Origin of the sequence: Mesorhizobium sp. M0802 (assembly GCF_040320115.1) — a bacterium.
GTDB lineage: Bacteria > Pseudomonadota > Alphaproteobacteria > Rhizobiales > Rhizobiaceae > Mesorhizobium.
Map to the genome: position 1 here is coordinate 167,263 of NZ_JAMYOY010000005.1, position 55,383 is coordinate 222,645.

The 55,383-nt window shown below is 62.6% G+C and carries 61 protein-coding genes and 1 tRNA gene (1 of these 62 only partly in view); 46 read left to right on the forward strand and 16 right to left on the reverse strand.

The window, feature by feature from the left end; translation table 11 throughout:
• Positions 1-87 precede the first annotated feature (87 nt).
• Positions 88-939: a helix-turn-helix transcriptional regulator gene (locus tag NKI10_RS10565; RefSeq protein WP_023684637.1), complete on the forward strand. Its 852-nt coding sequence runs from the start codon at positions 88-90 to the stop codon at positions 937-939.
• 222 nt (positions 940-1,161) lie between these two features.
• Entirely contained in the window at positions 1,162-3,951 is a 2,790-nt protein-coding gene (gene gyrA, locus NKI10_RS10570; protein WP_352859822.1) for a DNA gyrase subunit A, read from the forward strand.
• 57 nt (positions 3,952-4,008) lie between these two features.
• Here the strand turns inward: gyrA and NKI10_RS10575 are convergent, their stop codons facing one another.
• Positions 4,009-4,155, reverse strand: coding sequence for a hypothetical protein (locus NKI10_RS10575; RefSeq protein WP_023700785.1), 147 nt, complete (start codon positions 4,153-4,155; stop codon positions 4,009-4,011).
• A gap of 194 nt (positions 4,156-4,349) precedes the next feature.
• Here NKI10_RS10575 and coaD point away from each other — a divergent pair, with 194 nt between their 5' ends.
• The 7 genes from coaD (at position 4,350) to tgt (ending at position 9,002) form a co-directional block, all read left to right on the forward strand.
• The gene (gene coaD / locus NKI10_RS10580) at positions 4,350-4,850 is read left to right on the forward strand and encodes a pantetheine-phosphate adenylyltransferase (RefSeq protein ID WP_352859824.1); all 501 of its coding nucleotides are present in this window, start codon (positions 4,350-4,352) and stop codon (positions 4,848-4,850) included.
• A 168-nt stretch (positions 4,851-5,018) separates the two neighbouring features.
• Entirely contained in the window at positions 5,019-5,513 is a 495-nt protein-coding gene (locus NKI10_RS10585; RefSeq protein WP_352545852.1) for a peptidylprolyl isomerase, read from the forward strand.
• Between the two features lie 44 nt (positions 5,514-5,557).
• Positions 5,558-6,070, forward strand: coding sequence for a peptidylprolyl isomerase (locus tag NKI10_RS10590; RefSeq protein ID WP_023696509.1), 513 nt, complete (start codon positions 5,558-5,560; stop codon positions 6,068-6,070).
• Positions 6,071-6,082: 12 nt separating this feature from the next.
• Complete coding sequence (locus NKI10_RS10595) at positions 6,083-6,532, forward strand: DMT family transporter (protein WP_023693398.1); 450 nt, start codon at positions 6,083-6,085, stop codon at positions 6,530-6,532.
• Positions 6,532-7,620: a tRNA preQ1(34) S-adenosylmethionine ribosyltransferase-isomerase QueA gene (gene queA / locus NKI10_RS10600; protein ID WP_352859827.1), complete on the forward strand. Its 1,089-nt coding sequence runs from the start codon at positions 6,532-6,534 to the stop codon at positions 7,618-7,620. The genes NKI10_RS10595 and queA overlap by 1 nt, the downstream gene beginning before the upstream one ends.
• Complete coding sequence (locus NKI10_RS10605; RefSeq protein ID WP_023684641.1) at positions 7,610-7,879, forward strand: hypothetical protein; 270 nt, start codon at positions 7,610-7,612, stop codon at positions 7,877-7,879. The genes queA and NKI10_RS10605 overlap by 11 nt, the downstream gene beginning before the upstream one ends.
• Entirely contained in the window at positions 7,872-9,002 is a 1,131-nt protein-coding gene (gene tgt / locus NKI10_RS10610) for a tRNA guanosine(34) transglycosylase Tgt (RefSeq protein WP_352859829.1), read from the forward strand. The genes NKI10_RS10605 and tgt overlap by 8 nt, the downstream gene beginning before the upstream one ends.
• A gap of 6 nt (positions 9,003-9,008) precedes the next feature.
• Here the strand turns inward: tgt and NKI10_RS10615 are convergent, their stop codons facing one another.
• On the reverse strand, positions 9,009-9,431 hold the full coding sequence (locus NKI10_RS10615; RefSeq protein ID WP_023684643.1) for a DUF4864 domain-containing protein: 423 nt from the start codon (positions 9,429-9,431) through the stop codon (positions 9,009-9,011).
• 193 nt (positions 9,432-9,624) lie between these two features.
• On the opposite strand from NKI10_RS10615, the gene NKI10_RS10620 reads away from it, so the two are divergent.
• The 17 genes from NKI10_RS10620 (at position 9,625) to glpK (ending at position 27,183) form a co-directional block, all read left to right on the forward strand.
• Positions 9,625-10,236, forward strand: a complete 612-nt coding sequence (locus NKI10_RS10620) for a DsbA family protein (protein WP_352859832.1) — start codon at positions 9,625-9,627, stop codon at positions 10,234-10,236.
• A 68-nt stretch (positions 10,237-10,304) separates the two neighbouring features.
• Positions 10,305-10,541, forward strand: coding sequence for an Lrp/AsnC family transcriptional regulator (locus NKI10_RS10625; RefSeq protein ID WP_023670963.1), 237 nt, complete (start codon positions 10,305-10,307; stop codon positions 10,539-10,541).
• Positions 10,542-10,814: 273 nt separating this feature from the next.
• Positions 10,815-12,227, forward strand: coding sequence for a circularly permuted type 2 ATP-grasp protein (locus tag NKI10_RS10630; protein ID WP_023670964.1), 1,413 nt, complete (start codon positions 10,815-10,817; stop codon positions 12,225-12,227).
• Between the two features lie 132 nt (positions 12,228-12,359).
• Positions 12,360-13,301, forward strand: a complete 942-nt coding sequence (locus tag NKI10_RS10635) for an alpha-E domain-containing protein (RefSeq protein WP_023670965.1) — start codon at positions 12,360-12,362, stop codon at positions 13,299-13,301.
• Positions 13,302-13,386: 85 nt separating this feature from the next.
• Entirely contained in the window at positions 13,387-14,181 is a 795-nt protein-coding gene (locus NKI10_RS10640) for a transglutaminase family protein (RefSeq protein ID WP_352859834.1), read from the forward strand.
• 32 nt (positions 14,182-14,213) lie between these two features.
• A complete protein-coding gene (locus NKI10_RS10645) occupies positions 14,214-14,945 on the forward strand; it encodes a proteasome-type protease (RefSeq protein ID WP_023684646.1) in 732 nt (243 codons plus the stop codon).
• Positions 14,946-15,034: 89 nt separating this feature from the next.
• A complete protein-coding gene (locus tag NKI10_RS10650) occupies positions 15,035-16,450 on the forward strand; it encodes a pyridoxal phosphate-dependent decarboxylase family protein (protein WP_352859836.1) in 1,416 nt (471 codons plus the stop codon).
• Between the two features lie 14 nt (positions 16,451-16,464).
• Positions 16,465-16,911, forward strand: coding sequence for a hypothetical protein (locus tag NKI10_RS10655; RefSeq protein ID WP_155923318.1), 447 nt, complete (start codon positions 16,465-16,467; stop codon positions 16,909-16,911).
• A 115-nt stretch (positions 16,912-17,026) separates the two neighbouring features.
• A complete protein-coding gene (locus NKI10_RS10660) occupies positions 17,027-17,794 on the forward strand; it encodes a DeoR/GlpR family DNA-binding transcription regulator (protein WP_023742487.1) in 768 nt (255 codons plus the stop codon).
• 117 nt (positions 17,795-17,911) lie between these two features.
• Entirely contained in the window at positions 17,912-19,432 is a 1,521-nt protein-coding gene (gene glpD / locus NKI10_RS10665) for a glycerol-3-phosphate dehydrogenase (RefSeq protein ID WP_352520290.1), read from the forward strand.
• A 38-nt stretch (positions 19,433-19,470) separates the two neighbouring features.
• On the forward strand, positions 19,471-20,550 hold the full coding sequence (locus tag NKI10_RS10670; protein WP_352859838.1) for an ABC transporter ATP-binding protein: 1,080 nt from the start codon (positions 19,471-19,473) through the stop codon (positions 20,548-20,550).
• A gap of 14 nt (positions 20,551-20,564) precedes the next feature.
• On the forward strand, positions 20,565-21,656 hold the full coding sequence (locus NKI10_RS10675) for an ABC transporter ATP-binding protein (protein ID WP_023696519.1): 1,092 nt from the start codon (positions 20,565-20,567) through the stop codon (positions 21,654-21,656).
• On the forward strand, positions 21,657-22,523 hold the full coding sequence (locus NKI10_RS10680) for a carbohydrate ABC transporter permease (protein ID WP_023712374.1): 867 nt from the start codon (positions 21,657-21,659) through the stop codon (positions 22,521-22,523).
• A 1-nt stretch (position 22,524) separates the two neighbouring features.
• Positions 22,525-23,439 carry a carbohydrate ABC transporter permease gene (locus NKI10_RS10685; RefSeq protein ID WP_023670976.1) on the forward strand — a complete coding sequence of 305 codons (915 nt, stop codon included), beginning with the start codon at positions 22,525-22,527 and terminating at the stop codon, positions 23,437-23,439.
• Between the two features lie 67 nt (positions 23,440-23,506).
• Entirely contained in the window at positions 23,507-23,794 is a 288-nt protein-coding gene (locus NKI10_RS10690; protein ID WP_023670977.1) for a DUF2160 domain-containing protein, read from the forward strand.
• Positions 23,795-23,871: 77 nt separating this feature from the next.
• Positions 23,872-25,599 carry an ABC transporter substrate-binding protein gene (locus NKI10_RS10695; RefSeq protein WP_023670978.1) on the forward strand — a complete coding sequence of 576 codons (1,728 nt, stop codon included), beginning with the start codon at positions 23,872-23,874 and terminating at the stop codon, positions 25,597-25,599.
• A 90-nt stretch (positions 25,600-25,689) separates the two neighbouring features.
• Positions 25,690-27,183, forward strand: coding sequence for a glycerol kinase GlpK (gene glpK / locus NKI10_RS10700; RefSeq protein ID WP_352859841.1), 1,494 nt, complete (start codon positions 25,690-25,692; stop codon positions 27,181-27,183).
• A 91-nt stretch (positions 27,184-27,274) separates the two neighbouring features.
• Here the strand turns inward: glpK and NKI10_RS10705 are convergent, their stop codons facing one another.
• Entirely contained in the window at positions 27,275-27,775 is a 501-nt protein-coding gene (locus tag NKI10_RS10705) for a BA14K family protein (RefSeq protein WP_352859843.1), read from the reverse strand.
• A gap of 322 nt (positions 27,776-28,097) precedes the next feature.
• On the opposite strand from NKI10_RS10705, the gene NKI10_RS10710 reads away from it, so the two are divergent.
• A tRNA-Lys gene (locus NKI10_RS10710) sits at positions 28,098-28,173 on the forward strand.
• A gap of 48 nt (positions 28,174-28,221) precedes the next feature.
• On the opposite strand, the gene NKI10_RS10715 is transcribed toward NKI10_RS10710, so the two are convergent.
• From NKI10_RS10715 to NKI10_RS10740, 6 genes are all read right to left on the reverse strand, one after another.
• The gene (locus NKI10_RS10715) at positions 28,222-29,283 is read right to left on the reverse strand and encodes an ABC transporter ATP-binding protein (RefSeq protein ID WP_352653619.1); all 1,062 of its coding nucleotides are present in this window, start codon (positions 29,281-29,283) and stop codon (positions 28,222-28,224) included.
• 39 nt (positions 29,284-29,322) lie between these two features.
• Positions 29,323-30,144 carry a carbohydrate ABC transporter permease gene (locus NKI10_RS10720; RefSeq protein WP_023684659.1) on the reverse strand — a complete coding sequence of 274 codons (822 nt, stop codon included), beginning with the start codon at positions 30,142-30,144 and terminating at the stop codon, positions 29,323-29,325.
• Positions 30,145-31,083 carry a carbohydrate ABC transporter permease gene (locus tag NKI10_RS10725; RefSeq protein WP_023824856.1) on the reverse strand — a complete coding sequence of 313 codons (939 nt, stop codon included), beginning with the start codon at positions 31,081-31,083 and terminating at the stop codon, positions 30,145-30,147.
• A complete protein-coding gene (locus NKI10_RS10730; protein ID WP_023806080.1) occupies positions 31,083-32,420 on the reverse strand; it encodes an ABC transporter substrate-binding protein in 1,338 nt (445 codons plus the stop codon). Before NKI10_RS10730 ends, NKI10_RS10725 begins: the two co-directional genes overlap by 1 nt.
• Positions 32,421-32,486: 66 nt before the next feature.
• The gene (locus NKI10_RS10735; RefSeq protein ID WP_023738696.1) at positions 32,487-33,146 is read right to left on the reverse strand and encodes a GntR family transcriptional regulator; all 660 of its coding nucleotides are present in this window, start codon (positions 33,144-33,146) and stop codon (positions 32,487-32,489) included.
• Positions 33,147-33,169: 23 nt separating this feature from the next.
• Positions 33,170-34,054, reverse strand: coding sequence for a dihydrodipicolinate synthase family protein (locus NKI10_RS10740; RefSeq protein WP_023670987.1), 885 nt, complete (start codon positions 34,052-34,054; stop codon positions 33,170-33,172).
• A gap of 237 nt (positions 34,055-34,291) precedes the next feature.
• On the opposite strand from NKI10_RS10740, the gene NKI10_RS10745 reads away from it, so the two are divergent.
• Entirely contained in the window at positions 34,292-35,434 is a 1,143-nt protein-coding gene (locus NKI10_RS10745; RefSeq protein ID WP_023712370.1) for a hypothetical protein, read from the forward strand.
• A gap of 235 nt (positions 35,435-35,669) precedes the next feature.
• Here NKI10_RS10745 and dprA read toward each other — a convergent pair whose 3' ends face one another.
• From dprA to NKI10_RS10765, 4 genes are read right to left on the reverse strand one after another with little or no spacing between them, the layout of a single operon-like run.
• The gene (gene dprA / locus NKI10_RS10750) at positions 35,670-36,797 is read right to left on the reverse strand and encodes a DNA-processing protein DprA (protein WP_023670989.1); all 1,128 of its coding nucleotides are present in this window, start codon (positions 36,795-36,797) and stop codon (positions 35,670-35,672) included.
• Complete coding sequence (gene plsY / locus NKI10_RS10755; protein WP_023696534.1) at positions 36,794-37,399, reverse strand: glycerol-3-phosphate 1-O-acyltransferase PlsY; 606 nt, start codon at positions 37,397-37,399, stop codon at positions 36,794-36,796. The genes dprA and plsY overlap by 4 nt, the downstream gene beginning before the upstream one ends.
• A 56-nt stretch (positions 37,400-37,455) precedes the next feature.
• Positions 37,456-38,742, reverse strand: a complete 1,287-nt coding sequence (locus NKI10_RS10760) for a dihydroorotase (RefSeq protein ID WP_023706213.1) — start codon at positions 38,740-38,742, stop codon at positions 37,456-37,458.
• Positions 38,739-39,704 (reverse strand): aspartate carbamoyltransferase catalytic subunit, encoded by a 966-nt coding sequence (locus NKI10_RS10765; RefSeq protein WP_023806087.1) that lies wholly within the window; start codon positions 39,702-39,704, stop codon positions 38,739-38,741. Before NKI10_RS10765 ends, NKI10_RS10760 begins: the two co-directional genes overlap by 4 nt.
• 195 nt (positions 39,705-39,899) lie before the next feature.
• Here NKI10_RS10765 and NKI10_RS10770 point away from each other — a divergent pair, with 195 nt between their 5' ends.
• The 3 genes from NKI10_RS10770 (at position 39,900) to NKI10_RS10780 (ending at position 42,581) form a co-directional block, all read left to right on the forward strand.
• Complete coding sequence (locus NKI10_RS10770; protein ID WP_023670993.1) at positions 39,900-41,528, forward strand: DNA alkylation response protein; 1,629 nt, start codon at positions 39,900-39,902, stop codon at positions 41,526-41,528.
• A 124-nt stretch (positions 41,529-41,652) separates the two neighbouring features.
• Positions 41,653-42,240, forward strand: a complete 588-nt coding sequence (locus tag NKI10_RS10775; protein WP_023742456.1) for a hypothetical protein — start codon at positions 41,653-41,655, stop codon at positions 42,238-42,240.
• Positions 42,240-42,581, forward strand: coding sequence for a DUF6105 family protein (locus tag NKI10_RS10780; RefSeq protein WP_023670995.1), 342 nt, complete (start codon positions 42,240-42,242; stop codon positions 42,579-42,581). Before NKI10_RS10775 ends, NKI10_RS10780 begins: the two co-directional genes overlap by 1 nt.
• On the opposite strand, the gene ruvX is transcribed toward NKI10_RS10780, so the two are convergent.
• A complete protein-coding gene (gene ruvX / locus NKI10_RS10785) occupies positions 42,499-43,005 on the reverse strand; it encodes a Holliday junction resolvase RuvX (protein ID WP_023742455.1) in 507 nt (168 codons plus the stop codon). The genes NKI10_RS10780 and ruvX overlap by 83 nt on opposite strands.
• Before the next feature lie 181 nt (positions 43,006-43,186).
• Here ruvX and NKI10_RS10790 point away from each other — a divergent pair, with 181 nt between their 5' ends.
• From NKI10_RS10790 to NKI10_RS10820, 7 genes are all read left to right on the forward strand, one after another.
• Positions 43,187-43,894 (forward strand): metal-dependent hydrolase, encoded by a 708-nt coding sequence (locus NKI10_RS10790; protein ID WP_023684673.1) that lies wholly within the window; start codon positions 43,187-43,189, stop codon positions 43,892-43,894.
• 44 nt (positions 43,895-43,938) lie between these two features.
• A complete protein-coding gene (locus NKI10_RS10795; RefSeq protein ID WP_023696540.1) occupies positions 43,939-44,355 on the forward strand; it encodes a hypothetical protein in 417 nt (138 codons plus the stop codon).
• Positions 44,356-44,465: 110 nt separating this feature from the next.
• The gene (gene gatC / locus NKI10_RS10800; RefSeq protein ID WP_023670999.1) at positions 44,466-44,753 is read left to right on the forward strand and encodes an Asp-tRNA(Asn)/Glu-tRNA(Gln) amidotransferase subunit GatC; all 288 of its coding nucleotides are present in this window, start codon (positions 44,466-44,468) and stop codon (positions 44,751-44,753) included.
• A 7-nt stretch (positions 44,754-44,760) separates the two neighbouring features.
• Complete coding sequence (locus NKI10_RS10805; RefSeq protein WP_023726661.1) at positions 44,761-45,216, forward strand: GNAT family N-acetyltransferase; 456 nt, start codon at positions 44,761-44,763, stop codon at positions 45,214-45,216.
• Entirely contained in the window at positions 45,216-46,781 is a 1,566-nt protein-coding gene (locus tag NKI10_RS10810; RefSeq protein WP_023734345.1) for an amidase family protein, read from the forward strand. The genes NKI10_RS10805 and NKI10_RS10810 overlap by 1 nt, the downstream gene beginning before the upstream one ends.
• 1 nt (position 46,782) lies before the next feature.
• The gene (locus NKI10_RS10815; protein ID WP_023671002.1) at positions 46,783-47,313 is read left to right on the forward strand and encodes a hypothetical protein; all 531 of its coding nucleotides are present in this window, start codon (positions 46,783-46,785) and stop codon (positions 47,311-47,313) included.
• 7 nt (positions 47,314-47,320) lie between these two features.
• Complete coding sequence (locus NKI10_RS10820; protein ID WP_023734347.1) at positions 47,321-48,118, forward strand: YdcF family protein; 798 nt, start codon at positions 47,321-47,323, stop codon at positions 48,116-48,118.
• On the opposite strand, the gene NKI10_RS10825 is transcribed toward NKI10_RS10820, so the two are convergent.
• Positions 48,067-48,810 carry a DUF599 domain-containing protein gene (locus NKI10_RS10825; protein ID WP_352653224.1) on the reverse strand — a complete coding sequence of 248 codons (744 nt, stop codon included), beginning with the start codon at positions 48,808-48,810 and terminating at the stop codon, positions 48,067-48,069. The genes NKI10_RS10820 and NKI10_RS10825 overlap by 52 nt on opposite strands.
• 272 nt (positions 48,811-49,082) lie before the next feature.
• Between NKI10_RS10825 and NKI10_RS10830 the strand changes: the two genes are divergently transcribed.
• From NKI10_RS10830 to NKI10_RS10845, 4 genes are all read left to right on the forward strand, one after another.
• A complete protein-coding gene (locus tag NKI10_RS10830; protein ID WP_352859851.1) occupies positions 49,083-50,486 on the forward strand; it encodes an L-serine ammonia-lyase in 1,404 nt (467 codons plus the stop codon).
• 78 nt (positions 50,487-50,564) lie between these two features.
• Positions 50,565-51,002, forward strand: a complete 438-nt coding sequence (locus NKI10_RS10835; protein ID WP_023671006.1) for a DUF1489 family protein — start codon at positions 50,565-50,567, stop codon at positions 51,000-51,002.
• Between the two features lie 103 nt (positions 51,003-51,105).
• Entirely contained in the window at positions 51,106-51,831 is a 726-nt protein-coding gene (locus tag NKI10_RS10840; RefSeq protein ID WP_352859853.1) for a VWA domain-containing protein, read from the forward strand.
• Positions 51,831-52,529, forward strand: a complete 699-nt coding sequence (locus tag NKI10_RS10845; RefSeq protein ID WP_352859855.1) for a DnaJ domain-containing protein — start codon at positions 51,831-51,833, stop codon at positions 52,527-52,529. Before NKI10_RS10840 ends, NKI10_RS10845 begins: the two co-directional genes overlap by 1 nt.
• Before the next feature lie 46 nt (positions 52,530-52,575).
• Here NKI10_RS10845 and NKI10_RS10850 read toward each other — a convergent pair whose 3' ends face one another.
• A complete protein-coding gene (locus NKI10_RS10850) occupies positions 52,576-53,970 on the reverse strand; it encodes a D-alanyl-D-alanine carboxypeptidase (RefSeq protein WP_023748392.1) in 1,395 nt (464 codons plus the stop codon).
• 68 nt (positions 53,971-54,038) lie between these two features.
• Between NKI10_RS10850 and NKI10_RS10855 the strand changes: the two genes are divergently transcribed.
• The 4 genes from NKI10_RS10855 to clpA form a co-directional block, all read left to right on the forward strand.
• Positions 54,039-54,314 (forward strand): hypothetical protein, encoded by a 276-nt coding sequence (locus tag NKI10_RS10855; RefSeq protein ID WP_023726657.1) that lies wholly within the window; start codon positions 54,039-54,041, stop codon positions 54,312-54,314.
• Positions 54,311-54,640 carry a phasin family protein gene (locus NKI10_RS10860; RefSeq protein WP_023671011.1) on the forward strand — a complete coding sequence of 110 codons (330 nt, stop codon included), beginning with the start codon at positions 54,311-54,313 and terminating at the stop codon, positions 54,638-54,640. Before NKI10_RS10855 ends, NKI10_RS10860 begins: the two co-directional genes overlap by 4 nt.
• 277 nt (positions 54,641-54,917) lie before the next feature.
• On the forward strand, positions 54,918-55,244 hold the full coding sequence (gene clpS / locus NKI10_RS10865; protein WP_023671012.1) for an ATP-dependent Clp protease adapter ClpS: 327 nt from the start codon (positions 54,918-54,920) through the stop codon (positions 55,242-55,244).
• 6 nt (positions 55,245-55,250) lie between these two features.
• Positions 55,251-55,383, forward strand: partial view of an ATP-dependent Clp protease ATP-binding subunit ClpA gene (clpA, locus tag NKI10_RS10870; protein WP_023684681.1) — the start only. It continues 2,357 nt past the right edge of the window; 133 of the gene's 2,490 nt are visible here — the first part of the coding sequence; the start codon lies at positions 55,251-55,253; the stop codon falls past the right edge of the window.

Genomic DNA, 55,383 nt, shown 5'->3' on the forward strand with positions numbered 1-55,383 from the left:
ACTTGCTGCCTTCGTAGTGTCAGGAGGCTGCAAGCGATAGGCCCCGACCGGGTGTCGCGCTTGGGAAAAATTGCTATCTTTCAAGCCATGACGACGAGCGAACAAAACTTGGCATCGGGGCAGGGTTGGTATGTCTGTGACGTGCTGTGCACGGCCGGCGCCGGCGACCGCCCGTTCGAGGAGGCGCACGACACCTTCTGCGTTGCCGCTGTCACCAGCGGCACCTTCCGCTACCGCACCAGGCAAGGCGCCGCCATGCTGGCGCCGGGCGCGATCCTGCTCGGCAATGTCGGCGCCTGCTATGAATGCGGGCATGAGCATGGCGCCGGCGACCGTTGCCTGTCCTTCCACTTCGCTCCGGCCTATCTCGACCGCATCGCCAGCGACGTGCCCGGCGCGAGCAAGCTCGCCTTCGGCGTGCCGCATATGCCGCCCTTGCCGGCGCTGACATCGCTGCTGGCCGAGGCGGAAGCGGCGCGCGAGATGGTCGACATCGACGCCTTTGAGGAGCTTGGCCTGCGAATTGCCGGCGCAGCACTGGCAGTTGCCGGCGCAGCACTGCCCGTCGCCAGCGATGCGGTGCCTGGCGTTCGACCGCCGAGCCGCCGCGACCAGAAACGGGTTGCCGAGGCGGTGCGGCAGATCGAGCTCAATGCCGACAGGCCGGTCTCGCTTTCCGAGCTTGCCTGCGCGACGGCGACCAGCCCGTATCATTTCCTGCGCACCTTCCGGCAGGTCGCCGGCATGACGCCCTATCAGTTTCTGCTGAGAACCCGGCTGCACCGCGCGGCGGTGCGGCTGCGCATGTCAGGCGATGCCATCTCGGCGATCGCCTTCGAGGCCGGTTTCAACGATTTGTCGACGTTCAACCGCCGTTTCCGGCGCGTCATGGGCGAAACGCCCGGCGACTATCGCGCCCGGCGGGTGGCTACCCGCTAATGCGTCCGCCTGCCTCCTGATACGTTCTGGCTTGGAAAACGGTCCATCGCAGGCTTTTGCCCTGGCGGCGGCGAAATGCGTTGTGGCCAAATCGTCGCAATCAGCTTTATCCATTTGAAATTGCCACTGAAATTGTCGTTGGAAAAGCACCACGAATATTGGAGTTTCGGCCGTGCTTCCTATATAAGCGGTCAGTGATTCCTGATTAGATTGTGATCCGATTTGACCGACCAAAAACCCCCGCGCGGCGCCGACGGCGGCCCTACCGGCATCGAGCCCATCTCCATCATCGAGGAGATGCAGAGCTCCTACCTCTCTTATGCCATGAGCGTCATCGTCAGCCGTGCGCTGCCCGATGTACGCGACGGCCTGAAGCCGGTTCACCGCCGCATTCTCTATGCGGCGCATGAGAGCGGTTACCACTGGAACCGCAAATATGTGAAGTCGGCCCGCCCGGTCGCCGACGTGATGGGTAAATACCATCCGCATGGCGACGCCTCGATCTACGACGCCTTGGTGCGCATGGCGCAGGACTGGTCGCTGCGCGTTCCGCTGATCGACGGGCAGGGTAATTTCGGCTCCATCGACGGCGATCCGCCGGCGGCGATGCGCTACACCGAATCGCGGCTGACCAAGGTCGCGCATGAACTCTTGGAGGACATCGACAAGGAAACCGTCGATTTCCAGGAGACTTATGACGCATCCGACACCGAACCGAAGGTGCTGCCGGCCCGCTTCCCCAACCTTCTGGTCAACGGTTCCGGCGGCATTGCCGTCGGCATGGCCACCAATATTCCGCCGCATAATCTGGCCGAGATCTGCAACGGCGCCATCGCCATCATCGACAATCCGGCGATCGATTTGCCGGCGCTGATGGAGATCATTCCGGGTCCCGATTTCCCGACCGGCGGCATCGTGCTCGGCCGTTCCGGCATCTACAGCGCCTATGCGACTGGCCGTGGCTCCATCGTCATGCGCGGCAAGGTCAATGTCGAACAGCGCGGAAACGACCGTGAATCGATCATCATCACGGAAGTCCCGTACCAGGTGAACAAGGCCTCGATGATCGAGAAAATGGCCGAGCTGGTGCGCGACAAGCGCATCGAAGGCATTTCCGACATTCGCGACGAAAGCGACCGCCAGGGCTACCGCGTCGTCATCGAGCTGAAGCGCGACGCTGTCGCCGACGTCATTCTCAACCAGCTTTACCGCTTCACGCCGCTGCAGACCTCCTTCGGCGCCAATATGGTGGCGCTGAACGGCGGCAAGCCGGAAGTGATGAACCTGACCGACATGCTGAAGGCGTTTGTCAGCTTCCGCGAAGAGGTGATTAGCCGGCGCACGAAATTCCTGCTGCGCAAGGCGCGCGACCGCGCCCACGTGCTGGTCGGCCTCGCCATCGCCGTCGCCAACATCGACGAAGTGATCAAGCTGATCCGCACCGCGCCCGATCCGCAGACGGCGCGCGAGCAGTTGATGGAGCGGCGCTGGCCCTCCGGCGACGTCGAGTCATTGATTCTGCTGATCGACGATCCGCGCCATCGCATCAATGAGGATGGCACCTACAACCTGTCCGAGGAACAGGCGCGCGCCATCCTCGAACTGCGCCTGCAGCGCCTGACTGCGCTCGGCCGTGACGAAATCGCCGACGAGCTGAACACCATCGGCGACGAGATCAAGGATTACCTCGACATTCTGTCGTCCCGCGCCCGCATCCAGCAGATCGTCAAGGACGAGCTTGCCGCCGTGCGCGACGAGTTCGGCACGCCGCGCCGCACCGAGCTCACCGACGGCGGCGCCGACATGGAAGACGAGGATCTGATCCAGCGCGAGGACATGGTCGTCACCGTCAGCCATTCCGGCTACATCAAGCGCGTGCCGCTGTCGCTCTACCGGGCGCAACGCCGCGGCGGCAAGGGCCGCTCCGGCATGTCGACCAAGGAAGAGGATTTCGTCACCCGGCTGTTCGTCGCCAACACGCATACGCCGGTGCTGTTCTTCTCCTCGCGCGGCATCGTCTACAAGGAAAAGGTCTGGCGGCTGCCAATCGGCAATCCGCAGTCGCGCGGCAAGGCGCTGATCAACATGCTGCCGCTGGAGCAGGGCGAGCGCATCACCACCATCATGCCGCTGCCCGAGGACGAGACCAGCTGGGGCGAACTCGACGTCATGTTCGCCACCACGCGCGGCACCGTGCGCCGCAACAAGCTGTCCGAATTCGTCCAGGTCAACCGCAACGGCAAGATCGCCATGAAGCTGGAGGAGGAGGGCGACGAGATCCTCGGCGTCGAGACCTGCACAGACAATGACGATGTGCTTTTGACCGCCAGCTCCGGCCAGTGCATCCGCTTCCGCGTTGGCGATGTGCGCGTCTTCCAGAGCCGCAATTCGGTCGGCGTGCGCGGCATAAGCATGGCCGAGACCGACCGCATCATCTCCATGTCGGTGATCGAGCATGTCGATGCTTCGCCGGCGGAACGCTCCGCCTACCTCAAGCGGGCAGCACTGGAGCGGCGGCTTGCCGCCGAGGTGACCGGCGAGGAAGAAGAGATTGCACTCACCAATGAGGAGATTGGCGAGGAGACCGAGCTTTCCGACAGCCGTTACGAAGAGCTCAAGGCGCATGAGCAATTTGTGCTGACGGTGACCGAATATGGCTACGGCAAGCGCTCGTCATCCTACGATTTCCGCCTGACCGGACGCGGCGGCAAGGGCATCCGCGCCACCGACGTGTCGAAGGTGGCCGAGATCGGCCAGCTGGTGGCGACTTTCCCGGTCGGCAATGACGACCAGATCATGCTGGTTTCGGACGGCGGCACGGTCATCCGGGTGCCGGTCAACGGTATCCGTTTCGCCAGCCGCGCCACCAAGGGCGTGACCATCTTTAACACCGCCGAAGGCGAAAAGGTGGTTTCGGTCGAACGGATCTCGGAGCCGCAGGCCGACGAGGATGTCGAAGAGAGTGTCATTGAGGCCGGGGCCGGAGATGCCGTACCGGACAGCGCCGAATAGGTTTTGACCAACAACGCCGGCCCGATGGGCCGGCGCAAACAAGAAACTAGCAATAAATCAGGGGTGACGGTGGGGCCAGCGAGCGCCGAAACCTTCGAACCGCTTTGTCCGGACACGGACGCGCTCTGCCTCGCTATGCAATCCGAATGCGGTGGCGATCAGCATGGCGACGGTCATTGCGGTGGCGAGCATGTAGATCAGCATGTGCGTGTTCTCCTGCGCCTATCCAACGGTTAGATCGGGTTTTGGTTTCATCTTCCGAAGTGCAAACTAGCGAACGCGGCGTGAAGTCTTCGTGATCAAGGCATTCATCTGTCGTTCATGTCTGCGAAAAGGTTCACGCAGATGTTCCCAATCGCATTTGCCTTCCGCCCAATGCCCCGCTAGAAGCACCTCCCATGACCGATCGCATCGCCCTTTATGCCGGCTCCTTCGACCCGCTGACCAACGGCCATCTCGATGTCCTGAAGGCATCGCTGGCTGTCGCCGACGCGGTTTATGCGGCGATCGGCACTCACCCCGGCAAGACGCCGCTGTTTTCCTTCGACGAACGGGTGAAGCTGATCGAGGCCGCGACCAAGGCCGAATTTGGCCGCGACGGCGACCGTATCAAGGTCGTCGCCTTTGACGGGCTGGTCATCGACGCGGCCCGCAAGCATGGCGCCTCGATCATGATCCGCGGCCTGCGTGACGGCACCGATCTCGACTATGAGATGCAGATGGCTGGAATGAACGAGACGATGGCGCCGGAACTGCAGACGGTTTTTCTGCCCGCCAGCCCGTCGGTACGCACCATTACCGCCACACTTGTGCGCCAGATAGCCTCGATGGGCGGCGACATCCGTCCGTTCGTGCCGGCCGCCGTTGCCGGCGCGCTCACCGCCAAATTCGCGAAATAGTGCATGTCGCCCAAAAGTGGATGCCGGTTTTGGGGCAACGACATGCACCCTAACAAAGACCTTCGGAGATCCCTTATGCAGCTGAAAAAGCTCGCCTCGTTCCTCGTCGTGCTTGCCGGTCTCGTGACCGCATCCGTTTCGGCCTTCGCCGCCGAACCGGAAAACACCATGGTCATCACCTTGAAGAACGGCGACGTCACCGTCGCGCTACGCCCCGACCTGGCACCCAAGCATGTCGCCCAGATCAAGAAGCTGGTGCGCGAAGGGGCTTATAACGATGTCGCATTCCACCGCGTCATCAACGGCTTTATGGCGCAGACCGGCGACGTCAAGTTCGGCAACATGAAGAAGGGGTTCAGCCCCGAGGCCGTCGGCACCGGCGGTTCAGACCTGCCCGACCTGCCGGCCGAATTCTCGCAGAGCGAACATTTCAAGCGCGGCACGCTCGGTATGGCCCGTTCGCAGGACCCGAACTCCGCCAATTCGCAGTTCTTCATCATGTTCGCGCCGGCTCCGAACCTCGATGGCCAGTACACCATCGTCGGCAATGTCGTCAGCGGCATCGAACTGGTGGACAAGATCAAGAAGGGTGACGAGGCCGACAACGGCACGGTCAGCGAGCCCGACCGCATGATCAAGGTACGCATCGCCGCCGACAAGTAAACCAATCAAATCAATCTGTTTTTCTGAGATAAAGGATATACGACATGGCTGAGATCAAGGACCGCGAGAACGCGCTCATCCTGGAAACGACCAAGGGCAAGGTCGTCATCGAACTGTTCCCCGATTTGGCTCCCGGCCACGTCGCCCGCATCAAGGAACTGGCCCGCGAAGGCGCCTATGACGGCGTGGTCTTCCACCGCGTCATCGAAGGCTTCATGGCGCAGACCGGCGACGTGAAGTTCGGCAATTCGTCGAAGCCGACCTTCGCGCCCTCGCGTGCGGGCATGGGCGGCTCGGAAAAGCCGGACCTGAAGGCTGAATTCTCCAACGCGAACCACGGCCGCGGCACCTGCTCGATGGCCCGTTCGCAGAACCCGAACTCCGCCAATTCGCAGTTCTTCATCTGCTTCGACGATGCCGCTTTCCTCAACCGCCAGTACACGGTCTGGGGCCAGGTCATCGAAGGCATGGACAATGTCGACAAGATCAAGCGCGGCGAGCCGGTGGTCGATCCCGACAAGATCGTGTCGCTGAAGGTCGCGGCCGACGTCAAGTAAGGACAAACGACGATGATGGGCGTGGTCTGGTCGCTGCTCGGCATCCTGTCAGGCGCCTTCATCGCCGTCCAGGCGCCGATCAACTCGCAGCTGGCGCGCGGCCTGGGGCTCCCGGTCGCGGCTGCTGCGTTTTCGTTCCTGTCGGGCGCGATCGTGCTTGGTATCATCTCCATTGCCGTTGTGCGGCTGCAGGACATCTCGCTCGACTGGAAGGCGCCTGCGCCTTGGCTGTTCATCGCCGGCGGCATGCTCGGCGGTTTCTATGTCACCCTGTCGACCATTCTTACGCCGCGCATCGGTGCAGCCGCGCTGATGGCGTTCCTGGTTGCCGGCCAGCTGCTGGCCGGCATGCTGATCGATCGGGTCGGCTTCCTCGGCGTGGCGGTGCGCGAGATTTCGCTCGGCCGCATCGCCGGCGCGGTGCTGCTCTTGGCCGGAGCACTGCTCGTCCGGCTCTACTGATGCGCGTCGATCTCTTCGACTTCGACCTGCCGGAGGAGCGCATCGCGCTGCGCCCGGCCGAGCCGCGCGACAGCGCAAAAATGCTCGTGGTCAGGCCGGGCGAGGGTCTTTCGGACCGCGCGGTTGGCGACCTGCCGTCCTTGCTCAACGCCGGCGACGTGCTGGTCTTCAACGACACCAAGGTCATTCCTGCCCAGTTGAGAGGCATAAGGCGGCGCGGCGAAGCGCAGGCGCAGGTCGACGCCACGCTGCATATGCGCATGGCGCCGGACCGCTGGCTGGCCTTCATGCGGCCGGGCAAGCGCATCGCCGCCGGCGACCGCATCCATTTCGGCCATGACGGCAATTCCTGTTTCCTCGGTCAGCTCGATGCCACGGTGATCGAGAAGGGCGATGCCGGCGAGGTGCTGCTCGGTTTCGACCTGTCGGGGCCGTTTCTCGACGAGGCGCTGCATGCCGTCGGCCACATCCCGCTGCCGCCCTATATCGCCTCCAAGCGCAACGACGACGCGCGCGACCTGACGGATTACCAGACCATCTATGCCAAGGAGGAGGGCGCAGTCGCTGCCCCCACCGCAGGCCTGCATTTCACGCCGGAGCTGTTTGCGGCGCTCGACGCTAAAGCCATCGAACGCCGCTTCGTCACCTTGCATGTCGGTGCAGGCACCTTCCTGCCGGTCAAGGCGGACGATACCGCTGACCACAAGATGCATGCCGAGACCGGCTCGGTCAGCGAAGCAACAGCCGACGCTCTGAATGGCGCCAAGGCGCGGGGCGGGCGTATCATCGCTGTCGGCACGACCTCGCTGCGCCTGCTGGAGAGCGCGGCACGGCCTGATGGCTCGCTGACCGCCTGGTCCGGCCCGACCGACATCTTCATCACGCCGGGCTATCGGTTCAAGACCGCCGACCTGCTGATGACGAACTTTCATCTGCCGCGTTCGACGCTGTTCATGCTGGTTTCGGCCTTCAGCGGCCTAGATACGATGCGTGCGGCCTATGCTCATGCCATCGAGAACCGTTACAGATTCTACTCTTATGGAGACGCAAGCCTGCTTTATCGAGCGGAGATGAGCCATGGACGATGATCTGCAAGCCTTTGATCGCGAGAGCCTGATCGCTGAAGTGAAGAAATTGCGTGCCGGCATTCGCCAGCACCGAGATTCTACCGGCCATGATTTATGCTGGCATCATCCCAACCTGTGGGACCTGCTGCCGGAAAAGACCGATCCATCGATTGCTGTGCCGCCATGGCCGAAATTCATGCGCGGCTGCATCCAATACCGGCAGTCGCTCGACAGGCAGGCGCCAGGCGCGCCTGTCCATGACAAGGAATTCAATGGCTGAGACATTCACCTTCAAGATCCTCGCCACCGACGGCAAGGCGCGGCGCGGTGTCATCGACATGCCGCGCGGCGAAATCCGCACGCCGGCCTTCATGCCGGTCGGCACCGGCGGCACGGTCAAGGCCATGTATATGGACCAGGTGCGCGGCGTCGGCGCCGACGTCATTCTGGGCAATACCTATCATCTTATGCTGCGGCCAGGCGCCGAGCGCGTGGCGCGGCTTGGCGGCCTGCATGAGTTCGCCCGCTGGCCACAGCCGATCCTGACCGACAGTGGGGGTTTTCAGGTCATGTCGCTGTCGAAGCTCAGAAAATTGACCGAGAAGGGCGTCACCTTTCGCTCGCACATTGACGGCGCTGCCTACGAGATGTCGCCGGAGCGCTCGATCGAGATCCAGGGCCTGCTCGATTCCGACATCCAGATGCAGCTCGACGAATGCACAGCGCTGCCGGCCGACCTCAAGCAGATCGAGCGCGCGATGGAGCTGTCGCTGCGCTGGGCCGAGCGCTGCAAGACAGCGTTCGGCGACCAGCCCGGCAAGGCCATGTTCGGCATCGTCCAGGGTGGCGACAACGCAGCTCTCAGGGTGCGTTCGGCGCAGGCGCTGAGCGCGATGGAGCTGAAGGGCTATGCGGTCGGCGGCCTGGCCGTCGGCGAACCGCAAGCGGTGATGCTGGATATGCTGGAGATCACCTGTCCGGAATTGCCTGACAACAAGCCTCGATATCTCATGGGCGTCGGCACGCCGGACGACATCGTGAAATCGGTGGCGCGCGGCATCGACATGTTCGACTGCGTGATGCCGACCCGCGCCGGCCGCCATGGCCTGGCCTATACCAGGCGCGGCAAGGTCAATCTCAGGAATGCCCGCCATGCGGACGATCCGCGGCCGCTGGACGAGGAGAGCGACTGCCCTGCGGCACGCGACTATTCACGCGCCTATCTGCACCATCTCGTGCGCTCGCAGGAGGCGCTGGGGGCGATGCTGCTGACCTGGAACAACCTGTCTTACTATCAGAAGCTGATGCAGGACATTCGCGCCGCGATCGAGGCAAAGGCCTTCGAGGCGCGCACATCAGACATTTCAGAGGGATGGGCGAGGGGCGATATTCCGGTGCTATAAGCACATCTAGGTGCTGAGCGAATTCGCTGCGCGCAAGCTGCAGCCGGTGATTTGAAAGCTGCCGTCGGGCTGCTGTTCCAGCGTGTAGACCGCCTCATAGTCCTTGCCGTCGGGCCCAACGATCAGCACTTGCTGGATTAGCGAAGTTGGCCCCATCTGCTCGACCTTGCCGAAGGAATAGCTCTGCGGCTGGCGCACCGGCGGATAGCCGTTGGTCACCATGTTCATGAAGGTGTCGACGGTCGGAAAGATGCGCTTCACATTTGGAGCGGCGAAACTGTACGCCTTGGCGCCATCATTGGCGATGAGCGCCTTCAACTGACCATCGATGACGGCCTGGCCGGCCTTGACTTCGGCGTCGCCGGCAAGGGCTGCCGACACGAACAACGCGAACAGCAATGAAACAACTGCGAATGCGGTGCGGCGCATGGCCTGTCTCCATTGTCCCCCAACAAAACCTGTCCCGGGACGCATCATACCATACGCTTGGCGGAGCCTCACGGTTTCAGCAACCGCAATATTTGCCACGCAAGTGCCACAAGATCATGCTTAAGTCTCCTTTAACGCGGGGCGCGCATCGTAGGGACGGGTGGGGACCCGTTCGCGCAACCAGGGGACGACCATGTTCAAGCAGCCGATCGACCGGCGCCTTTTGCTGAAGGGCGCGGCAAGCCTCGCAGTTTTGGCTCCCTCGCCCGCCTGGGCAAGCACTGGGCCGACCGTCACGGAAGTCGCCTTCGATCCCGCCATTCCAGCGCTCGGCAACCCCGATGGCGACGTCACCATCGCCGAATTCGTCGACTATCAGTGCCCGATCTGCAAGCTCGTCTTCGTCGAACTGAAGAAGTTGATGGAAGAGGACAGCGGCGTTCGGCTTGTGATGAAGGACTGGCCGATCTTCGGCGACGTGTCGCGCGACGCGGCGCGGGTGACGCTGCTGAGCGGCGAACAATATGCCGCGGCGGTCGATGCGCTGATGACCAACCAGCGCGGCCTTTCGGAACGCCGCACCAACGACATCCTTTCTTCCGTCGGTGTCGATGTGGCGATGGTGCGTGCCGACCTCGCCATCCGTGAACCCGATATCGACGCTGCCCTTGTCCGCACCGAAGTCCAGGCGACGGCGTTCAAGCTGCGCGGCACGCCAGCCCTGGTCATCGGCGGCAACTTGTATCGGCGCGGCATGCCGGTGTCCGAACTGAGACAAGCCGTCGCCAAGGCGCGCTCGGCCTGATGCTTGAAAGCCGGGCGGCAGTCTGCCACAAGGGCCGCTTGTGTGCTGAAGCTTGATCGGGACCGGCAATGAAGACGTTTTTCATGCAGATAAAGTGCGATCTGGGCAAGTCCTACGAGGTCGCCAGCGCGCTCGCCGATGCCGAAATCGCCTCGGAAATCTACTCGACCGCCGGCAATTACGACCTGCTTGCCAAATTCTACGTCGACGACGAGGAAGATGTCGGCCACTTCGTCAACGAGAAGGTGCAGATTATTCCCGGAATCAAGGACACCTTCACGGTCGTCACTTTCCGCGCTTTCTAAAGCAATTCCAGGAAAAGTGTGAAGCGGTTTTCCGTCCGGAATTGCGTCGAAGCAAAAAGCCATAGCAGGTCGCCGTTGCCATGAAACGGTGAACTGCTATGGCCGCATCAGGCACTTGCCCGGCGACAAGGCAGAGCCTGATTAAGGTCCCGTTCCGACTGCCCGAATTTTGGGCAGTCGAAACATACTGATCGCCGATATCCTCCAAATCACCGATTGCGCTTGATTTTCTACCGCGACGCCAGTGAAATGGCGTCACAGGGGAGTATGCGATTGGCAGCGTTCGATGAAATGCTTCCGGAAGTTTCCGGGCTTAGACAACCGTATACGGCTTACGACCGCTGGCTGAAGGAGCAGGACCCGGCCAGGCTTACCGAAAAGATGCAGGACGCCGAGCGCGTCTTCCGCAAGACCGGCATTACCTTCGCCGTCTATGGCGAGCAGGAAGCCTCCGAGCGGCTGATCCCCTTCGACATCGTGCCGCGCATCATCTCCGGCAATGAATGGCGAAGGCTGACGCAAGGCATCGAGCAGCGCGTGCAGGCGCTGAACGCTTTCCTCGACGACATTTACCACCGCCAGGAAATCCTGCGCGCCGGCCGCGTGCCGAGGGAGCTGATCGCCAGGAACGAGGCGTTCCTGCCGGAAATGATCGGAGTGCGGCCACCGGCCGGCGTCTACACCCACATTATCGGCGTCGACATCGTCCGGATCTCGGAGAACGAGTTCTACGTGCTGGAGGACAATGCGCGCACGCCGTCGGGGGTCTCCTACATGCTGGAGAACCGCGAGACGATGATGCAGCTCTTTCCCGAGCTGTTCCAGCAGATCAAGGTGCGGCCGGTGGAGAATTATCCGCAATTGCTGCGCCAGTCGCTGGCGGCAGTGCGGCCGCAAAGCACCAAGGGCGCACCGACCATTGCCGTGCTGACGCCGGGCAGCTTCAACTCCGCCTATTTCGAACATGCCTTCCTCGCCGACCAGATGGGCGTGCAACTGGTCGAAGGCCAGGATCTGCGCGTTGTAGACGGCCACGTCGCCATGCGCACGACCGAAGGCTACAAGCAGATCGACGTGCTTTACCGGCGCGTCGACGATTCCTTCCTCGATCCGCTGACCTTCCGGCCGGACTCGGCCCTTGGCGTGCCCGGCATCATGGACGTCTACCGCGCCGGCAACATCACCATCGCCAACGCGCCGGGAACCGGCATCGCCGACGACAAGGCGATTTATTCCTACATGCCCGACATCGTCGAGTTCTACACCGGCCGCAAGGCCATCCTCGGCAACATCCCGACCTGGCGCTGCTCGGAGCCCGACAGCCTGAAATACGTGCTCGAACACATCCATGAGCTGGTCATCAAGGAAGTGCACGGCTCCGGCGGCTACGGCATGCTGGTCGGCCCGGCTGCGACCAAGAAGGAATGCCAGGATTTCGCCAAGAAGCTGCAGGCGAAGCCCTCCAACTACATCGCCCAGCCGACGCTGGCGCTGTCAACCTGCCCGATCCTGACAGAAAAAGGCCTGTCGCCGCGCCATGTCGATCTCAGGCCCTATGTTCTGGTCTCCGACCGAATCCAGATCGTGCCCGGCGGCTTGACGCGGGTGGCGCTGAAGGAGGGGTCGTTGGTCGTGAATTCCTCGCAAGGCGGCGGCACGAAGGATACGTGGGTGCTCGACGATTAGGTAGGGAATAGGGCAGTAGGCAGTAGGCAGTAGGCAGTAGAGGGACAAGAAATGCCATATTCCACAGAGATTCAAATGCTTACTAATCCCTACTCACTATTCCCTACTCACTAGCCCGAAGGGCCACTTCACATGCTTCTCGGCCGCACCGCCAACGGGCTCTACTGGATGAACCGCTATATCGAGCGGGCGGAAAACATGGCGCGTCTGGTCGATGCCGGCCTTCGCATGGCGCTGACCCGCACCCAGAGCGCGTCGGAAGAGTGGAATTCGGTGCTGCTCAGCGCCGGCTCCGACGTCACCTTCACGCAGAAATACAAGGACTATACCGCCGCCAATGTCGCCGACTTCCTGCTGCGCGACACCTCGAACCCGTCGAGCACGATGTCGGCGATCGAGACCGCTCGCAACAATGCCCGCATGGTGCGCACCGCGCTGACGCGCGAGACCTGGGAGAGCATCAACGAAGCCTGGATGGCCCTGAAGCGCATGCTGGCAAAGCCGATCGACGAGCGCGACCTGCCGAGCGTGCTCGACGCCATCAAGCGCGAGACGGCGCTGATCCGGGGCTCGTTTTACGGCACCATGCTGCGCAACGAAATCTTCGACTTCTCGCAGCTCGGCACCTATGTCGAGCGGGCCGACAACACGGCACGCATCCTCGACGTGAAATACTACGTGCTGCTGCCGTCTATCTCCTGGGTCGGCTCGAGCCTCGACAACTACCAATGGGAATCGATCCTGCGCTCGGTGTCGGCGCACCGTTCCTATCGCTGGGTCTATGAGGCCGACTACAAACCCACCAACATCGCCGACTATCTGATCCTCAATGTGCGCATGCCGCGTTCGCTGACCTTCTGTTATCGTTTTCTTGCCGAGCATCTGAAGTTCCTCGGGGACGACTATGGCGACCGTCATGCCTGCCATGCCACCGTCGACAGGACACAGGCGATGCTGCAGGCAGGGTCGATCAAGGACATATTCGACACCGGCCTGCACGAATTCCTGGCCAGGTTCATTCAAGACAACACCAAGCTTGGCGAAGAGATCGCACAAGATTACCGGTTCAATTGAGCATGATCGCGAACCGGAGGACCGCGCTAGCGACAAGTGAGACCCGGTTTTCGGATAAGATCATGCTTACAAACGGAAAATAGGCATGCGGCTCAAGATCACCCACCGTACCGAATACCGCTACGACGCGCCGGTGCACTATCTGTTGCAGCGGCTACGCCTGTTACCGGTCAGTGGCCCGACGCAGACCGTGCTGTCCTGGGCGCTGAAGATCGAGGGCGCGCGCGAGGAAGTCCGCTTTAACGACCATTTCGGCAACGATAACAGGCTGTTGAGCGTCGAGGGCGAGCGCGACTTCATCACTGTCGAAGCCTCCGGCGAGGTTGTGACGCGCGACACAGCAGGCGTCTCGGGTCCGCATCACGGCTTTGCGCCACTGTGGCTGTTCAGCCAGGAGACAGCTTTGACCATCCCCGGCGAGGGCATAAGCGAGCTTGCCGCGGCGGTCGGCAAAGGTACCGACATCGAAAGGCTGCATCGGCTGATGGCGCTGATCGTCGAGCGCGTCGCCTACACGCCGGGCACCACCAGCGTGACGACCCCGGCGGAAGAGGCATTGGCGCTGAAGACCGGCGTTTGCCAGGATCACAGCCACATCTTTGTCACCGCAGCCCGCGTCATGGGTTTTCCGGCCCGCTATGTCAGTGGCTATCTGATGATGGATGCGGCCATCGAGCAGGCGGCAAGCCATGCCTGGGCCGAAGTCCATGTTCAGGGTCTCGGCTGGGTCGCCTTCGACGCCGCCAACGGCATTTCCCCCGATGAACGCTATGTCAGGGTAGCCACCGGCCGTGATTATCGCGACGCCTCGCCGGTGTCGGGAATTCGACTGGGACAGGCGGAGGAACAGCTTGCAGTCACCGTCACGGTAGAGCAGTAGTCTCCGGCAAGATTGCTGCCTGAAGAGATTCCATGACTTATTGCGTCGGCCTCAAGATCGATCGTGGGCTCGTGTTCATGTCGGACACGCGCACCAATGCAGGGATGGATTCGATCTCCACTTTCAAGAAGATGCATGTCTGGGAAGAGCCAGGCGAGCGCGTCATCGTACTGATGTCGGCCGGCAATCTGGCTACGACGCAGGCCGTGGTCAGCCTGCTCGACGAGCGCACCAAGGCGGTGGCGGAACGCCACGCGACGCTGCTCGAGACCCCATCCATGTACCAGACGGTGCGGCTGGTCGGCGACACCGTCAAGGAAGTCATCGCCAGCTCGTCGCCTGCCGGCGAAAAGGCGGATTCCTATTTCAACGCCTCCTTCATCCTCGGCGGCCAGATCAAGGGCAGCCCGCCACGGCTGTTCATGATCTATCCCGAGGGCAATTTCATCGAATCGACCGACGACACGCCGTTCTTCCAGATCGGCGAGACCAAATACGGCAAGCCGATCATCATCCGTGCCTATGAAAGGACGATGAGCCTGGCTGAAACGGTCAAGCTCTTGCTGGTATCGTTCGATTCGACGCTGAAATCGAACCTGTCCGTCGGCCTGCCTCTCGACCTGCTGTTCCTGGAGGAGGACACGTTCACGGTGGGTTTGAAAAAGCGCATCGGCCAGGACGATCGATATTATCGTGCTATTTCCGAAGGCTGGTCGAACGCGTTGAAGACGGCCTTTGCCAGCCTGCCGGATTTTCCGGGGTAGCGCGGGAACCTTCGTCGCGGTTGCCTGTCTCTATTTAACATGTTAATCAAAATTCAAACGGGTGGCTGATCGGCGCGTCGGGAGGATCCATGGACAACGAGCAATTCCGCGACTGGTCGAGGCGCGCCGCCGACTGGGGCGCTGATTACCGCGCCGGCCTTCGCGATCGGCCCGTGCGACCTGCCATAGCGCCGGGCGAGATCTTCAGGAGCATCGAAGCTTCTCCGCCGGAGGCCGCGGAATCGATGGAGACGATCTTCGCCGATTTCGAAGCCAAGATCGTGCCCGGCATGACGCATTGGCAGCATCCGCGTTTCTTTGCTTATTTCCCGGCCAATGCAGCACCCGTCTCGGTGGTGGCCGAATATCTGGTCTCTGCGATGGCCGCGCAGTGCATGCTGTGGCAGACCTCGCCGGCGGCGACAGAGCTTGAGACGCGCATCGTCGACTGGATGCGCCAGGCGCTCGGCCTGCCCGAAGGCTTTTCCGGCGTGATCCAGGACTCCGCATCATCGGCGACGCTGGCCGCCGTGTTGACCATGCGCGAGCGCACGCTCGACTGGCAGGGCAACAAGAAGGGTCTTTCCGGGCAGGGCAGGCTGCGCGTCTATTCCTCCGACCAGGTGCACACCTCGATCGACCGCGCCATCTGGGTCGCCGGCATTGGCGAGGAAAACCTCGTCCGCATTCCCGTCGCCGGCACCTACCGCGCCATGGATACCGCGGCTTTGGAAGCGGCGATTGTTGCCGACCGCGCGGCCGGCCTATTGCCGGCCGGCATCATCGCGTGCGTCGGCGGCACCAGCACCGGCGGCACCGACGACATCGCTGAAGTGGCCGCGGTGGCCAAACGCCAGGGGCTCTATCTGCATATCGACGCCGCCTGGGCCGGATCGGCGATGATCTGTCCGGAATACCGGCATTTCTGGACCGGTGTCGAGGGCGCGGACTCGATCGTCTTCAACCCGCACAAATGGCTGGGCGCGCAATTCGACTGCTCGATCCAGTTCGTCCGCCAGCCGGAGGATCTCGTGCGCACGCTGGCGATCAAGCCGGACTATCTGAAAACTCGCGGTCATGACGGCATCATCAACTACTCCGAATGGTCAGTGCCTCTCGGCCGTCGCTTCCGGGCGCTGAAGCTGTGGTTCCTGCTGCGCGCCCATGGCCTCGAGGCGCTGCGCACCATGATCCGCAATCACGTCGCCTGGAGCGAAGGCATAGCAGCGCGCCTGGCCGAGGAGGAGGATTTCGAGCTCGCCAGCCAGCCGATGCTGTCGCTGTTCTCGTTCCGGCATCGCGCCGCATCCGGCGCTGACTGCGACGAGCACAATCTGCGTCTGGTCGACGCCATCAACAATGACGGCCGTATCTACCTGACGCAGACGCGTGTCGATGGGCGGGTCGCCATCCGCTTCCAGGCAGGCCAGTTCGAGACAACCGCGGCCGATGTCGATACCGCCTTCACTGTCATCTGCGAGTGTGCAAGATTCCCGAAGGACTGACAGGGATCGCCCGCGTGGTTGCCGCCGCCGGGGCAAGCCAGCAAGGATTTGCGAGCAAGCATATGGCCGGAAGGGCTGAAGGGGTTAGCCAGAATCTGACGGGCGTCTGGAGCGGGCGCTATTTCTATCCGCGCGAACTGCCGCCGGTTTCCTTCGTTGCAACGCTGATCGAGACGGCAACCAGCTTGACGGGGATGACCCACGAACCGGCGGCGACCAGCACGGCAAGATACGCAAGCCTGCAGGGGCAGCGAGAGGGCAACGCCGTCTCCTTTACCAAGACATACGACAAGGCCCAATTGAAGGCGCACCCGATTCACTACAGCGGCATCATCAACGGTGATGCAACCGAGATCAAAGGCACTTGGCGAATCCCGGGATACTGGTCCGGCAATTTCCTGATGATCCGCTCGCCAGGTAAAGTCGCGGCTGTCACCCGCAAGGTGGCGGAGCGGGTCTGAGCCGTATCTGCCCGGTTCGCCTTTGCAATCATCGATATTTCATTAGCCGGCGTCTCCCTTTTCATTGCTTTCGTTTTCAGCTACAAACAAGAAAAACGAAAACGGGAGGTTTTCAGTGTATTTGTCGCCGCGCCATGCCGAAATCATCCAGATGGCGAAGGACCATGGCCGTGTGCTGGTCGATGACCTCGCCACGCATTTCAACGTGACGCCACAGACCATCCGCAAGGACCTCAACGATCTCTGCGACCAGCGGCTGCTGACGCGCATCCATGGCGGGGCCCTGTTCCCGTCCGGCATCGAGAACATGGAGTATGAGGCGCGCCGCAAGATTGCCGCCGACGAGAAGGAGGCGATCGGCCGCGCAGCGGCCAGGCTGATACCCGACAACGCCTCCCTGTTCATCAACATCGGTACCACGACCGAGTCGGTCAGCAAGGCGCTGCTCGACCATACCGGGCTGATGGTCATCACCAATAATATCAATGTTGCCAACAGGATGCGCATCTATCCTTCGATCGAGGTGGTAATCGCCGGCGGCGTCGTGCGCGGCTCCGACGGCGGCGTTGTCGGCGAGGCCGCGGTCGATTTTATCAGGCAGTTCAAGGTCGACTATGCGGTGATCGGCGCCTCGGCCATCGACCATGACGGCGCGTTGCTCGATTTCGACTTTCGCGAAGTGAAAGTGGCGCAAGCCATCATCGCCAATGCCAGGCATGTCATCCTGGTGTCCGACCAGACCAAGTTCGAACGCACCGCGCCGGTTCGCATCGGCCATCTCTCGCAGGTAAACACCTTCATCACCGACCGTTGCGACATCCCGTCGGTGCGCCGGATCTGCGAAGAGGCCGAGGTGCAATTGATTGAAACGTCGCTCGGATAGCGGCGCTATCACAGCCCCGTGATATTTCGTTTGACATTCGTTCTTATTTCGAAATAATCCCGCTACGGTTTCGTAAAAACCTAAAAATGCTGCAATGCGAAATCGCGGGAGGGCTTTGTGGACGCAGTCCGTGACATCTTCGTCATCGGTGGCGGCATCAATGGCTGCGGCATCGCCCGCGACGCCGTTGGGCGGGGCTTTTCGGTATTTCTGGCCGAGATGAACGATCTTGCCAGCGGAACCTCCTCCGGCTCGACCAAGCTGATCCACGGCGGTCTGCGCTACCTCGAATTCTACGAGTTCCGGCTGGTGCGCGAGGCGCTGATGGAGCGCGAGGTTCTTTGGAAGAACGCGCCGCACATCATCTGGCCGATGCGCTTCGTGCTGCCCTATGCTAAGGGCCTGCGCCCGGCCTGGCTGATCCGGCTCGGCCTGTTCCTCTACGATCATATTGGTGGCCGCAAATTGCTGCCGGCGACCCGAACACTGGACATGTCCAAGGATCCGGCGGGCAAGCCGCTGAAGCCGCTGTTTCACAAGGCCTTCGAGTACTCGGACGGCTGGGTCAACGATGCCCGGCTGGTGGTGTTGAACGCGCGTGACGCCGCCGACCGCGGCGCCACCATCCGCACCCGCACGAAAGTCGTCGGGGCGCGGCGCGAAGGCGATCTATGGGCGATCCGCGTGGAAGACGTGCGGACGGGAGATGCCGACGAGGTCAAGGCCCGGCTGCTGGTCAATGCCGCCGGTCCATGGGTCGATCACGTCCTGTCGACCACCGTGGGCCAGAACGACGTGCACAATGTGCGCCTGGTGCAGGGCAGTCATATCGTCATCAAAAAGAAGTTCGATGATCCGCGCGCCTACTTCTTCCAGAACAAGGACGGGCGCATCATTTTCGCCATCCCTTACGAGGAAGAATTTACGCTGATCGGCACCACCGATCGCGACTATCCCGGCGATCCGCATGACGTGAAGATCAGCGACACCGAGATCGACTATCTCTGCGCGGCGGCGAGCGAATATTTTGCTGAAGCCGTGACGCGTCCCGACATCGTCTGGACCTATTCGGCCGTGCGCCCGCTCTATGACGACGGTGCTTCGAAGGCGCAGGAAGCGACCCGCGACTATGTGCTGAAAGCCGATGGCGGCGGGGGCAAGGCGCCGATCGTCAACGCTTTCGGCGGCAAGATCACCACCTACCGCCGGTTGTCGGAATCGATGCTGGAAAAGGTCGAAGGTTTTCTCGGCAAGCGCGGCAAGCCGTGGACGGCGAACGCGCCCTTGCCAGGCGGCGATTTCCCGGCCACCGGTTTCGACGCCCAGGTGGCGAAGCTGAAGAGCGCCTATCCTTTCCTCGACCAGCGCCTGGCGCGTCGGTTGACCAGGCTTTACGGCACGCGCGCGCAAGTGTTGCTCGGCCTCGCCAAGTCGAACGCCGATCTCGGCCGCAATTTCGGCGCCGATCTCTATGAGGCCGAGGTACGCTACCTCTGCGAAAACGAATGGGCGCTGACCGCCGAAGATGTATTGTGGCGTCGCACCAAGCGCGGTCTGCATCTCAGCCGCGAACAGGCCTCGGCGCTTGACGAATTCATGCGCGGCATCAGCCGGCGCCATGTCGCGGCAGCGGAATAGGGAAGGCGATTGATGCACAAAGCCTGGGAGGAGGCATCATGCTGGAACTGAGAAACGTGACGAAGATGGTCGGCGCGGTGGAGCATATCCGCGACGTGTCGCTGACGCTTCAGCACGGCTCGCTCAACGTTTTGCTCGGGCCGACACTGTCGGGCAAGACCAGTCTGATGCGGCTCATGGCCGGACTCGACGTGCCGACCACCGGTTCAGTCTGGTTCGACGGCCAGAATGTCACCGGCATGCCGGTGCAGCAGCGCAAGATCGCCATGGTCTATCAGCAGTTCATCAATTACCCCGCGATGACCGTCTACGAGAACATCGCCTCGCCGTTGCGCGTCGCCGGCAACGACCAGGCCAAGATCGACAAGGAAGTCCGCAACGCGGCAGGGCTTTTGAAGCTCACACCCTATCTCGACCGCACGCCGCTCAGCCTGTCCGGCGGCCAGCAGCAGCGTACGGCGCTGGCCCGCGCCATCGTCAAGAATGCCAGCCTGGTGCTGCTCGACGAGCCGCTCGCCAACCTCGACTACAAATTGCGCGAGGAGCTGCGCGCCGAACTGCCCAAGATATTTGCCGCCGCCGGCACTATTTTCGTCTACGCCACGACCGAGCCGCATGAAGCCTTGCTGCTCGGCGGCAATACGGGGACGCTGTCCGAGGGGCGGATCACCCAATTCGGGCCGACCATCGACGTCTTCCGCAAGCCGATCGACCTGGTGACGGCGAAAACCTTTGCCGATCCGCCGCTCAACACCATCGTGCTGGCCAAGAAGGGCCCGGATTTCCTGCTCGAGGGCGGCGTCAAGCTGCCGGTACCGGCCGAACTCGCCGGCATTTCCGACGCCAACTACACGATCGGCTTCCAGCCGCATCATCTGTCGCTCGAGCGGCCCAACGCTGCCGCCGTGCCGGTGCGCGCCAAGGTGACGATCACCGAGATCACCGGCTCGGAAAGCTTCATCCATCTCGATTTCGCCGATGCGCGCTGGGTCATGCTGACCCACGGCATCCGCGATTTCGAGCCCGACGCCGAGATCGAGGTGTTTATCGATCCGCGCCACATCATGGTCTTCGACAGCAACGGCAGCGCCGTCGCCGCGCCGAAGCTTGCGGCCTGAAGGGGAAGAAAGAGATGGCGCGCATCGACGTCAACCATGTCAGGCACTCCTACCTGCCCAACCCGCAGAAGGATGCCGATTTTGCGCTGCGGGAAGTGCACCACACTTTCGAGGATGGCGGCGCCTATGCGCTGCTTGGGCCCTCGGGTTGCGGCAAGACCACGCTGCTCAACATCATTTCGGGACTTCTGCAACCCTCGCACGGTGAGTTGCTGTTCAACGGCAAGGACGTCACCAATCTGTCGACGCAGGAGCGCAATATTGCGCAGGTGTTCCAATTCCCGGTCATCTACGACACCATGACGGTGTACGACAATCTGGCCTTCCCGCTGCGCAATCGCGGCGTGCCGGAGGCCGATGTCGACCGCAAGGTGCGCGAGACGCTGGAGATGATCGACCTGGCGTCGTGGGCGAAGAAGAAGGCGAGGGGCCTGACCGCCGACCAGAAGCAGAAGATCTCGCTCGGCCGCGGCCTGGTGCGCTCGGATGTCAATGCCATCCTGTTCGACGAACCGCTGACGGTTATCGATCCGCACATGAAATGGGTGCTGCGATCGCAGTTGAAGCAACTGCACCGCCGCTTCGGCTACACCATGGTCTATGTCACCCATGACCAGACCGAGGCGCTGACCTTCGCCGACCAGGTCGTCGTCATGTATGATGGCGGTATCGTCCAGATCGGCACGCCGGCCGAATTGTTCGAGCGCCCGCGCCACACATTCGTCGGTTACTTCATCGGCTCGCCCGGCATGAACGTCATGCCGGTGGCGATCGACGGCAAGACCGCGACCATTGGCAGCCAGCGGATCGAGCTGCCCGGCGCGCCAAAGACCGCCGCTGGGAGCTCCGGCGCCATCGAACTCGGCATCCGCCCCGAATATGTCAGGCTCGGCCGTGACGGCATGGCGGTTAAAATCAGCAAGGTCGAGGATCTCGGCCGCCACAAGGTGGTGCGCGCCAGCCTCGAAGGCCGCGAGATCGCTGCCGTCATTGGCGAGGACGAGAGCGTGCCGGCCGACCCAAAGGTTCGCTTCGATCCGGCCGGCATCAACATCTATGCCGATTCCTGGCTGGTTGAGATGGGGCGTGTCGAGATGGGGGCATAGATGGAAAAGACGTGGAACAACAAGGCCTGGTTCCTGGTGCTGCCGGTGCTGGTGCTGGTGGCGTTCTCGGCCGTCATTCCGCTGATGACGGTCGTCAACTATTCGGTGCAGGACACCTTCGGCAACAACGTCTTCTTCTGGGCAGGCACCCAGTGGTTCGAGGAACTGCTGTCGTCCAGCCGCTTCTGGGAAGCGATGGTGCGCAACCTGATCTTCTCCTTCATCATCCTGGCCATCGAAGTGCCGCTCGGCATATTCATCGCGCTCAACATGCCGAAGAAGGGGTGGGGCGTGCCGGTCTGCCTGGTGCTTATGTCGTTGCCGCTGCTCATTCCGTGGAACGTCGTCGGCACCATCTGGCAGGTCTTCGGCCGCAACGACATCGGCCTGCTCGGCTACTACGTCAACGCGCTCGGCATCGACTACAATTACGTGCAGGATTCGTTCGACGCCTGGGTCACCATCATCATCATGGACGTCTGGCACTGGACCAGCCTTGTCGTGCTGCTCTGCTATGCCGGCCTGGTTTCGATCCCGGATGCCTTCTACCAGGCGGCCAAGATCGACGGCGCCTCGCGCTGGGCGGTGTTCCGTTATATCCAGCTGCCGAAGATGCAGCGTGTGCTTTTGATCGCCGTGTTGTTGCGCTTCATGGATAGCTTCATGATCTACACCGAGCCCTTCGTCGTCACCGGCGGCGGCCCCGGCAACTCGACCACCTTCCTGTCGATCGACCTCGTCAAGACCGCGCTCGGCCAGTTCGACCTCGGTCCGGCGGCCGCCATGTCGCTGGTCTACTTCCTGATCATCCTGTTGTTGTCGTGGGTGTTCTACACCGTGATGACCAACTACGACGCGGAGCGCTGAGATGAGCGGCGCCAACGAAAGAGCCGACAGAGTGAGCGAAACCACCGCTTCGGGAAAATTGGCGAGCACGCTTTCGCAGGATCAGGTCGCCCGGCTGATGCGCAAGCGCGGCGAGGAATCGCGCTGGTGGTGGATCGTGCCGACGATCTACATCATCGTGCTTCTGCTGCCGATCTACTGGCTCATCAACATGAGCTTCAAGACCAATGCCGAGATCGTCTCCTCGCTGACGCTCTATCCGCATCAGCCTACGATCGCCAACTACGTCACTATCTTCACCGATGCATCCTGGTATTCGGGCTACATCAACTCGATCACCTATGTTGTCATGAACATGGTGATTTCCGTGGCTGCGGCGCTGCCGGCGGCCTACGCCTTTTCGCGCTACCGCTTCCTCGGCGACAAGCATCTGTTCTTCTGGCTGCTGACCAACCGCATGGCGCCGCCGGCAGTGTTCGCGCTGCCGTTCTTCCAGCTCTATTCGGCTTTCGGCCTGATCGACACCCACATCGCTGTGGCGCTGGCGCACTGCCTGTTCAACGTGCCGCTGGCGGTGTGGATCCTCGAAGGCTTCATGTCGGGCGTGCCCAAAGAGATCGACGAAACAGCCTATATCGACGGCTACTCCTTCCCGCGCTTCTTCGTCAGGATATTCATGCCGCTGATCGCCAGTGGCATCGGTGTCGCCTGCTTCTTCTGCTTCATGTTCTCATGGGTCGAGCTTTTGATCGCTCGCACGCTGACGACCACCGATGCCAAGCCCATCGCCGCCACCATGACCCGCACCGTTTCGGCCGCCGGCATGGATTGGGGCCTGCTCGCTGCCGCCGGCGTGCTGACGCTGATCCCCGGCGCGCTCGTCATCTGGTTTGTCCGCAACTACATCGCCAAGGGCTTCGCCCTGGGGAGGGTGTGATGAAACAAAAGCACGGGTTCACCCTCACCACCACCGCCAAGGGCTTTGCCCTGGGGAGGGTGTCACCATGAATCTCGACCTCACCTGGATGGCGTGGACGTGGCCGACGGCGGCGTTCTTCGGCACCATTCTTCTACTGCTGTGCGGCATGGCGTTTTGGGAATTTGCCTCGCCGGGCGGCAATCCGCGCGTCGGCATCCTGCGCTTCGAGACGACGCGCGGCGACCGTCTTTTTCTGTCGCTGCTTGGCAGCGCCTTTATCCATCTCGCTTGGCTGGGTCTTGTCGGATCCAACCTGTGGTGGGCTCTCGCTCTCTCCGTGGTCTACGCCGTCGGCGTGTTCCGCTACGTATAGAGGGGGAAACTGTTGGATCGACCGCGTGCCGGCGGCCGTTCCAGATCGCACTTGAAACCTAAATGTGGAGGAAACCTATGCGACGGCAATTTTTAACATCAACAACTGCCCTTGTCCTGTTGCTCGGGGTAGGCAACGCCTACGCCGGAATGGATGAGGCCAAGGCGTTTCTGGACAAGGAAATCGGCCCGCTGTCGACGCTCGACCGCGCCGGCCAGGAAGCAGAAATGCAGTGGTTCATCGATGCCGCGAAGCCTTTCGCCGGCATGGACATCAAGGTCGTGTCCGAAACCATCGCCACCCACCAGTATGAATCGCAGGTGCTGGCGCCGGCCTTTACCGCCATCACTGGCATCAAGATCACGCATGACGTCATCCAGGAAGGCGACGTCGTCGAGAAGATCCAGACCCAGATGCAGACCGGCCAGAACCTTTATGACGGCTGGGTCAACGATTCCGACCTGATCGGCACCCACTGGCGCTACCAGCAGGTCCGCAACCTGACCGACTGGATGGCGGGCGAGGGCAAGGACGTTACCAATCCCAACCTCGACCTGAAGGATTTTATCGGCACCTCCTTCACCACGGCGCCGGACAAGAAGCTCTATCAGCTGCCCGACCAGCAGTTCGCCAACCTCTACTGGTTCCGTTACGACTGGTTCAACGACGAGAAGAACAAGGCCGACTTCAAGGCGAAATACGGCTACGACCTCGGCGTTCCCGTCAACTGGTCGGCCTATGAGGACATCGCCGAGTTCTTCACCGGCCGCGAGATCGACGGCAAGAAGGTCTATGGCCACATGGACTACGGCAAGAAGGACCCGTCGCTCGGCTGGCGGTTCACCGATGCCTGGCTGTCGATGGCCGGCAACGGCGACAAAGGCCTGCCGAACGGCCTGCCGGTCGACGAATGGGGGATCAAGGTCAACGAGAAATCACAGCCGGTCGGCTCCTGCACGGCGCGCGGCGGCGACACCAACGGCCCGGCTGCCGTCTACTCGATCCAGAAATACCTCGACTGGCTGAAGGCCTACGCTCCGGCCGAAGCCCAAGGCATGACCTTCTCCGAATCCGGCCCGGTGCCGGCACAGGGTGCGGTCGCGCAGCAGATATTCTGGTACACCGCCTTCACCGCTTCGATGGTCGACGCCGGCGCCAAGGCGGTGCTGAACGACGACGGTACGCCGAAGTGGCGCATGGCCCCGTCGCCGCATGGCGTCTACTGGAAGGACGGCATGAAGCTCGGCTATCAGGACGTGGGTTCCTGGACGCTGATGAAGTCGACGCCGACCGACCGCGCCAAGGCCGCCTGGCTCTACGCGCAGTTCGTGACCTCGAAGACGGTCGACGTGAAGAAGAGCCATGTCGGCTTGACCTTCATCCGCGAAAGCACGATCCACGACAAGAGCTTCACCGAACGTGCGCCGAAGCTCGGTGGTCTGATCGAGTTCTACCGCTCGCCGGCCCGCGTTCAGTGGTCGCCGACCGGCACAAACGTGCCCGATTATCCGAAGCTGGCACAGCTCTGGTGGCAGGCGATCGGCGATGCCTCGTCCGGCGCCAAGACGGCGCAGGAAGCCATGGACTCGCTCTGCGCCGAGCAGGAAAAAGTCATGACCCGCATCGAGAAGTCGGGCGTCCAGGGCGATATCGGCCCGAAGATGGCCGAAGAGCATGACCTCGCCTACTGGAACGCCGACGCGGTCAAGAACGGCAATCTCGCGCCTCAGCTGAAGATCGAGAACGAGAAGGAAAAGCCGATCACCATCAACTACGACGAACTGGTGAAGAGCTGGCAGAAGTAATCTTGGCGTACGCGCCAGGATCATAGTGAACGGGGAGGCGGCATCTTGCCGTCTCCCCTGTTTGTATAGGCGAGCTACCGGGGAGGACTAATGACCGGATACATCCTTGCAATCGACCAGGGTACGACATCGACCAGGGCGATCCTGTTCGACGGCGCGATGAAGGTCGCCGGCAGCAAGCAGCAGGAATTCACGCAGCATTATCCTGCCTCCGGCTGGGTGGAGCATGATCCGGAAGAGATCTGGGCAAGCGTCGTCGCGACGGTCAAAGGCGCGCTGAAGGCCGCCGGCCGCGAGGCCTCGGATGTGGCGGCGATCGGCATCACCAACCAGCGCGAAACCGTCGTCATCTGGGACAAGGCGACCGGCAAGCCGATCCACAATGCCATCGTCTGGCAGGACCGCCGCACCGCGCCGCTGTGCCAGAAGCTGAAAAAACACGGCCTGGAGAAAAAGTTCACCAAAAAGACCGGCCTGCTGCTCGATCCCTATTTCTCCGGCACCAAGATCGCCTGGATGCTGGACAAGGTAAACGGTGCGAGAAAGCGCGCCGAAAAGGGCGAACTGCTCGCCGGCACCATCGACAGTTTTTTGATCTGGCGGCTGACCGGCGGCAAGGTGCATGCGACGGATGCCACCAACGCCTCGCGCACGCTGGTCTATAACATCGAGAAAAATGTCTGGGACGACGAGCTGCTCTCCATCCTGCGCATCCCGGTGGCGATGCTGCCTGAGGTCAAGGATTGCGCCGACGACTACGGCGTGACGGAAAAAAGCCTGTTTGGCGCCGAAATCAAAATCCTTGGCGTGGCCGGCGATCAGCACGCAGCGACCATCGGCCAGGCCTGTTTCGAGCCAGGCATGATGAAATCGACCTATGGCACCGGCTGCTTTGCGCTGCTCAACACCGGCGCCGATCTAGTGCGCTCGAAGAACCGGCTGTTGACCACCATCGCCTATCGGCTGAACGGCAAGACTACCTATGCCTTGGAAGGCTCGATCTTCATCGCGGGTGCCGCCGTGCAATGGCTGCGCGACGGCATCAAGGTGATCGGCAAGGCCGAGCATAGCGGCGTTTTGGCGGCAACCGCCGACCCCACGCAGAACGTCTATCTGGTGCCGGCTTTCGTCGGTCTCGGCGCGCCGCATTGGGACGCCGAGGCGCGTGGCGCGATCTTCGGGCTGACCCGCAACTCAGGCCCGGCGGAGTTCGCCCGCGCGGCGCTGGAATCCGTCGCCTACCAGACGGGCGATCTCCTCGACGCCATGCGCAAGGACTGGAAGGGGGCATCGGCCAAAACCGTGCTTCGCGTCGACGGCGGCATGGTGGCCTCCGACTGGACCATGCAGCGGCTGGCCGATATCCTCGATGCGCCGGTCGATCGCCCGACCATTCTGGAGACGACGGCGCTGGGCGCAGCGTGGCTTGCCGGCTCGAAGGCGGGTGTGTTGCCGAAGGCGAAGGATTTTGCCAGGAGTTGGGCGCTCGAGCGCCGCTTCAAGCCGGACATGGATGCCGACACCCGCTCGGCAAAACTGGCGGGTTGGCGCGACGCGGTGCGCCGGACATTGAGCGCGTCCTGATTTCGCACTTAAGACCAAGTCCGCGAAAAGACGAAGCCCGCGCCCGTTGCCGGCGCAGGCTCCGTCCTACCCTAACTTCGCCCTAAACACATCAATAGGGCGAATTACACTGCCGCCGAGGGCCGTAGTTGGGCTGGAATGTGTTGTCCGAGGCGCGGTAGGAGCGATAGCGGTCGTAGCACCACTGCACATGCGCATCGCCGCCGTAGACGCGGTTGTTCTCGCTGTTGACGATCGCACCGGTGATCAAGGCGCCGGTGGCGAAGGCAGCCAGCGGGAACCAGTAGTCGCCGTGACGGCGATAGCCGCGGTGATATTCGCGATAGCCGCGATGGCCATTCCAATAGCTGCCGCCATCATTGTTGCGCGAGAACTGGCGGTCCACGCGGAAATCGCGATTGCCGGAATTGCGGTTGCCATGGCGCATCCACCGCCAGTTGTCATGACGAGAATCGCCCACATTCACGATGTCGGACGAAGTTGCTGATGACTGGGGCACGAACATCTGGGCGGCATTGGCCGGCATAGCGGCGGCCGCGGCAAACGAAATTGACAGGGTGGTCGCCAGTAGACCCGTTGCGATCTTGTTCATGATCTTCTCCTTGAAGGGTGGTTGACGTCCCTTGTGAGACGAAAACGGCCCGCTCGTGCGATGGTTCCCACCAAAACAGTAAGTTGCTGATTTGTAATGCTTCTCAAATTTGGCGCGTGAGAAAAGGCGCGTCTCGCGCGCCAACAGATCGAAGCGGCGACCACGTTGCGGGAGCGGCTCACCGGGCTGGTGACGACGCAATTTGCGGCGCGTCGGGCGATGGCTGAAACCCCGGTGGAACGGCCATCTTTTTCCGGTTGACCGGTCGCGGCACTCTCCCTATGTTCCGCGCAATTTCGAGGGCGGCCTTTAGAGCCCGCGGGAGCGCGTAGCTCAGCCGGTAGAGCAACTGACTTTTAATCAGTAGGTCTCGGGTTCGAACCCCGACGCGCTCACCAGAAATATTTCGTGCGAAAGTTGCTCCCTATCAGCAGCCCCATCGCCGCCTACAATCGCCGCCCGGTCTTGGTGTCGAACAGATGAGCGCAGGCGCGGTCGATCTCGATGCGCATCTGCTCGCCCTGTTTCAGTGCCAGCCGCTCGCGGAAAAGGCAGGAGATTTCTTCTCCGGCGCAGTCGACCCTGGCAAAGATTTCCGAACCCGTTGCTTCCAGAAGCACGATCGTGCCGGGGATTCCTTTGGCGGTCGTCGCTCGGATGTGTTCGGGGCGGATGCCGTAGATGAGGTCGCCGCCGGGAATGTTGGTCAGGTCGATGCCTTCCGGCAGCGGCAAGATCAGTCCACCGGCGCTGCGGAAAACGCCTTCCTCGACATGGCCGCGAATGAAATTCATCGCCGGCGAGCCGATGAAGCCGGCAACGAAGAGGTTGGCCGGACGATCGTAGAGATCGAGCGGCGCGCCGATCTGCTCGACAAGGCCGTCATGCAGCACGACGATCTTGTCGGCCATGGTCATGGCCTCGATCTGGTCGTGCGTGACGTAGATGGTTGTGGTCCCGAGCCGCTGGTGCAGCGCCTTGATCTCGCCGCGCATCTGCACGCGCAATTTGGCGTCGAGATTGGACAGCGGCTCGTCGAACAGGAACACCTGCGGGTCGCGTACGATGGCGCGGCCCATGGCGACGCGCTGGCGCTGGCCGCCGGAAAGCTGACGCGGATAGCGGTCGAGCAGCTTGTCCAGGCCGAGAATGCTGGCGGCCCTGCCGACGCGGCCGGCGGTGTCGGCCGGATCGGCTTTCTTGATCTTCAGGGCAAAGCCCATATTGTCGGCCACCGTCATATGCGGATAGAGCGCGTAGTTCTGGAACACCATGGCGATGTTGCGGTCGCGCGCCCTGAGATTGTTGACGACGCGATCGCCAATGGCGATCCTGCCGCCCGAGATCGTTTCCAGTCCGGCAATCATGCGCAGCAGCGTAGACTTTCCGCAGCCCGACGGCCCGACCAGGATGACGAATTCGCCATCGGCGATGTCGACGCTGACATCGTGGATGATCTTGGCGGCTCCGAAAGCCTTCTGAACGTTGTTGATTGTTACCGATGCCATTGGATTTCTCCCGGAAATGAGTGATGTCGGGGCCGTGCCTCAGCCGCCCTTGACGGCGCCTGCGGTCAGCCCGGCGACGATCTGCCTTTGCGCGAACAGGGTCAGCACCAGCACCGGCAGCGTCACCACAAGTGCCGCAGCGGCGAGCGGACCCCAGCTCACCTGCTCGTAGGAAAGCATGTTGTAGACGGCGACCGGCAGCGTGCGAGTCTCGCGGCTGGCGAGCACAATGCCGAAGACGAAATTGTTCCATGAGAAGATGATCGACAGGATGAAGGCGACGACAATGCCCGGCTTGGCGATGGGCAAGGCGACCAGCCGGAACACCTGCCAGGAACTGGCGCCATCAATGTTGGCCGCTTCTTCCAGCTCCATCGGCGTGGTCTCGAAATAGCCGATCATCACCCAGACCACGATCGGCACCGTCACCACCAGATGGATAATGATCTGCGGCCACAGCGTGCCGAGAATGCCGACCCACTGGAACAGCAGGAACAGCGGAATGAGATAGGAAAGCCCCGGCGTCATGCGGGCGATCATGATGACCACCGCCGAGCGTTCGGCCTTGAGCCGCGCGATGCCATAGCCGGCCGGCACGCCGATCAGCAGCGCCAGCAACGTTGCCGTGCCCGTCACCAGAACCGAATTCCAGAAATAGAGCAGGAAATTGTTCTCCTCGAATACCTTCACATAGTTCGACCAGGCGAGATGTTCCGGGATCAGGATCGGCGGGTATGCACCGTTGTCGATCTCGAACTTCAGCGACAGCGAGACCATCCAGAGGAAGAACAGGATCGCCGGCGAGACGAAGACCAGAGCGGCGAAAAACAGCCCGATCCGGTTGAGCAGCCGTGAACTCATCTATTTGCCCTCCACCCCGATCCATTGGGAGCGCTGGCGGAGCATCAGCAGGATGAAGGACAGCGCGACGATGACGATGAAGAACACCACGGCCATGGCCGAGCCATAGCCGATGTCGTAGTAGGAGAAGGCGGTGTTGTAGAGATAGATGTTGATGGTTTCCGAGGCCGTGCCCGGTCCGCCCTGGGTCATGGCATAGATGATGTCAAAACTTTTCAGCGCATCGATAGTGCGGATGATCATCGCGATCATCAGGAACGGCGCGATCATCGGCAAGGTGAGATAGCGGAATTGCTGCCAGGCGTTGGCGCCATCGATCTCGGCGCTCTCGAAGGGCTCGCGCGGCACGGAGGCCAAGCCGCCCAGCACGATCAGCATCACCAGCGGCGTCCACTGCCAGGTCTCGACCGCAACCAGGGACGGGATGACCGTCCTGGCATTAAAGATCCATTCCTGCGCCGGGATGCCGACCAGCGACAACAGATAGTTGAGCACGCCAAGCTGGGGATGGAACATCATCGTCCAGACCAGCGCCACGGCGACTGGCGTTGCCATCATCGGCATGACGAAGACGCCGCGCAACAGGCCGCGCAGCGGAAATTTGGCGTCGAAGATCAGCGCCGCGACAGTGCCGAGGAACATCGGCGCCGCGACCGAAAGCGCCGTGTAGGTCAGCGTATGGAAAAGCGATTCCCAGAAGCGTTGGTCGGCTGCCAGCCGCAGATAGTTTTCCATCCCGGCAAAGCTTCGCGCCTGGCCGAGGGTCCAGCGGTTGACGCTCATCCACAGTGTGAAGGCCCAAGGAAAGACGATCACGGCGCCGACGACGACGAGCGCCGGGACGACGAAAGGCCAGTAGTTGGGAGCCAGACGGATGGTCTGGCCCCCTTCGATGGCTTGCGTCGTCACCCCGGTGCGTTCTGGGGTGATGGCGGACATCAGCCTTGCTCGCTCCGGTCGAGCACCGGCTGAAACTGCTCGGTGGCCTTCTTCAGTTCCTCCGCCGGATCGGCGCCGGCGATCAGATTGGTCAGCGCCACGCCATAGATGTCGCGGAACTCGGTGACCGGAATGATGACCGGCAGCGACAGCCGGCTGACATTGCCCGAGCCGACCACGGCATCGAGCCAGCTCGCCGGCATGGTGACGCCTTCGCGCACCTTGGGATCTTCCAGCACCGACTTGCGGAACGGCACGCCGGCACCCGCCTGCAGCAGGCGCGCGCCCATGGCGGGCGAAATCGCCCACTGGCAGAAGAGGTAGGCGGCCTCCTTCTTCTCGCTGGCGGCCGTCACGCCGAGGCCGTCGCCAAAGGTGCCGGCGGCATGCGCCTTGGGCCCCTTGGGCATGACGCCGTAGCCGACCTTGCCGACCACTCGTGACTTTTCCGGGTTTTCCATCGGCGGGGCAAAGCCGACGCCATCGAACCACATGCCGATCTTGCCTTGCAGGAAGGCGGACTGGGCTTCGGCCCAGTTGAATCCGGTGACGCCTGGAGGCGCCGACTTGGTCATCAGCCGCTGGTAGAGGCTGGCGGCCTCGACCGCCTCGGGCGAGGTCGTGCGCAGCTTGCCCTTGTCATCGAGCGGCGTCATGTCGTAGCCGAGCATCAGCGACGTCCACACCGGCGTGTTGGCGTTTTTCAGGCCGCGGGCGACAAAGCCGTAGGTGTTGGTCGACGGATCGGTCAGCGTTTCGGCGGCGGCCACCAGCTGCTCGAACGTCTCGGGGTATTTGAGGCCCTTGGCCTCGAACAATTCCTTGTTCCAGTAGACGATCCAGTAATCCACCGAGAACGGCAGCGAGCGCAGCACGCCCTGACCGTCCTTGGCAAACAGCATGCCGGCATCGGCGAAATCGGTTTCCACCAGCGCAGGATCGGTCAGGGTCGGGTCGGCGAGATAGCCTGATATGTCGGCCAGCCAGTCGCCCTTTTCGAACTGGCGCTTCTGCACGTGGTAGCTCAGATGCACGACGTCGAAGCTCGGTTTGCCGGAGCTCAGTTCGATCACCGTCTTCTGGCGCTGCTGCTGTTCCGGCGTCGCTTCGGCATTGACCTTGATCCCGGTCAGTTCCTCGAACTCGGCGATGTATTTTATCAGCGTGTCGCTGCGCGGGCTTTTCACCAGATTGACGTCAAGCGTCGTTCCCGCAAAGCGCTTCCAGTCGACGCCGGCGGCAAAGCTTGGGCGAACGCCCGCAAAGCCGGCGGCGGCAAGCGCCGCGGTTCCCTGAAGCAGTTGCCTCCTGGTTGGGTTGAACAGATTGGACGACATTTTCTTCCTCCCGGTTGTTGTCGTTGTCGATTGCGCCGCAGCGACCGCGGCGCGGCTCATGCTTCCTCAGATTTGCAGCGCCAGCCGGCGCGCCTTGTCGATATGCTGGCTAATGGCCTCGACCGCCTTGCCAGGATCGCGGCTCTGCATCGCATCGATCACCGCCAGGTGCTCGCGCATGACCGGCACGACGCGCCCGTCGATACGGAACCGCTCCTGGTGGATCAGCCGGATCTTCACCGAATTGACCAGATAGGCCTTGGCGATGATCTCGTTGCCCAGCGCATCGATGAACGTGTCGTGCATGGCCCAGTCGATGGTCTGCGCCTTGGCCTCCATCTCCGGCGTCGGGGTATGCGCCAGCGCCTGGGCAAGCATGTCCTCATGCTCGCGCCGCAAGCGGGCAAGCTCGGCGTCGGACGCGCTGACCGTAAACAGCGCCACCGCTTCACGCTCCATGAACAGGCGGAACTGAAAGGCCTCGCGGATCAGGCTGATATCGATATGGGCGATCTGCATGCCGCGCTGCGGGAAGGTCGTCAGCAGTCCTTCCGCCTCGAGACGCGGCACGATCTCGCGAATGGCGCCGAGCGGCAGTCCGGTGAAGGCAACCAGCTCACGCTGCGACACGAACTGGCCCGGCTTGAAGTCGCGCGCCAGCAAATGCCGCGTGAAGCTGGCATAGGCCTTCTCCCTGAGGGTGGTCGGTTCGTTGCCGTCTTCCATTTCGGCGCGCTTCTCTTTGCCGGTCAGGCCGGTTCCCTGGCAAACAAGCTGTCATAGGCTGCGGCAAGCTGCTGCTGCCCTTGCGACGCGATCGGCTCCAGCGGCGGACGGACCGCCAGCCAGCGCTCGTCGCCGGTCTTACGCGCCACCATCACCTTTACCGCCGGGGTGACCGGATATTTGAGCAATTCGAGCACAAAACTCTCGACGCGAGGATCGTCGCGCCCGTCCTCGGCCATGGCGCGGATTTCGCCCGGGACGAAATTGGCCATGCCCGAGATTGCGCCTTGACCACCCAGTCGCACCGCACGCGCCAGATGCCTTTCATCGCCGATCAGGATCACCAGATCGCCATGGGCGGCAAGCAGCGCCTCGCTGTAGCTCCAATTTCCACCGGAATCCTTGACCCCGGCGACCACGTCGGGAAAAGCAGTGCGCAACCGGCCGATCAGGCCAAGCGAAAGCTGCACCATGGTAACCGAAGGGATGTTGTAGAGCAGCACGTCACGGGCGAGGGGGCCGAGCGCGGCAAAGACGGCGGAGAACCAGCCGAAAAGGCCCTCCTCGCCGACATTCTTGAAGTAGCTCGGCGGGGCCAGCAGAATGTTTCGGGCGCCTCGCTGCAAGGCATGCTGTGCCTGTTCGGCGGCGTCTTCGGCGGCGTCGACCAGCACGCCGGCAACGAGTTGATGCGGCAAGATTCCAGCAGCCAGCATGGCTTCGGTCACCGACCGCCGCTCCGTCGTGCCCACCGACGCGCCTTCCCCTGTGGTGCCGAAAAGCGTCACGCTGCCGCAACCCTGCGCCAGGCAACTTTTGGCCTGAGCGATCATGGGAGCGGTGGCGATCTGCCCGCGGGCATCGAAAGGCGTGGCGAGAGCGGCCGAAAGGCCAAAGCGTGATGTCACCGGAAGGTCTCCGAAGTAGGTGTGTATGCCGTGCTAGCACACTAACATGTTAGTCGTAAATTGGGGTGGTGCGCTTTTTTAACGGCGGAGGGCCTTCACAGGTTCGAAGCCCATGGCGGATCGAGACCATTGGCGAAACAGCAGGATGGTCCAGTGTTCGGGCGCGGAGCGGCAGCTCCAAGCTTGTCCCCATTCCAGTCGATGGCTAAACTCAGCCTTCCCAGGGGAGGTTCTGACATGACACTTCAGCTTTCGGCGGATGCTGTCGCTCCTAAGGCGGCGGCGCCTCAAAAATACCTCTTCGGCCCGGTCGCCGATTTCCTCATGCTGGGCGGCAGCGCCTTTCTCATCCTGCCGGTGCTGTTTCTCGTTCCGCTCGAATATGAAGGTCCGGTGGCCGCAACGATGGTCTTCGTGGCCTATCTCGTGAACTATCCCCACTTCGCCCACTCCTACCAGCTCTTCTACCGCAATTTCGGGCGCAAGGTGACGGGCGACGGCTACGACAGGAGCCTGCAGCTCCGCTACATCTTCGCGGGCATTGTCGTGCCCCTGGTCATGGCCGGGTTCTTTGCCTATGGCGCCGCGGCGGCGAACACGCGCCTGCTCGGCTATGCCACCAACGCCATGTTCTTTTTCGTCGGTTGGCACTACGTCAAGCAGGGCTACGGCATGCTGATGGTGGATGCGGTGCTGAAGCGCAAATTCTTCGACGACCGCGACAAGAAGGTGCTGCTGGTGAACTCCTATGCGGTGTGGATCCTGGCATGGCTGCAGACGAATACGGCGGTCACCCAGGGCAAATATTATGGCCTGGACTATTACACATTCGCGGCCCCTTCCTGGGTCACCAACATCGCCATGCTGGCGGCCGTTGCGTCGACGGCGGCCACGCTCTTGATGCTGGTCAATCGTTGGCGGAAGAACGGCGGCGGCCTGCCCTATAACGGTTTGGTGGCCTATGTGGCGTCGCTCTATCTCTGGATCCTGATTGCGCGCGTAAACCCGCTTTGGCTGCTGATCGTGCCCGCGCTCCACTCGCTGCAGTATCTCGCCGTGGTCTGGCGCTACCAGACGAACGTCGAGCGCGACAGTTCCGATGCCGAAAGCGATCCGCAGCCGAAAATCCTGTCCTTTCTTGGCCCTCTCTACAGGTTTCGGCTCCTCGGCTTCATCGTCGGCGGCACGGCCCTTGGCTATCTCGGCTTCTGGCTGATCCCATCCGCGCTGACGGCTTTGATTCCCTATGACAGGCAAGTCCTGGGGTCATCCCTGTTCTTCTTCATCGTGCTCATCTTCATCAATGTGCACCATTATTTTCTGGACAATGTGATGTGGCGCCGTGGCAATCCGGAGGTATCGAAGTATCTGTTCCGCTGACTGATGCGCAGACTGTCGAGCCCGGTTTTCGTCAGCTGTCGAATATGCCATTGCGAGCGTGATCGTCAGTGCAACGGAGAGCCCTGGAATGGCGGAGTGCTTTTCCGAGAGCCGCCTGGAAAATACCCTGCGGTGGCATCTGTACCGGCGTTGGCGACTATGCCGAGGTTGGCGCCGCCGGCGTGACCCTCGACGCGTGAGTTGCGGCCGACGTGCGGCGGGATCGGCTGGAACGTCACGAAACCAGTGAGACATTGCCGCCGGCATGGCGCTCGATGCGGCCGGCAAGGTCGAGTTCCAGCAGCACCATGGAGACTTGCGCGGCGTTGAGGCCGGTGTGGCGGATGATCTCGTCCACGCCCACCGGCGTTGGGCCCAGCGCCTCGAGCACGCCGCTGCGTTCGTCCTCACCGGGCGGGGGTGTTGCCGAAAAATCGGGTGCCTTTTCTGGCGGCGCAATGCTTCGCGTTCGCGTGCCCGCCAAGGGTGCGATCGCACCGGAAACATCGGCCGCCTCGGTGACCAGGGTGGCGCCATCCTTGAGCAGCCCGTTGGAGCCGGCGCAGCGCGGATCGAGCGGCGAACCCGGTACGGCAAAGACCAGCCGGCCCATCTCGCCGGCCAGGCGCGCGCTGATCAGCGAGCCGGAGCGTTGCGCAGCTTCGATCACCACCAGTCCGAGGGCGGCGCCCGCGACAAGCCGGTTGCGGCGCGGAAAATCCTGCGCCCGCGGCTGCCAGCCGAACGGCATTTCCGAAATAACGGCGCCGCCACGCTCGGCAATGTCGTCGCACAAGCCGATATTTTCGGGCGGGTAGGGGACATCGAGCCCACCGGCCAGCACACCCACTGTACCAGTCGAGAGACTGCCCTGGTGTGCTGCCGTGTCGATGCCGCGCGCCAGGCCGGAAACGATGACGTAGCCGTCGCGGCCAAGATCCGCCGCCAGCATGCGCGCCATCTTGATGCCGGCGAGCGACGCGTTGCGGGCGCCGACGATGGCCACCGCCGGCAGGCGAAAGACGGCTGCCTCCCCCTTCACGGCAATCAGCGGCGGCGGATTGTCCATGTTTTTCAGCATCGGCGGGTAGTCGGCCTCGCCGATGCCGACGAAGCGGGCGCCGTTTTCACTGGCTGCGTCGAGTTCCGCTTCGGCTTCCTCCACGGAAGGAATGCGCATGATCCTTTTGGCTCCGCCCGAAATCATCAGCTCGGGCAGCATCTCCAACGCCGCCTCCGCCGAACCAAAGCGGTTGATCAATTCGCGAAACGAGGCCGGGCCGACATTTTGTGTGCGGATCAGCCGCAGCCAGCTCAGCCGCTGCCGGTCGCTGAGGCGCGGCCCGGCGGCGGGCTTGCTCAACCCTTGGCTCCGATCTTGCCTTCGGTGCCGGCAAGAAGGCGCGAAATGTTGGCGCGATGTTTGAAGATGACGATCAGGCTCATCACCAGGAACAGCCCGGCGGTCTCAGGTGTGCTCCAGAAATAAAGCGCGATCGGCACGATGACCGCGGCCGTCAGCGCTGCCAGCGAGGAATAGCGAAACAGAAAAGCCATCGCCAGCCAGACGACGATAAAGATCAGCGCCACATGCCAGCCGAGCGCGATCAGCACGCCGAGATAGGTCGCCACGCCCTTGCCGCCCTTGAAACCGAGCCAGACCGGAAACAGATGGCCAAGGAAGGCGCCAAGGCCCGCCCAGAGTCCAAGGCCGGCCCACAGTCCGTAGTCGTGTCCAAAATGGCGCGCGATCATCACCGCCGCCGTACCCTTCAACGCGTCGAGCACCAGCGTCGCGGCGGCGAGGCCCTTGTTGCCGGTGCGCAGAACGTTGGTGGCGCCGATATTGCCGGAGCCGATTTTGCGCACATCGCCGAGGCCGGCCGCGCGGGTGATCAAGAGGCCGAAGGGAATCGAGCCGAGGAGATAGCCGAACAGCAATGCCAGGATAACGTTATAACTCATTGTTTGCCCCCGCATTTCCCCAGCAACATATCGGTCTGCGACGTGGCGCGATCGCTCTAGCTCGAAAACACTGTGCGGCCCGCCACCAGCGTTTGCAAGACCATGCCTTGCAGCCGCGCACCTTCGAAGCAGGTGTTTTTCGAGCGCGAGCGGATGCCGCTTTCACTCACGATCCAGGGTTCTTCAAGGTCGATCAGCGCAAGATCGGCCGGCGCTCCCGGCTTCAGCGTGCCGCCCGGCAGGCCGAACAGCCTTGCTGGTGCGGTGGACAGTGTTTCGACCAGCCGAAGTAGCGGCACGTCGCCATTGTGGTAGAGCCGAAGCGCTGCTCCAAGCAGCGTCTCCAACCCGATCGCGCCGGCAGCTGCATCGGCGAAGGGAAGGCGCTTGGTGTCGACATCCTGCGGGTCGTGCGAGGAGACGATGATGTCGATCGTGCCGTCCTTGACCGCCTCGATCATGGCCAGCCGGTCTTCCTCCGCGCGCAAAGGCGGCGTCAGCCGGAAGAAGGTGCGGTATTCCCCGACATCGTTCTCGTTCAGCGACAGATTGTGGATCGCCACGCCCGCCGTGACATTGGCCTTGTCGGCTTTCGCGCGCGTCATCGCTTGCGCTGCCATCGCCGTCGAGATCTTGGCCGCGTGGTAGGCGCCGCGCGTCAGCCGTGCCAGCGCCAGGTCGCGCTCCAGCGGGATGGACTCGGCCTCGCGCGGAATGCCGGCAAGGCCGAGCCAGCTGGCATACAGGCCTTCATTCATCACGCCCGCCGAAGCGAGGTCGCCATCCTGTGTCTCATGTGCGATGACGCCGCCGAAATCGCGGGCATAGGTCAGCGCCCGGCGCATCACCAGTGCGCTGGATATTGTGTGCCGCCCATCGGTGAAGGCGACCGCACCGGCCTCGCGCAACAGGCCGAATTCGGTCATCTCGCGACCGGCGAGGCCTTTGGTGATCGCCGCCGCCGGAAAGATGTTGACGCTTGCCGTGTCCCGGGCGGTGCGCAGCACGAATTCGACCAGCGCGACATTGTCGATCACCGGGTCGGTGTCGGGCATCATGACGACGGAGGTGACGCCGCCGGCCGCCGCCGCAACGCTGGCCGAAGCGATGGTCTCGCGATGTTCGCCGCCCGGTTCGCCGATGAAGACGCGCGCGTCGATCAGGCCGGGAATGATCGCCTTGCCGGCGCAGTCGACCACGGTGGCTCCCGCCGGCAGGCCCTGGTTCAGGGCAGCCTTGCCGGCGGCAACGATCTTTTTCCCTTCGACGATGACGGTGCCGACCTCGTCGATGCCGCGTGACGGGTCGACGATGCGGGCGCGCTCAAAGACCGTCGTGCTCATGCGCCGCGGCCCTCTGCATTGCGGCGGGGATCGAGCAGCGCTTCCATGACCGCCATGCGCACGGCCACCCCCATCTCGACCTGTTCCTGGATGACGCTTTGCGGACCGTCGGCGATTTCGGACGCAATCTCGACGCCGCGGTTCATCGGACCGGGATGCATCACCAGCGCGCCGTCCTTGGCGGCCTTCAGCTTTTCGGCATCGAGGCCGAAATAGCGGAAATATTCGCGTACCGAAGGCACGAAGGCGCCTTCCATCCGCTCGCGCTGCAGGCGCAGCATCATCACCACGTCCGCGCCCTTGAGGCCCTCTGCCATCGAGCGCGAGACGATGACGCCCATTTTCTCGATGCCGGACGGTAGCAGGGTCGACGGCGCCACCACACGCACCTGCGCACCAAGCGCGTTCAACAGCATGATGTTGGAACGCGCCACGCGAGAATGCAGGATGTCGCCGCAGATCGCTACGATCAGTTTCGACAGCGGCCCCTTGGCGCGGCGGATAGTCAGCGCGTCGAGCAGCGCCTGCGTTGGGTGTTCATGCGCGCCGTCGCCGGCATTGACCACCGAGCAGCCGACCTTCTGCGCCAAAAGGGCGGCGGCGCCCGCAGACTGGTGGCGGATGATCAGGATGTCGGGGCGCATGGCGTTCAGCGTCATCGCCGTGTCGATCAGCGTCTCGCCCTTCTTCACCGAAGAGCTCGCCACCGACATGTTCATGACGTCGGCGCCGAGCCGTTTCCCGGCCAGTTCGAACGACGACTGCGTGCGCGTCGAGGCTTCGTAGAAGAGGTTGATCTGGGTGCGGCCGCGCAGCGTCGAGGTCTTCTTTTCGGACTGCCGCGAAATGGCGACGGCGCGATCTGCCCGGTCGAGCAGAAGCTCGATGTCACCGGGGGAAAGATCGCGGATGCCCAGAAGATGGCGGTGAGGATAAAGCGGCAGGGACGAAGCGTCGGTCATCTCAAGGCGCTGCTATAGGGGGGAGAATTCCTTGCCGCAAGCGCCAGCTTGGGATTGCGGCCTTTCTCCCCGGTATTTTCGTCGCGCGCGCCGCCTGCCTTGGGCTATATCTAGCCGATTGCTTCGGATTCGAAGCCTTGTGATGTGAGGCCTTTCTTGCGTTAGAAGGCCCTTCTACTTTCAGAAGGATTGGGCGTGACCGACGACGTGACCAACCAGCCTCCGCCGCTGACGGGCGGCAACGCCTGGCGGGGCGATCCGTTGCTGATCCAGCTTGCCGAGCGTTTTTCCGATCCGGTGCGCAAGGACCTCGACGGGCTTGGCCGGTTCGTCCTGACGCAGGAGGCGCAGGAGCTGGCGCGCCTCGCCAATGTCGAGACGCCGAAGCTCCGCACGCATGACCGTCAGGGCCGGCGCATCGACCTCGTCGAATTCCATCCGGCCTATCATGCGCTGATGCGCCGCTCGGTTGCCGGCGGCCTGCATTCCTCGATCTGGGAAAACGGCGATAGCGAGATCGGCCGTCGCCATCAGGTGCGCGCCGCGCGTTTCTACCTGACCGCCGAACTCGAGACCGGGCATCTCTGCCCCATCACCATGACCAGCGCTTCGCTGGCCGCCCTGATGGCCAGCCCAAAGCTGTTTCGCGAATGGGCGCCGCGCGTGACGACGCGCAAATACGACCAGAGCCAAAAGCCGCCGGTCGACAAGGCCGGGCTGACGCTCGGCATGGGCATGACCGAAAAGCAGGGCGGCACCGACGTGCGCGCCAACACCACACGGGCCGAACGCGCCGGCAGCGGCTTTTATCGCCTCACCGGCCACAAATGGTTCATGTCGGCGCCGATGTCGGACGCTTTTCTCGTGCTTGGACAGGCGCCGGAAGGGCTTTCCTGTTTTCTCGTCCCGCGCATCCTCGGCGACGGTTCCGGAAACGGCTTCCGCTTTCAGCGGCTGAAGGACAAGCTCGGCAACCGCTCCAACGCCTCATCGGAGGTAGAGTTCGTCAACGCCATCGGCGAGATGGTCGGCGAGCCCGGCGCCGGCATAAAGACAATCATGGACATGGTCACGCTGACCCGGCTCGACTGCGCCGTCGCCTCGTCGGCAATCATGCGAGCGGGGCTGGCTGAGGCCGTGCATCACGCCCGTCACCGCCAGGTGGCCGGCTCGACGCTGATCGAACAGCCGCTGATGCAGCGCGTGCTGGCGGACATGGCGCTCGATGTCGCCGCCGCCACGGCACTCTCGTTCCGACTGGCGCGCTCCTTCGACGAGGCTGCCGGCGACCGCGGCGAGGCTGCTTTTGCCCGCGCCATGACCCCGGTGGTCAAATACTGGGTCTGCAAGATCGCGCCGCCACTGCTCTATGAGGCGATGGAGTGCCTCGGCGGCAATGGCTATGTCGAGGAAGCGCCGCTCGCCCGCTACTACCGCGAAGCCCCGGTCAATGCGATCTGGGAGGGCTCAGGCAATGTCATGGCGCTCGACGTGCTGCGCGTGCTCGGCCGCGCGCCCGGCCTGTTCGAGGAGGTGCTGGCCGGCATCGACCGCGATCTCGGCGCCGGCGGACGCGGAACCATTGGCGTGCTCAAGGCGGCCATGCAGGTCGCCGGCACCGATGAGGGGTCGGCCCGCCTGCTGACCGAACAGCTGGCGCTGTCGGCGGCAGCTGCGGAATTGCGCCGGCTGGGGGCAGGGCGGATTGCGGACGCCTTCGTCGAGACGCGGCTCGCCGGCCAGTGGCGCAACACCTATGGCATGCTCGATTCGCGCCACGATGCGCGCATGATCATCGACACGCTCTATCCGCCGGTGAATTGAGGGCCTTCCGCCAGGCCGTGAACGAATTTGCCTGCCTGTGGACAGCCGTTAACCTTAACGAATGGTTTCCGTTGCAGCCGCAGGCCGCAGACCCCACTGTCTTTGTCACCAAAGCAGGAATGCCATGCGGCACATTTTGACGTCCTTTCTGGCCTTGCACTGGGCGCTGGTTTTCGCCCTGCTGGCGTTCATCTGTGTCGATGGAAACCGCGGCGTTGCGGGCGCTCTGGGCGTGCTCGGCGTCGTCGTGGAAAACACTCGTCTGGCCGATCTCGACAATGCTGCCGTCGTGGCGCCGCTGGCCATCGCCTTGCTGGTCGTGGCGGTGCTGTTTTGCTGGGTCTTCGTCGAGAGCCTGGTTAACGCCGCGGCGAGCCCGGACGGAGCCGACAGTGTGGCGCGGACCGCCTTCATTTCGGCATCCGCGGTGTTGTCGCTCATCCTGATCGGCGGCGCAGCGCGAGGCATCAACGGCCTGTTTTTGGTTGTCGCCGTGCAATTGGCGGCACTTCTGGCCTCCTATGTCGCCATGCTGGCCGAGCGGAGGTCGGTCTTCGCTGTCATGGTTTCTCGGGAGGCAGAGAGCCGCGCCACCGCCCATGCCATAGCCAAGGGTGCCGCGCACGGCTCCTTGCTGTCGCGCATTTCCGGCCGTCCGGACATTGGTCCCAGCGGTCGCAGAGGCGGCTCCAGCCGCAGGGACGGTCACTGATGCGCACGCTGTTCGCATTGTGGGCCGCGCCACTCGCTCTGTTCTGGGGCTGGTTCTTCCTGTCGCTCAACGACATCAATTTCGGCTACGTCATGCTCAGCCGGCAGCTGCATGATTTCGTGTTCCAGCTCTACGGGCAGATGCTGGGCATCGATCCGGCGATCATTCCGGGCATGGTGGCAAGGGCCTGCATCTTCGACGGCTTCCTGCTGATGGCATTGTGGGCGTTTCGCCGCCGCCGCAACATCATGGCCTGGGTCAGGCGGCAGGCGGGGAATCCGGTTCCGTCCGATCGCGTGGGTCAAGCGACTGGAGCCGGTCCAGAACTCCCTGCAGAATAAAGGCCGCAGCCGCCGAATCGATCTTGTCGGCGCGCTTTCGGCGCGAGAAATCCATCTCGATCAGCGTCCGCTCCGCCGCCACCGTCGACAGCCGCTCGTCCCACAGCACGAAGGGCAGGTCGGTTATGCCTGCCATGTTGCGCACGAAGGCGCGCGACTTCTGGGCGCGGGGACCTTCCGACCCATCCATGTTGATCGGAAGACCGAGCACAAACGCGCCGACATTGTCCTTCTGCAGTTGGGCGAGCAGCGCTGCCGCATCCAGCGAAAACTTTTTGCGCAGGATGACCGGGCGCGGATGGGCAAAGGACAGGCCGCGGTCGGAAACGGCGACACCGATCGTCTTGTCGCCGAGGTCGAGCCCGGCCAGCGTCCTGCCGCCTTCCAGGCGTGACGGCAGATCCTCGATTGCTATGATGCCCAACGGCTTTCCCCACCAGCTTTACCGTGACCCAGTCTTAACCGTGACCCAGACTTACCGTGACCCAGACTTGCCGTAACAAAGACCGCGACACGTTCTTTTGAACCGCGAGCACACTATGTCACTTTAATTTTGCTGCCGGCGTTCTATCTTCCGGCGCAACCAAAATCGAGGAACACGATCGATGAAATTGACCTGGTACGGACATTCCGCCTTCCGCGTCGAGACATCAGGCGCGACCATCCTGATCGACCCCTATCTCGTCGGCAACCCATCATGGACGAGCGGCTGGGAGGGGCCGGCGGAAGGCGTCACCCATGTGCTTTTGACCCACGGCCACAGTGACCATGTCAGCGGCGCGGTGGAGGTGCTGAAGAAGAGCGGCGCCCAGCTGGTCGCCAATTACGAGATCTGCATGTACCTGGTCGGCAAGGGCGTCGACGGCAAGAAGATCAATCCCGGCAATCATGGCGGCACCGTCGATTGCGGTGCCTTCACCACCACCTTCGTGCAGGCACTGCATTCCTCGTCGTTTGGGCTCGATGGCGGCCAGAACGTCTACCTCGGCAATCCCAACGGGCTGGTCCTGCATTTCCCGGAGGACAAGACGCTCTACCATATGGGCGACACCGACATCTTCTCCGATATGGCGCTGATCGAGGAACTGCATGAGCCGAAGATCGGCCTCGTGCCGGTCGGCGACCGCTTCACCATGGGCGGCGCGGTGGCGGCCCTGGCCTGCCGGCGCTTCTTCCACTTCGACACGGTCGTTCCCTGCCATTTCGGCACCTTCCCGATCATCGACGCGACGGCGGAGAAGTTCGTGGCCGGCCTCGAAGGGTCAGGTGTCGACGTAGCCTTGCCAGCGATCGGCCAAACGATCACACTATAAAGCGATCGTTTGAACGATCCCTTGTCGCAAAGGGGAATCAAACCATGGGCTTGAGAGTGACTCTTTGCGTGTCGATGCTGGTTGCGGCGTCGCCCGCATCCGCCGCCGAGGACTTCATCAAGGGCGTTTACCTCCAGACCCAGGAGCTTTGCGCGCAAGCCAAAAAGGACACGCTGCAGACGCTGATCGACACCGGCAATGTCATCTTGTCGGCGGACGGCCTGCAAAGCGTCGAGTATAATTGCGAGTTCGTCCAGGTCACCAAGGCGACGCGCTCGCCGAGCTGGGCGGTCACTGCCATCTGCCAGGAGCCGGGCTTTCTCTTTCCCGATATACTGTCGATCACGCAGATGAACGCGACCCAAATCGACATCGTCTCGGTGCGCCCGACCGCCGACGAAGGCGAGCAGGCCGGCAATGGCGGCAGCTATTATCTGTGCGAGGGTGTATCGCTGCCCTAGGCTGAAATGCCGCCCTGGCATGAACGGGCTCTATCCCCAAGCACGATCGATGTTGCGCGGAACGCGCCACGCCGCTATAGCGCCATCTGGTTTTCCCAAAGGCTAAAGACATGTCCGTTGATCTGCAAACTGTGAAGCGCGTCGCGCGTCTCGCCCGCATTGCGGTGAGCGAGGAGGATGCCGAGCGCATGACCGGCGAGCTGAACGCCATTCTGGGCTTTGTCGAGCAGCTGAACGAGGTCGATGTCTCCGGCGTCGAGCCGATGACATCGGTGACGCCGATGGAGATGAAGAAGCGCCAAGACATCGTCACCGACGGCAACAAGGCTGCCGATATCGTCGCCAACGCGCCGGCCACTGACGAGAATTTCTTCCTCGTGCCGAAGGTCGTGGAGTAGCTGGCCGATGGCAATCGAGATCGCCGTCGAAACGCCGCTGCAGGACGATGTCCGCGCTTTGGTCGAGGAGCTCAACGCGACGCTGCTCGAACTGACGCCGCCGGAGCATTGCTACCATCTGACGGTCGAGCAGATGGCTGGCGACGACACCACCGTGTTCATCGCCCGCGACGACGGGCAAGCCATCGGTTGCGGCGCGCTGAAGCGCCATGACGCCCGCGTCGGTGAGGTCAAGCGCATGTACACGCGGCCCTCGCATCGCGGCAGGAAGATCGGCGCCAAGATCGTCGAGCATGTCGAAACGCTGGCGCGCAGCGAAGGGCTGAAGCGCCTGGTGCTTGAAACCGGCGACCGCCATCCCGCCGCCTGGACCGTCTACGAACGCGCCGGCTTCTCGCGCTGCGGGCCGGTGCTGGATTATCCCGATTCCGAGTGGTCGGTGTTTTACGAAAAGAGCCTTTGATGAGCGGATTGACCCATCTGACAATTTCGCAGGCGCGCGCCAAGCTGCGCGCCAAGGAGATTTCGGCCGTCGAAATCACCGAGGCCTATCTCGGTGCCATCGAGCGCGCCAATCCGGTGCTCAATGCCTACATCGTCGTCACCGGCGACAAGGCGCGCGATATGGCCAAAGCTTCCGACGCCAGGCTCGCCAAGGGCCAGGGCGGTGCGCTGGAAGGCATCCCGCTCGGCATCAAGGACCTGTTCGGCACCGAAGGTATCCACACCCAGGCCTGCAGCCATGTGCTGGACGGCTTCAAGCCGCGCTACGAATCGACCGTCACCGCCAATCTGTGGGCAGACGGCGCCGTCATGCTGGGCAAGCTTAACATGGACGAGTTCGCCATGGGCTCGTCCAACGAGACCTCCTATTACGGCCCTGTCGTCAATCCGTGGCGGCGTTCGCGCCTCGACACGGTGGTGATGCCGACCACGCATCAGGGCGATGGCGGTTTCGTTTCGGCCGGCGGCACCAAGACCGCGCGCACGCTGGACAATGCCCAACTGGTGCCGGGGGGCTCGTCGGGGGGCTCGGCTTCCGCCGTCTCGGCTTTCCTGTGCGCCGGCGCCACCGCCACCGACACCGGCGGCTCGATCCGCCAGCCAGCCGCCTTCACCGGCACCGTCGGCATCAAGCCGACCTATGGCCGCTGCTCGCGCTGGGGCATCGTCGCCTTCGCTTCGTCGCTCGATCAGGCGGGCCCGATCGCCCGGGACGTGCGCGATGCCGCGATCATGCTGAAGTCCATGGCCTCGGTCGACGCCAAGGACACCACTTCCGTCGACCGGCCGGTGCCGGATTACGAGGCGGCGATCGGCAAACCGATCAGGGGCATGAAGGTCGGCATTCCCCGGGAATACCGCGTCGACGGCATGCCGGAAGAGATCGAGGCGCTGTGGCAGAAGGGCATTGCCTGGCTCAGGGATGCCGGCGCCGAGATCGTCGACATTTCGCTGCCGCACACCAAATATGCTTTGCCGGCTTATTATATCGTAGCGCCTGCCGAAGCATCATCCAATCTGGCGCGCTATGACGGCGTCCGCTATGGCTTGCGCGTGCCGGGCCAGGACATTGTCGACATGTACGAAAAGACCCGAGCCGCCGGGTTCGGTCGGGAGGTCAAGCGTCGCATCATGATCGGCACCTATGTGCTGTCGGCAGGTTATTACGATGCCTACTATCTGCAGGCGCAGAAGGTGCGCAATTTGATCAAGCGCGACTTCGAGACGGTTTTTGCCGACGGCGTCGACGTCATCCTGACGCCGGCGACGCCGTCGGCCGCCTTCGGCATCGCTGACGAGGACATGGCCGCCGATCCGGTCAAAATGTACCTCAACGACATTTTCACGGTGACCGTGAACATGGCCGGACTGCCGGGCATTGCCGTGCCTGCCGGCCTCGATGCCAAGGGCCTGCCGCTCGGCCTGCAGCTGATTGGCCGTCCCTTCGACGAGGAAACCCTGTTCCAGACAGCCGCCGTCATCGAGCAGGCGGCGGGAACCTTCCAGCCGGAGAAGTGGTGGTAGCATGCCGCCTCCGTCTCGCATTTCCATCGTCGAGACGGGAAACGAACTGCTGATCACGAACCCGCCACGCACCTCGGATTTCAGGACAGTCTTTGTCCTGATCGGGGCCGCGATCGTCGCCTACACCGGCTACATGGGATTGACGGATATGTCGTCCGCAACGCTCACCAGCGGCACGCTCGGCCTGCTGTCCTTCGTGGCGGTCATTGCCCTCTTCACCTATTTCCTGGGCAAGGATTTCATCTGGCGGGTGTTCGGCAGGGAAACCCTGCGGCTGACCGACACTGCAGCCGTGCGCTCGGTGAGGGGTTCCTTGCGAAATCGGTGGTCACTGCCTTTGAAAGGGCATCTTAGGGTCGAAATCCTCGACCATACCTATCCCACGGACGAAGTGGGACTGTCGGAAGTCATCAGCTTGACCAACGCGAACGGCGTCCTTGTTTTCGGCAGGGAGTTAAGCCGCCTCGAAGCGGAAGCGGTAGCGAGTGCGGTCGAGCACTTCACCGGCCGTCACAATTTGAGCTGGAGATAGGCAGGCAATGTTCTTCTATCTCTCCAAGGTATTCTGGTTCTTCGTCCAACCACTCAACCTGGCGATCTTCCTGCTGCTTGCCGGCTTGCTCGCGGCGCTGATCGGCCGCCGGCGATTGGCGGCGACGGGCAGTGTGTTCGCCTTCCTGATTCTGGCGCTGTCGGCCTGGACGTCGCTTGGCGCCATGATGCTCAATCCGCTCGAAGAGCGCTTCCCAAAGCCGCCGCTGCCGCGGAAGGTCGACGGCATTGTCGTGCTCGGCGGCGGCTTCGAGGGCGCCATCAACTTGGCGCGCGGCGGCTATGAGCTGAATTCCGGCGGCGACCGCATGGTCGAGGCGGCGATCCTTGCCCGGCGCTTTCCCGAGGCGAAAGTGGTTATCTCGGGCGGCACCGGTGAACTGTTCATCGATGGCGAGGGGGATGCGGCCACCGCGCCGCGGCTGCTCGGTGCGCTTGGCGTCGACGCCGATCGCCTGATGCTCGAGAGCAAATCCCGCAACACCTATGAGAATGCCGTCTTAACCAAGGAACTGGTAACGCCGAAATCGGGCGAAACCTGGCTGCTGGTGACCTCCGCCTTCCACATGCCGCGCGCCAAGGCGCTGTTCGACAAGGCCGGCTTTCACACGGTCCCGTGGCCGGTCGACTATCGCACCTCGGGCAAGGAAGGCTTTGGCCTGTTTCGCGACAACGCACCCGATTCGCTGCAGACCACGACCATGGCGATCCGCGAGTGGATCGGGCTCGCCGCCTATTGGCTGTCGGGCCGGATCGACCAGCTTTTCCCCGGCCCGGGCGGCTGACCGATCACGGCTTGCCTTGCGGCGGAAAAGAACTGACGCCGCACCAGCACCGCCAGTAGCAGCAGCGTCGACAGCACGAACACGATCGGGTCGACGAACCAGCCGAGATAGCCGATCGAGAAGAACACCGCGCGCAGGCCTGAATTGAAATGCTTGCCGGCCAGCATGTTCATGCGCGCCGCGCGCCACACCGCCGTTTCGCTGACCGGGTTGCGTGACGCCTCGCCATAGGGGATCGGCACCGCGCCGATCAGGATCGTGCAGTAGTTGAAGAGACGGTAGGCCCAGCCGAACTTGAAGAAGGCGAAGGCCAGGATCAGGACCAGGCCAAAGACCTTGATCTGAAAGGCGGAGCGCGATGAGGTCGCGTTCAACGGCAGGTCGTTCAGCACGTCAAGGACCTGATCCGAGGCGCCAAGCAGCGCGAAACAGCCACCGAGCGCAATCAGCGAACTGGAGGCGAAAAAGGCGGTGCCTTGCTGCAGGCCGCTCATGATGGCGGTGTCGACGATGCGGATTTCGCGCTCGGCCATGGTGCGCATCCAGGCCTCGCGCTGCACGTTCATGGCCATCGTCAACGACACCCGGCTGACCAGTCTGCCGTCGGACGCCAGCGTATGCAGCAACCATGCGAGCAGGAAAAAAGCCAGCGCCGCCAGATCAGCCGTCGACAGATGGAAGGAATCGCCCATGCCCCCTTTTACCACAGGCAAAGCGGTCAGTTCGATGCTCCAAAGCATGTCGCCCAGAAGTGAGCTGCGGTTCTGGGACAACCACATGCATTAAAACAAGAACTTAAAGCGCGTCGCATGAATCCGTTTCAGCGCGACGCGCTTTCAGCCGGGGATGTCGCTGCCGGAGCAAACAAGGTCGGCAGGTGCAGCGCCGCAATCCGCAAAACAGCACAAACATCATGGAAAGTCCTATATGTAGGTCTTGATCCCATTCCCGGAGACGGCGCAGCGTGTTTCTTTCGGTTTTCGACCTGTTCAAGATCGGCATCGGACCGTCGAGTTCGCACACGATGGGACCGATGACAGCGGCGCGGCGGTTTCTCGACGAGATCGCCGGAGACGACTGGCCGCGCCCGGCCGGCGCGAAAGTTGATCGTCTGGGCGCCAGCCTGCACGGTTCGCTCGCCTATACCGGTATCGGCCATGGCTCGGATCGTGCCGTTGTCCTCGGACTTGCCGGCCTGACACCGCAGACGGTCGATCCCGATCAGGCCGAAGGCATCGCCACGCGCATCGCCGCCGAGAAGCGGATATCGCCACGCGGCCATCCCTCCTATCGCTTCGATCCGGCGACGGATCTGGTGCTCGACCGCAAGACGCCGCTCACCGGCCACGCCAACGGCATGGCCTTCTACGCTTACGATGTCGGCGACCGGCTGCTGCTCAAGCGCATCTATTATTCCATCGGCGGCGGCTTCGTGGTGTCCGAGGAAGAGCTGCAGCGGATGAAGGTCAAGGGCTCGGTGACCACAGAAGGCAAGAAGGTGCCCTATCCCTTCAAGAACGCCGTCGAGATGCTGAAGATGGCAGGCAAAAGCGGCCTGTCTATCGCCGACATGAAGCGCATCAATGAAGAGACGCATATGTCGCGCGAGGAGCTCGACAGCGGCCTTGATGCGATCTGGGGCGCCATGAAGGGCTGCATCGACCGCGGCCTGTCGCAGGACGGCATCATGCCGGGCGGGCTGAAAGTGCGCCGTCGTGCCCGCATGCTGCACGACAAGCTGCAGGAGCAATGGCAGCAGAACAAGCCCAACCCTTTGCTGGCCAATGACTGGCTGTCGATCTACGCCATGGCGGTGAACGAAGAGAACGCCGCCGGTGGACGCGTCGTCACCGCGCCGACCAATGGCGCGGCCGGCACATTGCCGGCGGTGCTGCGTTACTGGCTGCATTTCCACCCCGAGGCCGACCAGCCGAGCATCCGCGACTTCCTGCTCACGGCCGCCGCCGTCGGCGGCATCATCAAGACCAATGCCTCGATCTCCGGCGCCGAGGTCGGCTGCCAGGGCGAGGTCGGTTCGGCCTCGGCGATGGCTGCCGCCGGTCTCTGCGCCGTCATGGGCGGCACGCCCGAGCAGGTCGAGAACGCCGCCGAAATCGCGCTCGAACATCATCTCGGCATGACCTGCGATCCGGTCGGCGGCCTGGTCCAGGTGCCTTGCATCGAGCGCAATGCGCTCGGCGCCGTCAAGGCGGTCACCGCCGCCTCTCTGGCGATCAAAGGCGACGGCGTCCATTTCGTGCCGCTCGACGCCGCGATCGAAACAATGCGCCAGACGGGCCTCGACATGAACGAGAAGTACAAGGAAACCAGCCTTGGTGGGCTCGCCGTCAATGTCGTGGAATGCTGACCGTGCAACGCCACTGGCACTGTGGAGAAGTCGGGCAGGGCCGTTGACGCAATCGCGCGCCGGACTAAACCTTAAGCGATGGCACTCAATCTCCTAAAACTGTGCGTCGGTTGCGACAGCGTCGAGGACCTCGAAGAATGGATCGCCTTCCGCCTCGATGAGCGCCGCCGCGCCGGCGAACCCGCCGAGCACTGGCACACCACCCGCATGGTGCCGACGCGCGGCGCCGAGGTCACCGATGGCGGTTCGCTTTATTGGGTGATCAAGGGCAGCGTGCAATGCCGCCAGCTGATCACTGATATCAGGCCCTTCACGGACGACGAAGGCATCGGCCGTTGCCGCCTGATGCTCGACCTCGACGTCGTGCGCACCGACTGGCAGCCGCGCCGCGCCTTCCAGGGCTGGCGTTATCTCAAACCTTCGGATGCGCCCGCAGACATCGGCAAGGGCAAGGCCGGAATGGTCGAGATGCCGCCGAAACTAAAGCGCGAGCTCGCCGATCTGGGCTTGCTGTAGAGCCAAGGGAGCGGCCGCTTCTCCCAGAGCGTTGAGCGCTGGCCCTTCATCTTGTCCAAGGCTGGACTTGCAAGGGGGCCGACAACGCCACATCTTGCTTCTTATGAGCGACAAGAAGCAGCGTGTGCCCGCAAGGGCCGATCCTGCGCCGGTCAAGCCTCAATCCAATGCCGGCGAGATCGACGCCTTTATCCGTCAGGCCCGGACGCTTGTCGCGACCGGCACGGGCCGGCTGATCCTTGCCCTCGACGCAACGATGAGCCGCCAGCCGACCTGGGATCTCGCCATCAAGCTGCAGGGCGAAATGTTCGACGCCGTCGGCAAGGCCGGCACCCTCAGTGTCCAACTGGCCTATTTTCGCGGGTTGGGCGAGTGCCGCTCGTCGGCTTTTGTCGTCGACACCAATGCCCTGAAGCAGCTGATGACGCGGATCGACTGCCGTGCCGGCCACACCCAGATCGGCAAGGTGCTGGCGCATGCGCTAAAGGAAACGGCGGCGGCCAAGGTCAACGCTCTGGTTTATATCGGCGACGCCATGGAAGAGGACATCGACGACCTGGCGCAGAAGGCCGGCAGCCTCGGCCTGCACGGCGTTCCCGTCTTCGTCTTCCAGGAAGGTCATGATTCCGGCGCAGAAAGGGCGTTCAAGGAGATTGCGCGGCTGTCCAAAGGGGCTTGGTTCCGATTTGATCGGCGGGCTGCCGCGACCTTGGCCGGGCTGCTTTCGGCGGTTGCCGTCTATGCGACCGGCGGATTGAAGGCGCTCGAGGCAAGGGACAGGCCGGGAGACCGGCTGCTGATCGAGCATCTCAGGGGCGGCGGGAATTGATGGGCGCTATCATTGCACTTGTTGCACTGTTTCTGGTGCTGCTCGGCGCGGCGACGATCTTTGTCCGCGCCGATGCGCAAAAACTGGCAAGCGGCATGCGCACGCTCGGGCCGGTGCTTCTGGCGCTGGTCGGGCTCGCCGTTCTGGTGGTCGGGCGCGAAGGCTTTGCAGGCCTCATCCTGGCCGCGGCCCTTGCCTGGTACGGTTCGGTGCGGATGAAGCGGCCGTCGGTCGGGCCCGCGCCCGGCAAGCGCTCGACGGTGCGGACCGCCGCACTGGAAATGGAGCTTGATCACGAGACGGGCGGGCTTGAAGGCCTGGTTCTGGCCGGCCGCCATGAAGGCAAGATGCTGGGCGCGATGGGCCTGGCCGAGCTGCAGCAGCTTTACCGCGAACTCCCCGGCGACCCGGAGAGCCGCCAACTCCTAGAGACGTATCTTGACGGCCGTTTTCCCGTCTGGCGCAAAGACGCTGAGGCGAACGGTGGCGAAGGGCTGGGTGTTGCGCCAGGTGCGGGCGCCATGACTAAGGAGGAGGCCTACAAGATCCTTGGTCTTGAAGCGGGGGCCGCCGCGGCGGATGTCCGCAAGGCGCACCGCCGCCTGATGCAGCGCCTGCACCCCGACATCGGCGGCACGTCTTTCCTGGCGGCGCGGATCAACGAAGCCAAGGACGTCTTGCTCTCCAATCACAACTAGTCTCCTTCGACGCAGTAAATTTCCGGGAGATGGTTCCGACGCCGCCCTACTGTTGGACGGCGTAGCAGGCGATTTTCTTTTTCTTCAGGGCATTGCAGGCATTCCAGGCCGCGTCCTTCGAGCGGAAGCCGCCGAACCGGGCGCGGTAATAGGTCTCGCCATCCTTTTCGAAGGCGACGGTGAAACCGGAAGCAGCCCCAAGAACTTTGGGCGCCTGCTTGGCGGTCTTGTCGAGGAAAGCCTGGGCTTCGGACTGCTTGGGCGACGACGCCACCTGCACCGCCCAACCAGCCGGCACCGAGGCCGTGTTGACCGGGTCGACCGCCTGTGGGGATACAGGCGTGGGTTCGGCATAGGCAGCCACAATCTGCGCAGTTTCGACCTTCGGCGCCGTCACGATGACGGTCTTGACCTTCCTGGTCTTGACGACGGGGGCGGGCTCTTCGACCGCGGCCACCGTCTGTTCGTCGGCAGACTGGCCTTCAGCAGACTGCTCGTCAGCGGATGTCGGATCGTCATTGGACGCTACGGCATCGTCTTCAACGATCGGCTTGCCATCCGGCGTCGGCGCGTCATGCTTGGGCAGGAAGACCTTGGCCAGCGCCTTGACCGGATTGTCGCCGCCGGCCTTGGCGACCAGGGCGCCGCCGCCGCGGGTCGATGCGCGCGGCATGTAGGCGTTGATCAGGCCGGCCATCTGGTTGTCGCGGCTGCGCCCCGAAGTGCCGCCCATGACGACGGCGACGAGGCGGCGGTTGCCATCCGAAACCGACGAGACGAGGTTGAAGCCGGAGGCGCGGGTATAGCCGGTCTTGATGCCGTCGACGCCCTTGATGCGGCCGAGCAGACGGTTGTGGCCATTGATGCGCTGGCGGCCGTAAAGGAAGGAGCGCTGCGAGAAATAGCCGTAATACTGCGGATAATGTTCCCTGAGCGCTATGCCAAGCATCGCCATGTCGTGGGCGGTTGTGAACTGGCCGGGATCGGGCAGGCCGTTGGCATTGCGAAACACGGTGCCGTCCATGCCGAGCGCGCGCGCCTTAGCGGTCATCATGCGGGCGAAATTGCTTTCGCTGCCGCCGAGCAGTTCGCCGAGCGCGGTCGCCGAATCATTGGCCGACTTGGTCACCATCGACAGGATGGCGGTCTCGACCGAAACCGCTCCGCCCGCCTTGACGCCGAGCTTGGTCGGCGGTTCGGCCGCCGCTTTGGCCGAGAACGGCACCGGCGTGTTCCTGCTGATCCGGCCCTTCGCCATGGCCTCGAAGGTCAGATAGAGCGTCATCATCTTGGTCAACGACGCCGGGTAGCGCCGGCCGTTGGCATCGGAGGAATAAAGCACCTTGCCGGTCTTGGCGTCGACGACGATCGCCGAAGACCTGGCGGCCATCGAGGACGCGGCATCCGCAACGACAAATGACATCGCCAAAGCGAGGATCATGATCGTTTTGAGGGAAGATGCGGATTTTAAACCGAAGACCGACAACGCCTGACGCACTGATAGTTCCTTTGAAACTCATTGCCCTGGAGGCGGCAAAGGGATCCGACCTCACTTGTCGTCAAACTATCGCGGCCAGCGTTACCAATCCGTTTATGGTAACCGGCGCGTTCACCATTTTCCTCGGGCTTGAGCCTTTCTTTATTCGAATTTTAGCTGTTGCCGGCGCAGCGCGGCCTGATGCCGCTGAAATCTTGACTTTTGTGCAGCGCACAATATATTCTCGTGCATTGCACAACCGCGCTCAGGCAAGGGCGCTTCAAAACGCCAAGGGAAACGTCAAATGACCCAGACCTACGAGGACTTCTCGAAATACGGCAAGGAGTTTGCCGATACCGGATTGAAGAGCTTCACCTCGCTCTCCAAGGGCGCGCAGGCGATCGCCACTGAAGCTGGCGAATACACCAAGAAGAGCTTCGAAGCCGGCAGCGCCGCGGTCGAAAAGCTGTTCTCCGCCAAATCGCTGGAAAAGGCGGTCGAGATCCAGTCCGACTTCGCCAAGCAGAGCTATGAGAGCTTCGTTGCCGAGGCGACCAAGTTCGGCGATCTCTATGCCGATCTCGCCAAGGAGGCTTACAAGCCCTTCGAATCGATTGTCGCCAAGGCGAAGTAATTTCGCTCGAGAATACCAGGCACGGCCTTTCGGGCTTGCAAAACAGACCCGGTCGCGGATGCGCGGCCGGGTTTTTTCATGCCGGTTTCAATTCCGGGGCTTTGGCGGTTCACGATTTTGAAAATCGCCTCCGTTTGCCCACCTAGCCATATTGTCAGCTAACAAGAAGGGCTTAAAATCGTCCATCGAACACCTACATATCGAACTCGCCATGGGGATTCGAAAGAGGCAGGATTACGTGACTTCAGGTTTGACTGCCACGACAAGCGTGGTGCGGATGCAAAGTGACGGCGACGGCAATGAGGCCGGTCGCGGCACAGCCGTCATTACGCGCACCAAGACCAAGACCAAGAAGCCCAGCCTTTACAGGGTCCTCATCCTCAACGACGACTATACGCCCATGGAGTTCGTGGTTCACGTCCTGGAGCGTTTTTTTCAAAAGGACCGCGAAGCCGCCACACGCATCATGCTTCATGTTCACAATCATGGGGTGGGCGAGTGCGGGGTCTATACATTCGAGGTGGCCGAGACCAAAGTGTCTCAGGTCATGGATTTCGCCCGACAGAATCAGCATCCGCTGCAATGCGTGATGGAGAAGAAGTGAGGTAACATGCCGGCTTTCTCCCAAGGCCTGGAAAAGGCGCTTCACCAGGCGCTGACGCTCGCCAATGAGCGGCACCATGAATATGCAACCCTAGAACATCTGCTGCTCGCCCTCATCGACGACACCGAGGCGGCCGCCG

Excerpts from the sequence above, each read along its gene's own strand:
- NKI10_RS10565 (WP_023684637.1), top strand. The coding sequence starts at position 88 with ATGACGACGAGCGAACAAAACTTGGCATCGGGGCAGGGTTGGTATGTC.
- NKI10_RS10575 (WP_023700785.1), bottom strand. The coding sequence starts at position 4,155 with ATGCTGATCTACATGCTCGCCACCGCAATGACCGTCGCCATGCTGATC.
- coaD (WP_352859824.1), top strand. The coding sequence starts at position 4,350 with ATGACCGATCGCATCGCCCTTTATGCCGGCTCCTTCGACCCGCTGACC.
- NKI10_RS10585 (WP_352545852.1), top strand. The coding sequence starts at position 5,019 with ATGGTCATCACCTTGAAGAACGGCGACGTCACCGTCGCGCTACGCCCC.
- NKI10_RS10590 (WP_023696509.1), top strand. The coding sequence starts at position 5,558 with ATGGCTGAGATCAAGGACCGCGAGAACGCGCTCATCCTGGAAACGACC.
- NKI10_RS10595 (WP_023693398.1), top strand. The coding sequence starts at position 6,083 with ATGATGGGCGTGGTCTGGTCGCTGCTCGGCATCCTGTCAGGCGCCTTC.
- queA (WP_352859827.1), top strand. The coding sequence starts at position 6,532 with ATGCGCGTCGATCTCTTCGACTTCGACCTGCCGGAGGAGCGCATCGCG.
- NKI10_RS10605 (WP_023684641.1), top strand. The coding sequence starts at position 7,610 with ATGGACGATGATCTGCAAGCCTTTGATCGCGAGAGCCTGATCGCTGAA.
- tgt (WP_352859829.1), top strand. The coding sequence starts at position 7,872 with ATGGCTGAGACATTCACCTTCAAGATCCTCGCCACCGACGGCAAGGCG.
- NKI10_RS10615 (WP_023684643.1), bottom strand. The coding sequence starts at position 9,431 with ATGCGCCGCACCGCATTCGCAGTTGTTTCATTGCTGTTCGCGTTGTTC.
- NKI10_RS10620 (WP_352859832.1), top strand. The coding sequence starts at position 9,625 with ATGTTCAAGCAGCCGATCGACCGGCGCCTTTTGCTGAAGGGCGCGGCA.
- NKI10_RS10625 (WP_023670963.1), top strand. The coding sequence starts at position 10,305 with ATGAAGACGTTTTTCATGCAGATAAAGTGCGATCTGGGCAAGTCCTAC.
- NKI10_RS10635 (WP_023670965.1), top strand. The coding sequence starts at position 12,360 with ATGCTTCTCGGCCGCACCGCCAACGGGCTCTACTGGATGAACCGCTAT.
- NKI10_RS10640 (WP_352859834.1), top strand. The coding sequence starts at position 13,387 with ATGCGGCTCAAGATCACCCACCGTACCGAATACCGCTACGACGCGCCG.
- NKI10_RS10645 (WP_023684646.1), top strand. The coding sequence starts at position 14,214 with ATGACTTATTGCGTCGGCCTCAAGATCGATCGTGGGCTCGTGTTCATG.
- NKI10_RS10650 (WP_352859836.1), top strand. The coding sequence starts at position 15,035 with ATGGACAACGAGCAATTCCGCGACTGGTCGAGGCGCGCCGCCGACTGG.
- NKI10_RS10670 (WP_352859838.1), top strand. The coding sequence starts at position 19,471 with ATGCTGGAACTGAGAAACGTGACGAAGATGGTCGGCGCGGTGGAGCAT.
- NKI10_RS10675 (WP_023696519.1), top strand. The coding sequence starts at position 20,565 with ATGGCGCGCATCGACGTCAACCATGTCAGGCACTCCTACCTGCCCAAC.
- NKI10_RS10680 (WP_023712374.1), top strand. The coding sequence starts at position 21,657 with ATGGAAAAGACGTGGAACAACAAGGCCTGGTTCCTGGTGCTGCCGGTG.
- NKI10_RS10685 (WP_023670976.1), top strand. The coding sequence starts at position 22,525 with ATGAGCGGCGCCAACGAAAGAGCCGACAGAGTGAGCGAAACCACCGCT.
- NKI10_RS10690 (WP_023670977.1), top strand. The coding sequence starts at position 23,507 with ATGAATCTCGACCTCACCTGGATGGCGTGGACGTGGCCGACGGCGGCG.
- NKI10_RS10695 (WP_023670978.1), top strand. The coding sequence starts at position 23,872 with ATGCGACGGCAATTTTTAACATCAACAACTGCCCTTGTCCTGTTGCTC.
- glpK (WP_352859841.1), top strand. The coding sequence starts at position 25,690 with ATGACCGGATACATCCTTGCAATCGACCAGGGTACGACATCGACCAGG.
- NKI10_RS10705 (WP_352859843.1), bottom strand. The coding sequence starts at position 27,775 with ATGAACAAGATCGCAACGGGTCTACTGGCGACCACCCTGTCAATTTCG.
- NKI10_RS10715 (WP_352653619.1), bottom strand. The coding sequence starts at position 29,283 with ATGGCATCGGTAACAATCAACAACGTTCAGAAGGCTTTCGGAGCCGCC.
- NKI10_RS10720 (WP_023684659.1), bottom strand. The coding sequence starts at position 30,144 with ATGAGTTCACGGCTGCTCAACCGGATCGGGCTGTTTTTCGCCGCTCTG.
- NKI10_RS10725 (WP_023824856.1), bottom strand. The coding sequence starts at position 31,083 with ATGTCCGCCATCACCCCAGAACGCACCGGGGTGACGACGCAAGCCATC.
- NKI10_RS10730 (WP_023806080.1), bottom strand. The coding sequence starts at position 32,420 with ATGTCGTCCAATCTGTTCAACCCAACCAGGAGGCAACTGCTTCAGGGA.
- NKI10_RS10735 (WP_023738696.1), bottom strand. The coding sequence starts at position 33,146 with ATGGAAGACGGCAACGAACCGACCACCCTCAGGGAGAAGGCCTATGCC.
- NKI10_RS10745 (WP_023712370.1), top strand. The coding sequence starts at position 34,292 with ATGACACTTCAGCTTTCGGCGGATGCTGTCGCTCCTAAGGCGGCGGCG.
- plsY (WP_023696534.1), bottom strand. The coding sequence starts at position 37,399 with ATGAGTTATAACGTTATCCTGGCATTGCTGTTCGGCTATCTCCTCGGC.
- NKI10_RS10760 (WP_023706213.1), bottom strand. The coding sequence starts at position 38,742 with ATGAGCACGACGGTCTTTGAGCGCGCCCGCATCGTCGACCCGTCACGC.
- NKI10_RS10765 (WP_023806087.1), bottom strand. The coding sequence starts at position 39,704 with ATGACCGACGCTTCGTCCCTGCCGCTTTATCCTCACCGCCATCTTCTG.
- NKI10_RS10775 (WP_023742456.1), top strand. The coding sequence starts at position 41,653 with ATGCGGCACATTTTGACGTCCTTTCTGGCCTTGCACTGGGCGCTGGTT.
- NKI10_RS10780 (WP_023670995.1), top strand. The coding sequence starts at position 42,240 with ATGCGCACGCTGTTCGCATTGTGGGCCGCGCCACTCGCTCTGTTCTGG.
- NKI10_RS10790 (WP_023684673.1), top strand. The coding sequence starts at position 43,187 with ATGAAATTGACCTGGTACGGACATTCCGCCTTCCGCGTCGAGACATCA.
- NKI10_RS10795 (WP_023696540.1), top strand. The coding sequence starts at position 43,939 with ATGGGCTTGAGAGTGACTCTTTGCGTGTCGATGCTGGTTGCGGCGTCG.
- gatC (WP_023670999.1), top strand. The coding sequence starts at position 44,466 with ATGTCCGTTGATCTGCAAACTGTGAAGCGCGTCGCGCGTCTCGCCCGC.
- NKI10_RS10805 (WP_023726661.1), top strand. The coding sequence starts at position 44,761 with ATGGCAATCGAGATCGCCGTCGAAACGCCGCTGCAGGACGATGTCCGC.
- NKI10_RS10810 (WP_023734345.1), top strand. The coding sequence starts at position 45,216 with ATGAGCGGATTGACCCATCTGACAATTTCGCAGGCGCGCGCCAAGCTG.
- NKI10_RS10815 (WP_023671002.1), top strand. The coding sequence starts at position 46,783 with ATGCCGCCTCCGTCTCGCATTTCCATCGTCGAGACGGGAAACGAACTG.
- NKI10_RS10820 (WP_023734347.1), top strand. The coding sequence starts at position 47,321 with ATGTTCTTCTATCTCTCCAAGGTATTCTGGTTCTTCGTCCAACCACTC.
- NKI10_RS10825 (WP_352653224.1), bottom strand. The coding sequence starts at position 48,810 with ATGGGCGATTCCTTCCATCTGTCGACGGCTGATCTGGCGGCGCTGGCT.
- NKI10_RS10835 (WP_023671006.1), top strand. The coding sequence starts at position 50,565 with ATGGCACTCAATCTCCTAAAACTGTGCGTCGGTTGCGACAGCGTCGAG.
- NKI10_RS10840 (WP_352859853.1), top strand. The coding sequence starts at position 51,106 with ATGAGCGACAAGAAGCAGCGTGTGCCCGCAAGGGCCGATCCTGCGCCG.
- NKI10_RS10845 (WP_352859855.1), top strand. The coding sequence starts at position 51,831 with ATGGGCGCTATCATTGCACTTGTTGCACTGTTTCTGGTGCTGCTCGGC.
- NKI10_RS10850 (WP_023748392.1), bottom strand. The coding sequence starts at position 53,970 with ATGATCCTCGCTTTGGCGATGTCATTTGTCGTTGCGGATGCCGCGTCC.
- NKI10_RS10860 (WP_023671011.1), top strand. The coding sequence starts at position 54,311 with ATGACCCAGACCTACGAGGACTTCTCGAAATACGGCAAGGAGTTTGCC.
- clpS (WP_023671012.1), top strand. The coding sequence starts at position 54,918 with ATGCAAAGTGACGGCGACGGCAATGAGGCCGGTCGCGGCACAGCCGTC.